Source organism: Pseudomonas sp. F01002 (assembly GCF_004402115.1).
Taxonomy (GTDB): domain Bacteria; phylum Pseudomonadota; class Gammaproteobacteria; order Pseudomonadales; family Pseudomonadaceae; genus Aquipseudomonas; species Aquipseudomonas frigoris.
This window is the reverse complement of sequence record NZ_SOPU01000023.1, coordinates 78,928-128,825: the sequence shown is the minus strand read 5'-3', so window position 1 is coordinate 128,825 and position 49,898 is coordinate 78,928. Positions and strand designations below refer to the sequence as shown.

Genomic DNA, 49,898 nt, shown 5'->3' with positions numbered 1-49,898 from the left:
GAGCTCACAGGCCGAGGTCGGACAGACCTGGATGGTCGTCAGGGCGACGACCCAGCGGCCAGTGGAACTTGCGGTCACTTTCCTTGATCGGCATGTCGTTGATGCAGGCAAACCGATTGGCCATCAAACCGTTCTCGTCGAACTCCCAGTTTTCGTTGCCGTACGAACGGAACCAGTTGCCCGAGTCGTCGTGCCATTCGTAGGCATAACGCACGGCGATGCGGTTGCCGGTAAAGGACCAAAGTTCTTTGATCAGGCGGTAATCCAGTTCCTTGGCCCATTTGCGCGTCAGGAAACCTTTGGCTTCTTCGCGGTTGTAGGCGAACTCGGCGCGGTTACGCCATTTGGTGTCCAGGGTGTAGGCCAGCGACACCCGTTCCGGGTCGCGGGAGTTCCAGCCGTCTTCGGCCAAGCGTACTTTTTCGATGGCCGATTCACGGGTGAATGGCGGCAATGGCGGACGAACTTCGGCATTAGGCATTAATAGTCTCCCTATCAAAGTAAAGTTCTAGCAAGTTGTCGGGATTGGTTAAAGTGTTACAGGTCCAATAACTTTCGCGCCATGCATTGCGCATTATCGGCGGCACTGTGATCACCCATGACAAGCGCCACGGTAATGGCACCGTCGATCAGGATCAGCAGCTGTTTGGCCAGCGTCTCCGGGTCTGTGGCGCCATGTTCGGTGCAGAGCTCGCGCACGTAGTCGAGCAGCTTCTGTTTGTGGTCTTTGGCGACCAGGCGAACCGGGTCTTGCGGGTCGCCGGTTTCGCCGCTGGTATTGATGAATGCACAGCCACGGAAGCCTTCGGATGCGAACCAGGCCTTGAGTACGGTAAACAGGTTGAGCAGCCGGTCGGCCGGTGTTTCGGCCTGGTCGACTTCGCTTCTGTACCAGTGCATCCAGCGCACATCACGGCGTTGCAGGGCCGCGACGGTGAGCTCCTCCTTGTTGGCGAAGTAGCGGTAAATACTCTTTCTGGAGACGCCGGCGGTTTTCACCAGTAGATCCATCCCGGTGGCAGCGATGCCACTTTTGTAGATCAACTTTTCGGTGACATCCAGAATGATGTTGCGTGTGTCGTTGCTGGTGATTTCGTTCATGCGGCGAACAGTAGAACGATCGTTCTCCTTGGTCAAGCAGATATTTTTGTCGCCTGAAAAACCGCTTTCGCGAGCAAGCCCGCTCCCACATTTGAAATGCGTTCCCTTGTGGGAGCGGGCTTGCTCGCGAAGGGGCCTTTACAGACACTAACAAGACCCAAGGCAATCCATGGTGTAAGCTCTCGGGTTCTTCGGATTCGACCTTTTTGCGAGCCCTATGCCGTCGCTTTTCAAACGCTCTCTGCTGCCCAAACTGCGCAGTTTTCCGCTGACCGCCGATGCCGTCACCATCCTCTCTGGCGCTGCCGAGTTTCGCCGGTGCCTGCTGGAAAAGATCGCCAGCGCCACCCAGCGCATTTATATCGTCGCGCTCTATCTGCAACAGGATGAAGCCGGCCAGGAAATTCTCGATGCCTTGCACGCGGCCAAACTGGCGCGTCCGGAACTGGACGTGGTGGTGGTCGTTGACTGGCTGCGCGCCCAGCGCGGTTTGATCGGCGCCGGCAAGCAGCCAGGCAACTCGGCCTGGTATCAGGAAGCCACCCGCACTCATGCCAGTGAAGTGCCTGTGTATGGCGTTCCCGTGCAGACCCGAGAGTTGTTCGGCGTGCTGCATTTGAAAGGCTTCGTGATCGATGACTGCGTGATCTACAGCGGCGCGAGCCTGAACAACGTTTACCTGCACAAATTCGACAAGTACCGCTACGACCGTTATCACCTGCTAAATAACAGCGCGCTGGCCGATTCGATGCAGCACCTGATTCAGCACGGTCTGATCGCCTCCAAAGCAGTGCATCGTCTCGATTTGCCGAACCTGCCGACCACCCGTAGCCTGCGCAACGACATCGGCGACTTGCGCAGCCGCCTCAAGCACGCGGCGTACGACACCACGACAGGCACCACGGAAAAGGGCGGTTTGTCAGTCAGCCCATTGCTCGGTGTCGGCAAGAACAACCCGCTGAGTCGAGTGATTTGCGAGTTGATCGCCAGCGCCCAGCATCAACTGACCATCTGCACGCCGTACTTCAACCTGCCGCTGGCCGTGACCCGGGAAATCAACCGGGCACTGGCGCGGGGCGTGAAGATTGACATCATTGTTGGCGACAAGACGGCCAACGACTTCTACATCCCGCCGAGCGAGCCGTTCAAGGTGATTTCGGCGCTGCCGTACCTTTACGAAATCAGCCTGCGGCGTTTCGCCAAGCGTCATCATCGCAGTGTCGACAGCGGCCAGTTGAACCTGCATCTGTGGCGTGACGGCGACAACACCTATCACCTCAAGGGCATGTGGATCGACCAGCGCTACACCTTGCTGACCGGCAACAACCTCAACCCGCGGGCGTTCCGTCTCGACCTGGAAAACGCCTTGCTGATCGATGATCCGAAAGGCGAGTTGTTGGAGCCGCGTCGCAAAGAGCTGGCGGAGATTTTCGAGAACACCCGCCGCATCGAGCGTTATCAGGAACTGGAAACGCTGCTGGAATACCCGGCGGCGGTGGCCAAGTTTCTCAAGCGCGTGAGTCGGGTACGGATCGAGCGGTTGCTCTATCGCATTCTGTAAGGCTTAAAGCAAAAGATCGCAGCCTCCGGCAGCTCCTACAGTGGGACGACGTACACCCGTAGGAGCTGCCGAAGGCTGCGATCCTTTCGCAGACAACGCCGACGTTTAGTTCAGCCCCAACTTCCCACGCAACGTCGACAAGTCTTCAGCCAGTGTATTCACCGGCCCGACCAGCGCCTTGCGGTCGTTTTCCTTCACCTTGTCATACGTCTCGAAACCACCATTTTTGGTTTTGTACTTGGCCAGCGTCTTGGTCACCGTCGCGAAATTCTTGTCGACTTTGGCAATGAAGACCGCGTCCTGCTTTTCGATCTGCGGCCGGAACAAATCGACGATTTTCTTCGCACCGTCGATGTTGCCCTGGAAGTCATACAGGTCGGTGTGGCTGTAGCGATCTTCTTCACCGGAGATCTTGGTCGCAGCGACTTCTTCAAGCAGGGCGGCGGCGCCGCCAACCACTTTTTCCGGGGCGTCGAGGTTGGTCAACTTGCCTTCAGGGTCCTTGGCATAGTCCGGGACCTGGGTTTCATGCTCGCCGCCCATCGCCGCACCGGTGCTCTTGACCCGGCCGAGAATGCTTTGCTGTTCCTGCAGCGGCGTGCGGTCCCAGCGCTCGACGAAGTTGCGGATGATCCGCACGGCCTGTTAGCTGCCATTGGCCGCCCAGGTTGGTTCGTCGCTGCCGGGCTGAAACCAGACGATGCTGTCCATTGACTTGGCATTGTTGGAATCGGGGTTGGCCGAGCCGTCGCGAAAACCGAGAAAGTTGCGCGCACTTTGCGCAGGCATTCCGGGTTTTGCCGGGGCCTGGGGCGGCACGCAGCCTTCCTGTTTCCAACGCACCAGCAGTAAGTCCGGTAGGTTTTTCACGATGTCGCGCAGGGCGTGGATGTTGGTGTCGGTGGTGTTGGAGCAGAACTGCACACTGAGGTCGCCGTGGCGGCAATCGGTTTGGAACCGGTCAGCGCGTGATCGAGAGAAACATGCAGCGAATGTTTGATTGAACGCGCGACTTTGCGCATCCAGAACACCATGGAACTGAGAATGCCCACGGCGACCAGGCCGACTACCCCTTCAAACAGTTCCTGTTGCTTCTGCGGGAACTCAGCACTGACCAGTTCCAGGCCACCGCCCACCAGCAGGGCCAGGGCCACGGCGAGGAAAACGCCGATCCACACCGCCGGCATCCACTGGCCGCGGCCGGTCTGCTTGAGGTAGCTGGCGATGATGCCAACGATCAGCGCGGCTTCAATGCCTTCGCGCAGCATGATCAGAAAAGGAACGAGCATTCAGCACCGGGGCATCATTAGATAGGGTGCTAAGTTGTAACATAATGACACTCATTCCCAAATGGCACTTATTGGCATTTACCTGAGCCTAACCTGAACGCATTGTTCAATGCGTCGTCAAAACAGCGGATTCACCCGATCGTTGTACACCTCGATCAACTGATCATAGCGGCGGCCGATCCGCTCGAAGTCATCACTCAGCTGTTGTGGCGAGGCGTTGGCCGCCCAGTCGTCGCGCAGCCTGTTAACGGCATCCAGATAGTTCTTGCCGGGTGAACGCACATAGTTCCAGATGTTTTCCGGGTAATCGGCGTTGCTGGTTGCCGGGTTGGCTTGCATGTAACGGGTGCCGTCGTCCCAGGCCTGTTGCAGCATGAGTGTCGCGTCGCTCAGATCACTGGCGTTAAAGGTTCGCTCGCGAACACGGTTGTCGAGCGTGAGCATGAGGGTTCGCGCTTGCAGCATGTAGGTGAGGATGTGCGCATACTTGAGTTGATCCCGGGTCTTGAGCTGCTCAAGCTGAACCTGTCGCAAATCCAGATCCTCGGCATCAAGCTCGCGGCGCAGTTGGTCAGAAGCGTTGAGGTAGTCTTTGACTAGCGGGATAAACAGGCTGTCGCGCTCGGCCTTGTCCGCGGGGCTGACCGAATAGGTCGGTCTGGCGCTGAAAAAGTCAAAAAGCCCGGCCGCTTCGTTGGCCGCCGACAGGGACGTTTCGAAGCGATTTTGCAACGCTAACAACTCAGGTGCCGATTTCTGAAGGTTGTCTTTCTGCATCGCGTTCAACTGACAGGAATAGGCATCGTGGACGCTCGGGTAGTTGAGCTGCTCGCGAACGCTGACCATCTGGTCGAAGTCCTCGGGAAAGCGCTCCTTCAGGGTCGGATCGACTTTGCGGTCCCGGTTCAAGTAGTTGGCGTAGGCGTGACGCCAGCGGCTGTCGACTGAGTTCAGGCAGGCAATCAACGGGCGCAAGGCGTTGGCCTTTTCCCGCTCGGCGAGGTCAGGTTGACGGAGCCAGCGCTGGATCGGGGTCAGGAGTGTGCCTTGATGCTCTCTCAACATACCGAGAAAGGTCACCGTCAGCACGGCGGTGATTGCGACGGCCAGGACGCGCTTGTTCACGGTTGAGCCCTCTGAGCATGCGACGGCCCATACCACTGCTCATAGTCAGGTGCGATCCGGCATTCCTGACGACTGTCGAGGGGCCCACTGCAACCGCGTTTGGCAAACGGCTGCAACCCTTGATCCGGGCCCATCAACTGACTGCTGGCAATGATGTAAAACAGGAGCGTCAGACCAATGACCCCGATCATCAGCGCAATCGACGGTGCCGATCCCAAGGTGGGCAACCGAACCTTGGGAGGCCTGACGCGTAGCGTTTCTGGCCAGACGACACGACTCAATACACCCAGCGCCAGCAGCACTCCGGTGTAGCTGGCAAATGCCGACGCGCCACAGCAGGCCCATGTCAATGCACCCATTAGCCAGCAGGGCAGCAACTCGCGCAGCACCAGCGGCGCAGGGCGTCTGAAGCTGAGTCGAGGCGACACGGCGCGGCTCAAATACACGTCCAATGACCAGAACCGGTCCGCCATCGGGCGCCAGACCCACAGCAGTGCCGCGCCAGGCGTGGCCAATACACACAGCCAGAACAGCATGGCGGCAAAGCTTGCACCGAGACCGGATTTATCACTGAGGTATTCGCCGACTGCCCAGGTGAGCGACGCGCCAAACAACCCGGCAAACATGGGCCAGGCTTGGGGGCGCGGCACAAGGGCCTTCCAGAAATACGGATCACCGTTTGGCATGTCGCGGCATCGCGTCGGGTCCAGGCGCAGGAGCTTCTCGCTGAGTGTGCGACAGGCATTCCAGTCCGCTTCAAAAAAACGCCGGGCAAAGGCGCTTCGATCGGTGTCGGTCATTGGCGTCAGTAACAAGCGTGCCGCGCGGCTCTGGGGCTCGCGATCATTCAGGACGGCCAGGCGTTCCAGGGTTTCGACAAACACCTGCTCATCTCGGCGTTTCACGAGCGCCGACCAATAAGGCTGCGAGCAACGCCCCCCGTCCTCTTTGGCGCTCCAGTGCTGGTGTGCACACAGCGTTTCGAACACATGTGCCGACCAGAAACTCGAATCCACCAGTAAGCGGGCCAAGGTTTCATTGAACCAGTCGTGGCGTTCGAACGACTGCAGCCAGTCGACTTTTTTGAGCACCAGGTAGCGCTTGACGAACGCGTCGACCTGGCCAGCGTCAAGCAGCTCGCGCAAGCCCTTTTCCACATGGTTGCAGTAAGCGCGAAGCACCAACTCAAGCACATGCGGCGATAAGTCCGGGCGCTGCCAGGCGGTGAGCCAGTTGAATTTCTCCATCCCCCAGGCGACCAATAACATCCCGTCGTCGCGCGGTGACAGGCACGTCATTAACAACTGGTCTTCAAACTCCCGGTTGCAGTGGGACACCTGTGCCTGAGCCAGACGTTCATCGAGTTGCTCGACCGTAACGTCTTCCAGTAACTGCGCCGCCCGCCGTGCTCCGTGAGTACGCTCAACCTCTAGATGTTCCAGCTCGAAACTGAGCGGGGGTTCAAGCGACGGCTCAAGAGGCTGTGTTTCAACCACAGGTTCGCGCTGACTGAATGAAGACATCGACGATTCGCGGCGACTCCACTCCATCGCCTGCTCATAGGCTTCGCGCAGACGCTGGAAACCGCTCGGGTCTTCATCCGGGCGGTGCACTTTAAGCAGCGTTGCGTATTGGCGTTTGATGCTGCGCAAGTCGGCATCGGCTTCCAACTCCAGAATTGCCCAGCAATTCACCGCCACAGGCTCTGTTCCAGTTCATCAAGCTGTTGCGTCAGTTGCAGGCGCAGTTCGCGTATCGCGCGGTCGTCCTGGGTATCGAGCACCTGCTGAAAGCGGTTGGCCATGTGATCGAGGCGTTGACGCAAATCACCGAGGCTTTCCTGATAGAGGCGCTCGAGACGGGCATTTAGCAGGCTGTTGACCTGTTGCTCGCGCGGGTGAACCTTGAGGTTGGCCAGCGCGGCCAGGCGTTTCTGCACTTCTTCGGGATCGAGTACACCGGGATTGTTTTCGATCACCAGGGTCCGACGCTCACCGGTACGATTTATCAGCGCCTCGGCTTCGAGCAGGCCGTTGTTATCGTAAGTGAAGCGTACATCGATGCTGATCTCGCCAGCCGGCGCCACGGGCACCTCGATGTCGATTTCCCCCAGATAAATGTTTTCTTTTACCCAACGGCTTTCGCCCTGGTAAATCTTCAACTGCACAACGCGCTGATGGTGGCGCAGGGTCGAGACGGTTTTGACCCGGCTCACCGGGACCACGCAGTTACGCTCGATAATTGGCAGGTAATGACCCGCTTGCGTACTTTCGCCGACGCTGACCGCGACTTCGATGCCCAAGGTGTAGGGGCAAACATCGGTCAACACCACCTCTTCGAGTGCGGCATCCCGTGCCTTCAGGGCTGCCTGCACCGCTGCGCCCAGTGCAATCGATTCGTCCGGGTTAAGCGCAATCGAAGGGAACCGACCGAACAACCCGGCCACCATCCGCCGGATCATTGGCATGCGGGTCGTGCCGCCCACCAGCAGGACTTCATCCAGCTCCGATGGCCGAATACGCGCGTCGCGCAGCGCGGTTTCGATCGGTGTGCGCAGACGCACCAGCAACGGTGCATAGAGTTCGGCCAACTGCGCTTGGGTGAACGTCTGCTCCCATTGACCGCTGCCATGACGCAGGACGAAGGTCGCGCTGTCGGCCTGGCCAAGGGCATGGCGCACGCGCTCGGCTTCGCGGCGCAGGCGATGGGCGATAGTGGGCTCGGTCAGTGACGGCATGTCGCTACGGTTGGCGTGTGCGGCGACAAAGGCCTGAACCAGCACGGTGTCGAAGTCTTCGCCGCCGAGAAAGTTGTCGCCAGCGCTGGCGCGCACTTCCATGACGCCGTCGAACAGTTCGAGGATCGACACATCGAAGGTGCCGCCACCGAGGTCGAACACCAGAAACGAACTGGCGCTATCGCGTTGATGCAGTCCATAAGCGAGGGCCGCGGCGGTCGGTTCATTGATCAGCCGCTCGACCTTGAGGCCGGCCAATTCGCCAGCGATTTTCGTGGCTTTGCGTTGAGCGTCGTTGAAATAGGCGGGCACGCTGATCACCGCTTCAGTGACCGTTTCTCCGTAGCGGCGTTCGACGTCCTCCTTCAGGCTGCGCAGCACCAGTGCCGACAGTTCTTCCGGGCGGAACGATCGGGTGCCGAGGCGAAGTTCATGAGCGCTGCCCATGTGTCGTTTGAACAATGCCGCCGTCAACTGTGGGTGAGTCTGTAAACGTTCCTTGGCAGCCTGACCGACCAGCACTCGACCCTCGTCGTCAAGGCCCACCACGCTTGGGGTCAGCAGACTGTCCAGAGCGTTGGAAACCAGTTCGGGGGCGCCGTTGCGCCAAACGGCAACCAGGCTGTTAGTGGTGCCCAAATCAATGCCGACGATCATTACGTTTACAGCTCCATGTCAATTCGGGAATTCCCGGCAACAGCCTATCGGCCACAGGGCCAGGTAGTTGAGCCGCCTTTTGCGCAGGACTGGCTTTTTACTCCGTGCTGCCTAAGATGGCCAACAGAATAATTCAGTGCACCCGAGTGACGTATATGTCGGAAAAAGACACCATCTCCATTCAACTGGTGCGTGAAGCACTGCTGCAAAGTTGCGCCCCCGGAGCGACCACCGATGAGGTGTTGAACAAGGTCGGTATCGATCCGGCGCTGCTGGAAACCACCACTGCCCGCGTGCCGGCTACCTCTTACGCAAGGCTGTGGCGCTTGTTGGCCCGGCGCGGAGATGATGAATTTTTTGGCATGGACCCGCGCAAACTCAAATCCGGCAGCCTGGAGTTTCTCTGTCGCTGCTCTATGGTCCAGCCGAGCCTGGCCGCTGGCCTGACCTCGGGTTTGAGCTTTTTGTCGTTGATGCTCGAACACCTGTCGGCGCAGTTGGTACGTCAGCAAAGCCTGGCGGAAATCGTCCTGCTCGAAGACGACCAGGACCCACGCCGCGCCTTCACTTATTTCACTTACTGGATGATCGTCCACGGCGTCGCCTGCTGGCTGGCGGGGCGACGGATTCCGATCCTGGCCATCGAGTTGCGCTGCCCGGCACCGGACTTCTGCGATGACTATCAGGTGATGTTCTCCGAGAACCTGCGTTTCGACCGGCCGCGCACGCGGATGATTTTCTCCGCTGAGTGCCTGGACTTGCCGATCAAGCGCAGCCCGGAAGAACTCAAGCGTTTCCTGGCCCATGCGCCGGCCAATATTCTGGTCAAGTACCGTGACGCGGAGAGCCTGGCCAGCCGGATCAAGCACGATTTGCGGCAACTGCCCGCCGAACACTGGCCGGAAACCGAGGCCCTGGCGCAACAGCTGTGCATGTCGGCGTCGACGTTGCGTCGGCGGTTGGCGGAAGAAGGTCAGACCTACCAGGGGCTCAAGGACAGCGTGCGCAAGGAGTTGGCAATTGTCTGGCTCGCCGAGCCTGCCATCAGCTTCGCCGAGATTGCCACGCGTTTAGGGTTTGCCGATACCAGCTCGTTCTACAAGGCGTTTCGCAAGTGGTCGGGATCAAATCCGGGGCATTACCGGAGTTTGATCCTCAACGAGGCGAGCTGATTCGGATTTTGTGTTGATTGGTCGGGCGCCTTCGCGAGCAAGCCCGCTCCCACAGGGGAACGCATTCCAAATGTGTGGGCTTGCTCGCGAAGGCGTCCGCCCAGGCGACGCACCTCTTGAATCTTGGCCAAACCAGTCACGCAACTTGATAGCTTTGACCATTGTCCCGCGCCCCGCGCAGAGCGAGTATTTCCCTGTTAATTACGGTTCCCCCGACCTAATAAAAATACAAAGGGATTCTGGCAATGCGCGATTATTTGTCTGCTACCTCACAGTTCAATTATCAGCACACCGTCGACGCCGCGCTCGACGGCGATTTGACTGCCCTCAACGCCTGTGTCGAGTGTTGCGACCGGCATGCCTTGCCGGGGCGCATCGCGCTGTTCTGGGAAGGTCGCGATGGCGCCAGCGCGACCTACACCTTCAGCGACTTGCAGGACAAAGCCGCGCGTTTCGCCAATTTCCTGCTGGCCCAAGGCGTGAAAAAAGGCGACAAGGTTGCCGGTCTCCTGCCACGTAACATCGAATTGCTCATCACCGTCTTCGCCACCTGGCGCATCGGCGCGGTCTACCAGCCGCTGTTCACGGCATTCGGCCCGAAAGCCATCGAACACCGCCTCAGCTCCTCTGGCGCCAAAGTGGTAGTCACCGATGCGGGCAATCGCTCCAAACTCACTGAAGTCGCCGACTGCCCGACCATCGTCACCGTCGCCGGTCCCAAAGGCCAAGGCATCGTCCGCGGCGATTACAGCTTCTGGGCTGAACTGGCCAATTATTCTCCTGAGTGCGAACCGGTCCTGCTGACCGGCGAAGACCCGTTCCTGCTGATGTTCACGTCGGGCACCACCGGTCCGTCGAAAGCGCTGTCCGTTCCGCTCAAGGCCATCGTCGCCTTCCAGAGCTACACCCGTGACGCCGTGGACTTGCGCCCTGAAGACGCCTTCTGGAACGTTGCCGATCCGGGCTGGGCCTATGGCATCTATTTCGGTGTTACAGGTCCCATGGCCATGGGGCATCCGATCACCTTTTACGATGGCCCGTTCAGCCTCGAAAGCACCTGCCGGGTGATCAACAAATACGGGATCACCAACCTCACCGGTTCGCCGACGGCCTTTCGCCTGTTGATCGCCGGTGGCGACGAATTCGCCCGCTCGATCAAGGGCAAGCTGCGCATCGTCAGCAGCGCCGGCGAGCCGCTGAACCCGGAAGTGATTCGCTGGTTCGCCGACAACCTCGGCGTGGTCATCCACGATCATTACGGCCAGACCGAACTCGGCATGGTCCTGTGCAACCACCATGGCCTGGAGCATCCGATCCACATGGGTGCGGCCGGTTTCGCCTCGCCGGGCCACCGTATTGTGGTGCTGGATGACGAGTACAAAGAACTCGGCGTCGGTCAGCCGGGCATTCTGGCCATCGATCGCACCCAATCGCCGATGTGCTGGTTCGCCGGTTACGAAAGCGCACCGACCAAGGCCTTCGTCGGCAACTATTACCTGAGCGGCGACACCGTCGAGTGGAACCCGGACGGCAGCATCAGCTTCGTCGGTCGCAGCGACGACGTGATCACCACCTCCGGTTATCGCGTCGGTCCGTTCGACGTGGAAAGCGCGTTGATCGAACACCCGGCTGTGGTCGAAGCGGCAGTGGTCGGCAAACCCGATCCAGAGCGCACCGAACTGGTCAAAGCCTTTGTCGTGCTCAGCGCGCAATACCGCGCTGCGCCGGAACTGGCCGAAGAGCTGCGCCAACACGTGCGCAAACGACTGGCCGCGCACTCGTACCCCCGTGAAATTGAATTTGTCAGCGAATTGCCGAAAACCCCTAGCGGCAAATTGCAGCGCTTTATCTTGCGCAACCAGGAAATCGCCAAGGCTCATGAGGCCGCCGCGAAGAACGTTTCAGCTTGAATCCAAGGAAACAATGATGCAGATCGAAAACAAGGTTTTTCTCGTCACCGGCGGTGCGTCCGGCCTCGGTGCGGCCACGGCTGAAATGCTGGTCGCAGCCGGCGCCAAAGTGATGCTGGTGGACATGAACGCCGAGGCCGTTGCGGCCCAGGCTGAACGTCTCGGCGCGCAAAGCGTGGTGGCGGATATCAGCAACGAAGCCGCGGCGCAAGCCGCTGTGCAGGCGACGGTCAAAGCCTTCGGTGGCCTGAACGGTCTGGTCAACTGCGCCGGTATCGTGCGCGGTGAGAAGATCCTCGGCAAGAACGGCCCACACGTGTTGGCCAATTTCAGCCAGGTGATCAACGTCAACCTGATCGGCAGTTTCAACATGCTGCGCCTGGCCGCTGCGGCGATTGCCGAAACCGAAGCAGATGCTGACGGCGAGCGCGGCGTGATCATCAACACCGCCTCGGCCGCCGCTTACGACGGCCAGATCGGTCAAGCCGCTTATGCCGCCTCCAAAGGCGCGATCGTCAGCCTGACCTTGCCCGCCGCCCGTGAACTGGCGCGCTTCGGCATCCGCGTGATGACCATCGCCCCGGGCATTTTCGAAACCCCGATGATGGCCGGCATGACCCCGGAAGTCCGCGCGTCACTGGCGGCTGGCGTGCCGTTTCCGCCACGTTTGGGCAAACCAGGCGAGTATGCCGGGCTGGTCAGGCATATCATTGAAAACAGCATGCTCAATGGCGAGGTGATCCGTCTCGACGGCGCCTTGCGCATGGCCGCCAAATAAGGAGGATTTGTCATGACTATTGCCAACGATCCAATCGTTATCGTCAGCGCCGTCCGCACCCCGATGGGCGGTTTCCAGGGCGAACTGAAAAGCCTGACCGCACCGCAACTCGGTGCTGCCGCAATTCGCGCCGCCGTCGAGCGCGCCGGTGTGGCGCCAGACTCGGTTGAAGAAGTGCTGTTCGGTTGCGTCCTGTCCGCCGGCCTCGGCCAAGCCCCTGCGCGTCAAGCTGCATTGGGCGCCGGGCTGGATAAATCGACCCGCTGCACCACCCTGAACAAAATGTGCGGTTCGGGCATGGAAGCGGCCATTCTGGCTCACGACATGCTGGTGGCCGGCAGCGCCGACGTGGTTGTCGCTGGCGGTATGGAAAGCATGTCCAACGCGCCGTATCTGCTGGACCGCGCCCGCAGCGGTTACCGCATGGGCCACGGTCGCGTGCTTGATCACATGTTCCTCGACGGGCTGGAAGACGCTTACGACAAAGGTCGCCTGATGGGTACCTACGCCGAAGATTGCGCGGAAACCAACGGTTTCACCCGTGAAGCTCAGGACGCGTTTGCCATTGCCTCGACCACCCGCGCGCAGCAGGCGATCAAGGACGGCAGCTTCAAAGACGAGATCGTGCCGGTCACTGTGACTGTCGGTAAAGAGCAGGTGCTGATCAGCAACGACGAACAGCCACCGAAAGCCAAACTGGACAAGATCGCTTCCTTGAAACCGGCGTTCCGCGACGGCGGCACGGTGACGGCGGCGAACTCCAGCTCGATCTCCGATGGCGCTGCGGCACTGGTGTTGATGCGCCGTTCCGAAGCTGAAAAGCGCGGCCTGAAACCGCTGGCAGTGATTCACGGTCACGCGGCGTTTGCCGACACCCCGGGCCTGTTCCCGGTGGCACCGGTGGGCGCGATCGAGAAGCTGATGAAAAAAACTGGCTGGTCGCTGGACGAAGTCGATCTGGTCGAAGTCAACGAAGCCTTCGCCGTGGTCAGTCTGGTGACCATGACCAACCTGGAAATCCCTCACGAGAAGGTCAACGTTCACGGCGGCGCTTGCGCCCTCGGCCACCCGATCGGTGCGTCTGGCGCGAGGATCCTCGTGACCTTGCTCTCGGCCCTGCGCCAGAAAGGCCTGAAACGCGGCGTTGCAGCGATCTGCATCGGCGGCGGTGAAGCCACGGCAATGGCCGTTGAATGCCTGTATTGAAACTGACGCTATCCCCATGTGGGAGCGGGCTTGCTCGCGAAGAGGCCGTGTCAGTCGACATCAATGTTGAATGACACACCGCTTTCGCGAGCAAGCCCGCTCCCACAGGTCCAGCGTTTCAACCAGGTATTTTGTGCGATAGGCTCAATTTTTAAGGATTTGGCATGATTCCCAATGACGAACAACTTCAGATCAGCGACGCGGCCCGGCAGTTTGCCCAGGAACGGCTGAAACCGTTCGCCGCCGAGTGGGACCGCGAGCATCGCTTCCCCAAGGAAGCCATCGGCGAGATGGCGGAACTGGGCTTCTTCGGCATGTTGGTGCCGGAAGAGTGGGGCGGTTGCGACACCGGTTACCTGGCCTACGCCATGGCCCTGGAAGAAATTGCTGCCGGCGATGGCGCCTGCTCGACCATCATGAGCGTGCACAACTCGGTGGGTTGCGTGCCGATTCTCAAGTACGGCAACGACGACCAGAAAGAACGCTTCCTCAAACCGTTGGCCAGCGGCTCGATGCTCGGGGCTTTTGCCCTCACCGAACCGCAGGCCGGTTCCGACGCCAGTGGCCTGAAAACCCGTGCCCGTCTGGAAGGCGATCACTACGTGTTGAACGGCTGCAAGCAGTTCATCACCTCCGGGCAGAACGCCGGGGTGGTGATCGTGTTCGCCGTGACTGATCCGAGTGCCGGCAAGCGTGGCATCACGGCGCTGATCGTGCCCACCGATTCGCCGGGCTACAAAGTCGCGCGGGTCGAAGAAAAACTTGGCCAGCACGCGTCCGACACCTGCCAGATTCTGTTTGAGGACGTGAAGGTGCCGGTGGCCAACCGGTTGGGCGAGGAGGGCGAAGGTTATCGAATCGCCCTGGCCAACCTCGAAGGCGGTCGTGTCGGCATCGCTTCGCAATCGGTGGGCATGGCCCGCGCTGCGTTCGAAGCAGCCCGCGACTACGCCCGCGAGCGTGAAAGCTTCGGCAAACCGATCATCGAGCATCAAGCGGTCGCGTTCCGCCTGGCGGACATGGCAACCCAAATCGCCGTCGCCCGGCAAATGGTGCATTACGCGGCGGCGTTAAGAGACAGCGGCAAACCGGCCTTGGTCGAAGCGTCCATGGCCAAGCTGTTCGCCTCGGAAATGGCTGAGAAGGTGTGCTCCGCAGCCTTGCAAACCCTCGGCGGTTACGGTTACTTGAACGATTTCCCGCTGGAGCGGATCTACCGCGACGTGCGGGTCTGCCAGATCTACGAAGGCACCAGCGATATTCAGCGCATGGTTATTTCACGAAGTCTCTAAGAATGAACCCCCGGTAGGAGCTGCCGCAGGCTGCGATCTTCAGCGATCTTGAAATCACCGAAGATCGAGATCAAAAGATCGCAGCCTGCGGCAGCTCCTACGGGGGATCGAGTGTTTATCAGGAGTCATATATGAGCTACGAAACGATTTTGTTGGAAACCCACGGTCGCGTTGGCCTGATTACCCTGAACCGTCCGCAAGCGCTGAATGCGTTGAACGCACAGATCGTCAGCGAGCTGAACCACGCCCTCGATGGCCTGGAAGCCGATTCGAACATCGGCTGCATCGTGCTGACCGGCTCGAAAAAAGCCTTCGCGGCCGGTGCCGACATCAAGGAAATGGCCGAGCTGACCTACCCGCAGATCTACCTCGACGACCTGTTCAGCGACAGCGATCGCGTGGCTAACCGCCGCAAGCCGATCATTGCCGCCGTCAACGGTTTCGCCTTGGGCGGTGGTTGTGAACTGGCGCTGATGTGCGACTTCATCCTGGCCGGCGACAACGCCAAGTTCGGTCAGCCGGAAATCAACCTCGGCGTACTGCCGGGCATGGGCGGCACCCAGCGCCTGACCCGCGCAGTGGGCAAGGCCAAGGCCATGGAAATGTGCCTCAGCGGTCGCTTGATCGATGCGGTGGAAGCGGAGCGTTGCGGGATTGTGGCGCGGATTGTTCCGGCCGATGAGTTGCTGGAAGAAGCGTTGAAAGTCGCGGCGCTGATTGCCAAGAAGTCGTTGCCGATTGCAATGATGATCAAGGAAAGCATCAACCGCGCGTTTGAAGTGAGCCTGTCGGAAGGTGTGCGCTTTGAGCGCCGGGTGTTCCATGCGGCGTTTGCGACGCAGGATCAGAAGGAAGGGATGGCGGCGTTTATTGCCAAGCGTGAGGCTGAGTTCCAAGGTAAGTAATGCGGCGTTTTCGCTGACGCTATCGCGAGCAAGCTCGCTCCCACAGTGGATCTCCAGGGTGCACAGATCTTGTGTATACCAGAGAACCCTGTGGGAGCGAGCTTGTCTCCGGGCGGCGATCCGACGATGCTTTTGGGGCATCACACCAGGTAGTGCTTCAGCTCCCGAGCAATCACCATCCGCTGTATCTCGCTCGACCCTTCATAAATCTGCGTAATCCGCGCATCCCGGTAATAACGCTCCACCGGATAATCCTCCAGATACCCATACCCGCCATGAATCTGCATCGCCGACGAACACACTTTCTCGGCCATCTCCGAAGCAAACAATTTGGCCTGTGAAGCCTCCGACAGACACGGCTTGCCGGCACTGCGCAACCGCGCAGCATGCAAGATCAGCAGTCGTGCCGCGTTCAACCGGGTGTGCATATCGGCCAGCATGTTGGCGATGCTCTGGTGCTCGATGATCGGCTTGTTGAACTGAACCCGATCCCGCGAGTAGGCCAGCGCCGCTTCAAACGCCGCGCGGGCAATGCCCAACGCCTGCGCCGCGATGCCGATGCGGCCGCCTTCGAGGTTCGACAGGGCAATCGCCAGTCCTTTGCCGCGCTCACCCAACAGGTTGGCTTCCGGAATCGTGCAGTTGCTCAGGGTCACCGCGCAGGTATCGGACGCGCGAATACCCATCTTGTGCTCGGTGCGATCAACGATGAAACCCGCTGTATCGGTAGGCACCAGAAACGCCGAGATGCCGCGCTTGCCCAGATCCGGATCGGTCACCGCAAACACGATGGCCAGTTTCGCCCGTTTGCCATTGCTGACGAATTGCTTGGCGCCGTTGATCACCCACTGGCCGTCGCGCAGTTCGGCGCGGGTGCGCAGGTTGTGGGCTTCGGAGCCGGCCTGGGGTTCGGTCAGGCAGAAGCAGCCGATCGCCTGACCGCTGGCCAGATCCGGCAGCCAGGTCTGTTTCTGTTCTTCAGTGCCGTAGTTGAGGACCGGACCGCAGCCCACGGAGTTGTGAATGCTCATGAGTGCGCCAGTGGCGCCGTCGCCGGCCGAAATCTCTTCCACGGCCAAGGCGTAAGCGACGTAATCGACATAGGTGCCGCCCCATTCCTCGGGCACCACCATGCCCAGCAGACCCAGCTCACCCATCTTCGCCACCAGACCGTCATCGATCCAGCCGGCCTTTTCCCAGGCCTGGGCGTGGGGGGCGATTTCGCCGCGGGCGAAGTCCCGGGCCATGTCGCGGATCATGACTTGCTCTTCGCTCAATTCGATATCGTGCATGGCTCAGCTCCCGCTTTGGTCAAAACCCGTGAAGAAACTCGCGACGTGCTCGGCGTCCAGCGCCTGCAAGGTTGGCGGGTTCCAGCGCGGTTTCTTGTCTTTGTCGATCAGCAAGGCGCGCACGCCTTCGATCAGGTCGCCGCGCTCGAACCACTGACGGTCCAGGTGCAGCTCAAGGGCGAAGCAGTCTTCCAGACTCAGGTGCCGGCCGCGACGGAGCATTTCCAGGGTCACGCCCATGGCCAGCGGTGAACGGCTTTCCAGCAGGTCGGCGGTGGTCAAGGCCCACTCGTGGCTGTCGGCGACCGTTACTTCACGCAGTTGCTCAACAATACTCGGCACATCGGGCAGGGCGAAGAAGTGATCGATGGCCGGGCGCAACGCCGCCAAAGGTGCAGCCGGAAGTTGTTGCACGGCGAGTTTCGCCAACAGACCTTGAAGGTCCTTCAACGGTGTTTCGGGCCATTCGAGCTGATCGAGTTGCTCGTCCAGAGTGCTCAACTTGTCGCTTTCCAGGTACCAGTCGGCCAGGCCGCAATAGAGCGCATCGGCCGCACGGATCTGCATGCCGCTGACGCCGAGGTAAATACCCAGTTCACCGGGAACGCGCGGCAGGAAATGGCTGCCACCGACATCCGGGAAATAACCGATCGCCACTTCCGGCATCGCCAGGCGGCTTTTCTCGGTGACCACTCGCAAGTCGGCGCCTTGCACCAGGCCCATGCCGCCGCCCAGGACAAAACCGTCCATCAAGGCGAGCACAGGTTTGCGGTAATGGTGAATCGCGAGGTCGAGGGCGTATTCCTCGACGAAGAAATCTTCGTGCAGCGTGTCGCCGTTTTTGAAGCTGTCGTACAGCGAGCGAATATCGCCGCCGGTACAGAAAGCCTTCTCGCCAGCACCGCGCAAGACCACCGCGTGTACGTGCGGATCGAGCGCCCAGGCGTCGAGCTGACGCTGCAGGTTGCGCACCATGTCCAGGGTAATGGCGTTGAGGCCGCCGGGGCGATTGAGGGTCAGGTGACCGATGTGGTTGCGAACCTCGGCCAGCACTTCGTTTTGCGTGGCATCCATGGACGAAGTCCCCTTCGATGAAACCTGAGCAGTCATCACTAACTCCCTGCTTTTATTGTTCTTTATAGAGAAGCTCGCGCGCGAGCGATGCTGGATCGTAACAGTGCAAATTTGTGATGTACAACCGGCATATGTGCAGGAGTCGTGTGCATTTTTACCTTAAGGCTGCGATCTCTAGATCTTGGGAGATCAACGACAGAATCGGCTGTGAGAGCCACCCGTTCAGCGCAGTTGGGCTGTCAGAACAGGGGCTTACGACACCTGCACCGGCCTGGCAATTGGCATTCTGACGGTCCATTTCAAGCGCTTGTGACGATGCGCATGGAACGGACTGCACCCCGACGGCTGGCTCGACCGGTCGAAAACAACAACAAATACGGCTGCGGTGAATACCGCATCGACTCTCTGCCCCTGTCAAAAAGTGTGGTTAGGCGCAGGCGAGGTTTCCAGCCCGGTGTTGTTTTTGCATCAGGGGAAGGTCGAGGAGCAGGGTGACGCAACGATCCTCGACCAGCCAAAAAGTGAACGTTTGCAGCAATTCCTATCGGGTCGTTTGAAGTGAGGCAAGACGTATATGGCGGATATCCGCGATCTGTCGATCGTGCTTGATCGTATCGATCAGGCAATCATCGAAGTGCTGCGCCACGAAGGGCGCATCACTTATCAAAAGCTTTCCGAGCGCGTGCACCTGACGCCCAGGCCGTACCTGGAACGGGTGCGCAAGCTCGAACAGCTCGGGGTCATTCGTGGGTATGGCGCGATTCTCGATGAAAAGAAGCTGACACCAGGCTTGTCGTTGCTGGTGCTGGTTGCGTTGTCGAACCAGAGTGGGCGGGCGGCGCAAAAGGCTTTCGAAGCCAAGGTCCGCGCCTGCCCGCAGGTGCTGGAATGTCGGTTGATCAGCGGCGCGTTCGACTACAGCTTGCGCATGCGTTGCCGGGACATGGAGCATTACCGGGTGCTGACAGAGGTCCGGTTCGATGACCCGGATTTGCACATCGACAAGTTGGTCAGCCATCCGGAATTGGCGATGGTCAAGACCACGATGGAATAGAAGCAAGATCAAGATCAAAGGATCGCTGCCTTCGGCACTCGCCGAATCGGCTGGGCCACACACGTTTTTCAGCCGTTTCCATCACGCCGCCGCCACTGATCAACCGGGTTTTCCAGCCTGCGAAACAGACAATGAGTACCTCTTAACCCTCATTGAATCTGTGCCCATGCAAACCACCAATACCGTTTTGATGATTCGCCCGACACGTTTCTCCTTCAATCAGGACACGGCGGCGAACAACCGTTTCCCCATTCGGAGCTGTGTTCGCTGTTTCTGCATGCCGATCACCGCAGCGGTCTGAACGGGCGTTTGCTGTCCAAGGCGCGGTTCCTGTTTCGGGCGGAATTTCGTCAGCATTTCGGGGAGAAGGTGATCGCCGAGATGCGCGGCTACTCGGACGAAGAGGGCGTTTCACCGTTCTGGGAAGGTCTGGGGCGGCACTTCTTCAAGATGGATTTTGCCGATGCCGACTACCTGACCGGGCTGGGTAACAAGACCTTCATCGCCGAGCTGATGCCCAAGTTTCCGCTGCCGACTTGCCTGTTGCCTGAAGCCGCAAGAACCGTCATCGGTCGCGTTCATCCCAACACCGAACCGGCGCTGGGCATGCTCAAGGCTGAAGGGTTCGAGCACCGCGACTACATTGACATCTTCGACGGCGGCCCGCTGATCGAATGCGCCACCGGGGATATCCGTGCCGTGCGTGACAGTCAGGTGCTGCAACTGAGCATCGGCACACCGGGGGAGCAGACGGCGACATACCTGATTCATAACCGCCAATTTGCCGAGTGCCGGATTACCGCGGCACCGGCGCGGGTGGCTGCCGGGACGTTGATAGTCGATGCAGAGACTGCGAAGAGCCTTGGGTTGAGTGCCGGTTCATCGGTGCGCGCGGTGAGTCTGGCGGTGCCAGCCCGACAAATGTCTGCAGCCTAGATCAATCCTAAAATCAAAAGATCGCAGCCTGCGGCAGCTCCTACAGGGGATCGCATTTCAATGTAGGAGCTGCCGCAGGCTGCGATCTTTTGATCTTCAACCCTTACTGGAAAACACATTACCAATACTGCGCCGTTTGGCATGCAACTCACTGGCATGGATCAACTGTTCGAGGTCTTCGGGGGTGACGTCGAAGAAGGCTTCCATGTCCGCCAGGGCCAGTTTCAGGTCCTGGGCGGTGATCGCCTGGCTGTCGGTGGGCGGGTGGTCGGCGGGCACCCTGGACAACGGTTCGCTGGCGCGTTTTGGGTAACGAATGCGCGTCAGGTTGTTGTAGGCCAGGGCGCTGAGCAACATGGCCGATGCACCAAGCATCACCGGGCCGAGGGCTTTCCAGCCCAGGGCAATGGTCGCCGGGTCTGCCAATACCAACAGCAACGCCAAGGCCCCGGCCGGTGGATGCAGGCAACGCAGCCAGCACATTAGAATCAGCGCTATGCCAGCCGCCAGGCAAGCGCTGCCGAGGGTTCGTCCGAGAACGTGAGCGACCAGCAGTGAAACCACCCCGGCGCTTAGATAACCGCCAAGAATCGACCAGGGCTGGGCGAGGGCGCCGGAGGATACCGCGAACAGCAACACGGCCGATGCACCCAGCGGACCGATCAAGTGCTGCGCAACCGGCATGCCGAATACCAGGCTGCAGAGCCAGACGCTGAACATCGTGCCCAAGGACATGCCGATCGCGGCGCGGCTCCATTCGGAGGGGCGAGTGTTGATGGCGGCGGGAAACCAGCGAGCAAACATGAGGCAGACGATCCGTTGAAAAAAACCGAGGCAAAAAAAAGGCTTAGCTGGGATACCCAGAAAGCCCTTGAAGTTGTTCCAACTATTGGGGGAGGAACGGGCACAGTGTGCCGTTCATTTCTGATGCTGACAAATTCATATTAATGCAGTTTTAGTGCATTAATTTTGCTGTAATGCCACCCGGCGACCGCTCATGAAACACAGGAAACCGCCCATGGCGGTCAGTGCGCTCAGGGCATAAAACATCGTTGGCGCGGGGGTGTGCATCAGCAGGAAACCGCAAATCACCGGGCTCAGGGCACCGCCGAGGGCTGCGAGGTTTTGCGCGCCGTAATAACTACCGCGCAGTTCTTCCGGGGCCAGGGTGTCGACGAAGAGGCATTCGGCGGGGTAAATGATCATTTCACCGAAGGTGAAGATGAACATTGCCACGCACCACGACACTAGGCTGTCAGCCAGGCTGAAACCGATCAACCCGACGATGAACAGGCTGGTACCGCCCGCGATCCAGTAACGCAATTGTTCGCGCTTGAGGAAACGGCCGATCTGGTATTGCAGCAGGATCACGCTGATCGCATTGCAGGCGAGCAGGGCGGCCATGGTTTCCAGTGCCCGTTTGGAGTCATGGGTTACCAGCAGATATTGCGACAGGTACAAGGTGAAACGGCCGTGGACCACGGTACTGAGCAGGCAGCCGCAGGTGAACATGATCAGCGTGCGGTCGTTTTTCAGGGTGACCAGCGTCTTGAGAAAACTCGCGGGCTGGCCAATCGCGGGTGCCTGGGCCGAGTCCTTCGGTATCCCGATCATCAGGAAAATACTGAAGAACGCGATGCCGCCGGCGATCAGGAACGGCGCAATCGGGTACACGCCGGCAATCACCACGCCCAACATCGGGCCGGTGGCGTAGCCGATGTTGGTCAAGGTGTAGCGCAGGGAAAATGCCTTGGCGCGCTGGCCCATGGGCAGGTTTTCGCTGAGGATCGCCTTCGAGCCGATCAGGAACAGCGCCGAGGCGGTTTCGGTGATCACCAGGGTGGCGGTGGTCAGGTAGAGGTTGTCGGCGAAGGTCAGCAGCACAAAGCCGATGGCGCTGGAGAGCATCGCGAGGATCAGCAGCCGGCGCTTCTCGAGGCGGGTCGATGATGTAACCGCCGTAGAGCGCGAGCAGGGTGGCGATAAACACCGCGATGCCCAGCAGCAAGCCAACATCCTGTTGGTTGAGGCCGAGTTTGTTGCTCAGGAACAACGTCAGCAGCGGGCTGGTGATGGCGCGGCTGACGACGATGGTCAGCGAAACGATCATCAACCGGCGGATAACGAGTGAGTAAGTGGCCACGGTGGGGCAAATATCCTTATTTAGATTCTGCAGTGTTCGACGTAAAACCGAGTCGCTACCATTCGCGAGCAAGCCCGCTCCCACATTTGGAATGCATTCCCCTGTGGGAGCGAGCTTGCTCGCGATGAGGCCGGCTCAGGCAACCCCGTACTCAAGTCAGCCACCGATCCAGCGAACGAACCGATTCAAGCGTTTCCAACCGCCATAACTGCTCAAGCAGTTCTTGCGCCTGATCCCCTCATCCGTCTTGATTGCCCGGCGATGTTGTTCGGCATCGGTCACCTGCGCATCGGCAAGCCAGGCCAGCGAAGGGTCGCAGCGAAACAACTCGGCCGCCGAACATGTAGGAGCTGCCGAAGGCTGCGATCTTTTGATCTTATTCTTTTAGCGCCTCAGCTATTGTTGAAGATCAAAATCAAAAGATCGCAGCCTTCGGCAGCTCCTACAGGGGATTGAGGTGCAGCAACACGTAATCGTTTTTATCGAAACGGCCGCTCAAAATGGGCGGCAACGCACCCAACGGCGTGCCCTGCAGGGCGCGATAGTCGTTTTCATCCATCATCAGCCAATGCGGCCCTTGAAGGTTTTCCAGTTCTTGGGTCGATTCGGTGAAAATCGGCTGTAAGTCCTGCTCGATGTTGACCATGAACTTGATCGCCTTGGCGTCTTTACCCATGACATGCAACACCAGCGGTGCCGGGTCTTTTTGTACGAGCGCAAATGCCGCACGGCTGAAGGTCCGGGTATCGTAGAGTCGGCGTTCGACCGGTTCGAATACCAGAATGTAGACCGACCACAGCGCCAGGACTGCGCAAAACGCAAGTGTTTGCGCCCGCCAGTGCGGTCGTACAAGCACCGCCAAGGCAATGACTTGCAGCACGCCGAGAATGATCAGTATCGAAGTCAGCGTTGTTAGTTCATCGGGAAACCGTCGCTGGGCGACCAGCAGTCCGCCGATCAACAGGGCAGGGACCACTAGCCACAGCCCTTGCATCAACCCCCGCAACCACTCGAAAACCCGACCTTGCGCCACCTGAAACGGATACGCCGCAATGATCGCCGCCATGGGCAACATCGGCAGCAGGTAGCGGGCCTTTTTTGCCTGGGGGATCGAGAGCCCGACCATCACGATCAGGCCGGCGGCCGTACAGTACTGCAACAGGCGCAACGCAGGACCCGCCTGCCGAGGCGTTGTCAGCCAGACGGCGGCCAGTACCAGCAACGCCAACGGATACGCGAGCGCATAGTTGCCCACCGAGCCGGTGAAGTAATACAGCGAACCGCTGACACCTTCGCTACCGTCCATGCGCCCCATGAACTGCATGCGCACCACGTCGTGCATGAAGTCCGGGCCGCCGATGGTTTCCGCCAGCCACAGCAGCACGCCAACGCACACGGCCAGCAGCACCGACGCCATCAGGCCAAAACCAAAAAATTTCTGCCATTGTCGATTGAGCAAGAAATAGCTGCACAGCATGCCCGTGGGAATCACCAGCCCGATCGGTCCACGAATCCCGAAGCCCAGCAGCAACAAGGCAAAGATCAGCCACCACCGGCGCTTTGCTGCGAAATGATCGACGGCATAACCCAGGTAGAACACTGAAAAAGCCACCGCCGCGAGCATCAAATCCAGGGACACGGCACGGGTTTCGGTGACAAAGGTGTTGGTCAGTGTCATCAGGGCGATGCTCAGCAACGCCCAGCGCTGGGAGTAGGGCGCCAGTAGCCGGTACATCAACGTGACGATCACCGCCCCGGCTATGGCGCTCGGCAACCAGGCAGTCAAACTGTTGACCTGCCCGAACGGCAGCGACAGCAGCCAGGTGAAAAGCGTCGAAAGCGCCGAATAGTCCGCATACGGCTGGCCATAGGTAGTCGGAAAAAAGGACGGCCCGTGGCGCAACATTTCCTGAGCGAACAGCACAAAACGCGAATCGAAGCCGATCACTGCCTGCTGATACACCCCGGCGCTGAACAGCAGCAGCGCCAACAGCCCTATGCCTAGAGACTGTCGGCGGATACCGGGTGATATCGAAATCAAGCGATGACCGAAGCAGCGGGCCACTGCTGATGCGGAATCGGCAGATTGCGCGATTCACCGCGACCCATCGGGAAGTACTTGAAGCCGGCGCGAGCGAGGCGATCGGCGTCGTAGAGGTTGCGTCCGTCGAAGATCACCGGTGCGTTGAGCCGCTGCTGGATCAGGCTGAAATCCGGGGCCTTGAACTGCTGCCATTCGGTGCAGATGATCAACGCGTCAGCGCCGGACAATACCGATTCCGGTGTGCCCATGAGCATCAACTTGGGTTCATCGGGATACAGTTGCTGGGTTTCCTGCATGGCTTCCGGGTCGAACGCGCGGACGTTGGCCCCGGCGGCCCACAGCGATTCCAGCAGCACCCGACTCGGTGCATCGCGCATGTCGTCGGTGTTCGGTTTGAATGCCAGGCCCCACACGGCAAAGGTCCTGCCGCGCAAATCGCCCTTGTAGAACGCGTTGATGCGTTCGAACAGCTTGTGCTTCTGACGCTGGTTGATCGCTTCCACCGCTTGCAGCAGATCGCTGGAGCAATGCGCCTCTTCAGCACTGTGGATCAGCGCGCGCATGTCCTTGGGAAAGCACGAGCCGCCATAACCGCAACCGGGGTAGATGAAGTGATAGCCAATGCGCGAATCGGCGCCGATGCCCAGGCGCACCGATTCGATGTCGGCGCCCAGGTGTTCGGCCAGTTCGGCGATCTGGTTGATGAAGCTGATCTTGGTCGCCAGCATGCAGTTGGCGGCGTACTTGGTCAGCTCGGCGCTGCGCAGGTCCATGAACATGACCCGGTCATGGTTGCGGTTGAAGGGCGCGTAGAGGTCACGCATCACGTCACGCACTTCATCGCGTTCGCAGCCGATGATGATCCGGTCCGGGCGCCGGCAATCGGCCACGGCCGAGCCTTCTTTCAAAAATTCCGGGTTGGAGACGATATCGAACTGCAGCAAGCGGCCGACCTTGATCAGGCACTTGTCGATATGCGCGCGCAAGGTGTCACCCGTGCCCACCGGCACCGTGGATTTCTCCACCAGAATCACCGGTTGTTCACGATGACGCGCCACGGCTTCTCCCACCGACAGCACATAACTCAGATCCGCCGAACCGTCGTCCCGGGACGGTGTGCCGACCGCGATAAACAACACCTGACCATGCTGCACTGCGAGTTTTTCGTCGGTGGTGAACTGTAGACGTTTGGCGTCCAGGCCTTCGCGCACCAGGCTGGCCAGCCCCGGCTCGAAAATGCTCACGTGGCCTTGTTGCAACAGCTCGATTTTCTTCTCGTCAATGTCCATGCAGACCACGTCGTGGCCAACTTCTGCCAGGACGGCGGCTTGCACCAGACCAACGTAACCGCTACCAAATACACTGATTTTCATGGGGCACTCCTGAGTTCGCGCGCGCGAGCAGGCCGAGAGTTAATGGTAATGACACCGAGGATGACCAGGGCCACCCCGATGGTTTTTGAAAGGCTGAATGCTTCGTTGAACAGCGGCAGGCTGGCGGCCAGCAAGTACACCAGCGCGTAGCTGATGCTCAGCAGCGAATAAGCCCGGCCCAGCGGTAAATCCCGCAGGGCGGCAAGCCAGCTAAGCATCGACAGGGCGTAAGCAAGAATGGCGACCAGCACCACGGCGACAGCGGACAGATCGATGCTGGTGGTGAACCAGTGCTCGGGCGATGGCAGGCGGCTCATGCTCCAGCGCATGCCCAGTTGCGCAGCACTGACCAGCAGCACGCTGCCCAGCGCGAAGGTAATTCCGCGACGCAGGTTCATGTGTGTTGCCCCAGCAGCACCACGCCACCGATCACCAGCGCAACACCCAACCAGTGGCGACGGTCGATGGTTTCGTGGAAAACGAAGCGGGCGACCAGGGTGATCAGTACGAAATTGAGGCTCAGCATCGGATAGGCAATGCCGACTTCGAGGCGCTGCAACACCAGCAGCCACACCAGCAAGCCCAATCCCAGAGAGGCAAGCGCCAGCCACAACCAGGGCGAACGCAGTTTCTCGCTCCAGAGCGACGCCTTGTCGCGCCAGCTTTCCACAGCGTATTTCTGGGCGATCTGGCCCAGACAGGTCAGCAGGCAGGCGGCCAAGAGCAGTAACAGGCTCATGACGCCTCCTGAGGAAAAATCAGAATCACAATGTTGCCTTGTTCATAACGCTTGCCATCCTTGGGCAGCAGTTCGATTTCGCGCAGTTCGTCGTCACCCTTGATGCGCATGACCACGCCGACCGAACCGCTCTGGCGGGCGTCGCGCATCCACGCTTGAACCTGGTGCGGGTCGACTTGCTGCTGTGCGCCGTCAGGATAGGCGAGGCCATATTTCAATTCGCCTATCGTGTTGTACAACGCCACGTCCGGGCGTTTCATGCGCCAGGCCAGGGCCCCGGCGGCGCCGAGGTCGTTGCTCAGCAACTGGTCGGTCTGGCCGAGCTCCTGGGCATGCTCGAGGATGAATTGATCGGGCATCTTGTTGGCGACCACCGACTCGGGCATCCCGGCCGGCAACAGGCCGATCAGCAGCAGACTGCCGAAGGCTGGCGCCGCCCAGCATTGCAAAGGTCTGAAGGCTTGCAGCAGGTTGGCCATGATCCAGCCGGTCAGACCGATGAACACCAGCACCAGGTTGTGCAGTTCATGGTTGTAGAGCGGTTTTTTCAGTTGCAGGTAGACCAGGGCCACCAGGATCGTCAGGCCCAGCAGCAGGTTCAGCAGACCATTGATGCCCAGTACCCTGCCTTGCTCAAGCTTCAAGCGGTCCACCAGTGCGTGGCCCAGCAGTAACGCCAGCGGCAGCAGGCACGGCAGGATGTAGCTAGGCAATTTGCCTTTGCTGAGGCTGAAAAAAATCAGCGGCATCAGCAGCCACAGCAGCAGGAAAGCGATGTTGGCCTGGCGTCGTGTGTCCCACGCCTGTTTCAGCGCCGACGGCAGCAACGCCACCCACGGCAGACTGAACGCCACCAGCAACGGCAAATAGAACCACCACGGCGCATCATGCTGGGCGTCATCGCCGGCGAAGCGGCGAATGTGTTCGTGCCAGAAGAAGAACCGCCAGTAATCGGGCTCCTGCGCGTGCACCGCCAAGACCCACGGCAAGCTGACGGCGATGGCCACGACAATCGCCAGCGGACCGTAGATCAGCAGTTCACGCCAGCGTTTTTGCCAGATCATCCAGGGCAGGGCGATCAGCACCGGCAGCAGCCAGGCGAGGAAACCCTTGGTCATGAACCCCATGCCGCAGGCCAGGCCCAACATCGCCCAACCGATCAGGCGCTGGCCACGGCTGACGCTGTCCAGGGCAAACCACAAGGCAACCAGGCTCAAATTGACCCAGAACGTGAATTGCGGATCGAGGTTGGCGTAGCCCGCGGCGCCAGCGATGACGGTGAGACTCATGTACAGGAGCGCGCAGGCAAAACTCTTGCGTGGTTCGTTCCAGAGCCGACGGGCGATCAGGTAGCACAGCAACACACTCAACCCGGTGCTCATCGCGGAAGCAAACCGCACGCCGAACAGGTTGTCGCCAAACAACGCTTGGCTGGCGGCGATCATCCAGTAGCCGGCCACCGGTTTTTCGAAATAGCGCAGGCTCATGAAATGCGGCGACACCCAGTTGCCGCTCAGGAGCATGTCCTGGCTGATCTGGGCGTAGCGGGTTTCGTCGGGAATCCACAAGCCATGGCTGCCCAGCGGCAGCAGGTACGCCAGAGCGAAGATCGCCAGCAACAACGGTAATGCCCAGCGCTTGCTCATACGCCTTGCACTCCCAACCAGCCTTCGCGTCCTTCGAGGGTGCCGCGTAGTACCCGGCCGACCGGCAAGGTGTCGGGGGCCTCGGGCAGCAGATCGCCCAAGGGTTGAAAATGGATGTTTCGCTGGCGCGCATCGGCCAGCAGTTGACGAAAATCGTGGGCCATCAGAATCCCTTCTACTTCGGCATGGATCGTGTAGACGTTGAGTTTTTCGGGGCTGAAGCAATCAAGAATAAAGGCGTTGAAGTCCTTGGCCGCCACGCTGGGGCCGACCACCTCATCGAAGGTCGGCAGGTCCACCGGAATCTGCGGCGCACCCAAACCACCATTGGACAATCTCGGCTGGAACAGGCTCTGGCCCCGGCAATCGCTGTTGTAGCGAAAGCTGAACGCCTGCTTGGCCTCGATCACGCGCTCGTCTGCCCGCCACCCGGCGGACGCCGAGCATTCGACGTTTTGCCCGAGGATGTCGGCGAGGGTGTCGACACCCCGACGAAGGTGCTCGATCAGTTGCTTGTCACTCCAGCGCCCGGCATTGGCCTGCCAGCCGTGATGATCCCAGGCGTGCAGGCCAACTTCATGCCCGGCTGCCACGGTTTGACGCATCAAATGCCCAAGATCACGGCCGATCGGTTTGCCGGGCCACGCGGTGCCGGCCAGCAAGATGTCCCAGCCGTACAGGCCTGCCGCGTTGGAACGGAGCATTTTCCAGAGAAATTGCGGGCGGATCAGGCGCCATAAATGACGCCCCATGTTGTCCGGCCCGACACTGAAGAAAAACGTCGCCTTGACCTGCGCTTCATCGAGGATTTCCAGCAGCCGCGGCACCCCCTCACGGGTGCCTCGGTAAGTGTCGACATCAATCCGCAGACCTGCCCGCATCAGCGCTTGTCCGCGATTTCGAGCATGGCTTCACGCAGGAAGAAATCCAGCGTATTGCCGATGGTCTCGCTCATTTCAACCGTTGGGGTCCAGTCAAGCAGACGTTTGGCATTGGCGATGCTTGGTTTGCGGTGCGACACGTCCTGATAACCGGTGCCGTAGAACGCTTTGCTTTCGACATCGCGGAACCCGGCGAACGGCGGGAAGTTGTCGCGCAACGGGTGCGCTTCGAACTGACGCAACAGCTCTTCGCCCAACTGGCGGATGCTGGCTTCGTTGTCCGGGTTGCCGATGTTGATGATCTGGCCGTTGCAGGCATCGTTGTCGTTGTCGATGATCCGCGCTAGCGCTTCCACGCCATCGGCAATGTCGGTGAAGCAGCGTTTTTGCTCACCGCCATCGAACAGACGAATCGGCGTGCCTTCCACCAGGTTGAGGATCAACTGGGTGATCGCGCGGGAACTGCCGATACGCGCCGAGTCCAGGCGATCGAGGCGTGGGCCCATCCAGTTGAAGGGACGGAACAACGTGAAGTTCAGGCCTTTCTGGCCGTAGGCCCAGATCACCCGGTCGAGCAGTTGCTTGGAGATCGAGTAGATCCAGCGCTGTTTGTTGATCGGACCGACGATGAGGTTGGAGGTGTCTTCGTCGAAGTTCTGGTCCTGGCACATGCCATACACTTCGGAGGTCGACGGGAAGATCACGCGTTTGTTGTATTTGACGCAGTAGCGAACCAGTTTCAGGTTCTCTTCAAAGTCCAGCTCGAATACGCGCAGCGGGTTGCGGGTGTACTCGATCGGCGTGGCGATCGCCACCAGTGGCAGGATCACGTCGCACTTCTTGATGTGGTATTCGATCCACTCGGAGTGGATGCTGATGTCGCCTTCGACGAAGTGGAAATTCGGGTGACTGCGCAGGCGTTCGATGGCGTCTGAGCCGATGTCCAGGCCATACACCTCGTATCGGTCGTCGCGCAGCAGGCGCTCGGACAGGTGATTGCCGATGAAGCCGTTGACGCCGAGGATCAGCACGCGAGTGCGACGCGGGGCGCGACCGGACTCGGCGCCACGCAGCACGGAACCGTCCACCAGACCCAGTTCGTTGGCCAGTTGCGGGCCACTGAGGTACAAACCGTTGTCGTTACGCTGGCCGGCGGTGATTACCAGGGAGTCTTCGCCGCAGGCGATGCGCAGTGGGTCGACACTGATGACGCGCCCCGGTGCCTGACCTTCATTGCCTTGGGCGACTTCTGCGTTCCAGACAATCAGCTTGTGCTCGCCCACGGCGCAGAAGGCGCCCGGGTAAGGCTGGGTGACGGCGCGAACCAGATTGAACAGTTCTTCCGCCGGTTTGTTCCAGACCAGTTTGCCGTCGGCTGGCGTGCGCCGGCCAAACACCGTGGCTTTGGATTCGTCCTGTGGGGTTTCGTTGACTTTGCCCTGAAGCAACGCCGGTAGCGTGTCACGTAGCAAGTCGGTAGCTGCCAGACGCAGTTTTTCGTGCAGGCTCAGCGCCGTGTCGCTGCGCTCAATCGCCACCGTTTTCTGGGCGAGGATTGCGCCGGCATCGGCCCGTTTGACCATGCGGTGCAGGGTCACGCCGGTTTCGGTTTCACCGTTGACCAGCACCCAGTTGGCCGGCGCACGACCACGGTAGCGCGGCAACAACGAACCGTGCAGGTTGAAGGCGCCTTTGCTGGCGGTGGCCAACAGCGGTTCGCTCAACAGGTTGCGGTAGTAAAACGAGAACAGGTAATCCGGGTTGAGCTTGCTGATGCGCTCGATCCACAACGGGTGGTTGGCATCTTCCGGGGCGTGCACCGGGATGCCCTTGCGTGCGCACAGTTGCGCAACGGAGCCGTAGAACGCGTTTTCCTTGGGATCATCAGGATGAGTAAACACCGCGGCAATATCAAAGCCCGAGTTGAGCAGGGATTCGATGCCGGCACAGCCAATATCGTGATAGGCGAAGACAACAGCTTTTGCACTCATGAGTGAACCTGATCTGAAGAAATGGAGGTGAGACCGTCAACGGTGACAACGGGAGCGGGGGCAGCGGGTTGGTTACGCAGCACTTTTTCAATAAAGAACCGGGGGCGGGCGCGAACGTCGCCATACATGCGACCCAGGTACTCGCCCAACAGGCCCATGCCGATGAACTGGCCACCGGTGAAAATGAACAGCACGGCGAACAGCACGAATGTCCCGTCGCCGGCCCAATGGGCGCCGAAGGCCAGTCGCAGCACGATCAGCGTAATGGCGAACAGCACGCCGAGGGCCGCCATGCCGAAGCCGACGATGCTCAGCAAACGCAGGGGCGTGGTGGTCATGCAGGTGATCAGGTCGAACATCAGATTGATCAGGCGCATGGGGCTGTACTTCGATACCCCGTGTTCGCGCTCGGCGTGGGGCACGAGAATTTCCGTGGTGTGCCGGGCGAAGCTGTTGGCGAGGATCGGGATGAAGGTGCTGCGTTCACGGCAGGCGAGCATGGCATCGACAATGGTTCGCCGGTAAGCGCGGAGCATGCAGCCATAGTCGGTCATGGCAACGCCGGTGGAGCGCTGCACGGCCAGGTTGATCAGCTTCGACGGCCAGCGCCGTAACGCCGAGTCCTGACGGTTGTTGCGCACGGTGGCGACCACGTCATAACCCAGCTCGGCCTGAGCCACTAACCGCGGAATCTCCTCGGGAGGGTTTTGCAGGTCGGCGTCGAGAGTGATGACCACATCGCCTTTAGACTGCTCGAAACCGGCCATGATTGCCGCGTGCTGGCCGTAGTTGCGGTTGAGAATGACCGCTACGAACGGGCTGCCTTTGAGCGATGCTGCCTGTTCCAATATTTGCGCCGATTCGTCCCGACTGCCGTCGTCGACCAGCACAATTTCGTATTTGTGGCGTAATTGCTGACACGCCGCTTCGGTGCGCCGGAGCAACTCGGGCAGGCTGTCTTGCTCGTTGTAGACCGGGATGACGATCGACACGCAATGGATCGGGTAAGGTTTCACAGGCTTGCGTCCAAAACGTTTTCAATGGCACCGACCACACGATCGACGTCATCGGTGGTCATGTCGGGGAATAACGGAATCGAGCACAGCCGTGCCGAGTTCCATTCTGTGTTGGGCAGATAGATGTTGGGGAAGCGCTGGCGGTAGTAGGTGTGGAGGTGAGTGGCGATGAAGTGAATACCGGTGCCGATGTTCTGCGCTTGCAGGGCCTTCATGAACGCTTCACGGTCCAGCCCGCAGCGCTCGGTGTCGATACGCAGGATGAACAGGTGCCAGGCGTGCTGCTGCGCATAGGCTGGAAGGGCCAGGGGTTGCACCGGCAAACCTTCCAGTCGCTGCAAATAAGTACCGGCCAGCTCCGTGCGTTTGGCGTTGATTTCGTCCAGTCGCTTCAGCTGCACCAAGGCGATGGCGGCATTGATGTCGGCCAGGTTGTACTTGAAGCCGGGCTCCATGACCTGAGCCTGAGGTTTGCGGCCGTGGCTCAGGCGGTCATAGGCATCGACACCGAGGCCATGGAACTTGAGCATGCGCACACGACTGGCCAGGGCTTCATCGTCACTGACAAACATGGCGCCCTCGGCGCAGGTCATGTTCTTGATCGCATGGAACGAGAAGATTGCCGTGCCTTTCGCGCCGACGTGACGACCTTTGTAGAAGGTGCCTGCGGCGTGAGCGGCGTCTTCGATAACGGGGATGCCGTGTTTGTCGGCCAGCGCATAAAGCGGATCGAGATCGAACGCGGCACCGGCGTAATGCACCGGAATGATGGCTTTGGTGCGCGGCGTGATCGCTGCTTCGATGCTGGCCAGGTCACTCATCAGCGTGTCGCGATCAACGTCGACGAACACCGGTGTCGCGCCCAACAGGCAGATCATGTTGGCGGTGGACACCCAAGTCTGCGACGGTGTAATGACTTCATCGCCCGGACCAATTCCCAATGCCAGTAAAGTGATGTGCATCCCGCCGGTGGCCGAGGACAGTGCCACGGCATGACGGCACCCCACGTCATTGGCGAATTGCTCTTCCAGTTCCTGGTTTTTCGGCCCGGTAGTGATCCAGCCGGAGCGCAATACTTGCTCTACGGCGGCAATTTCTTCATCGCCGATACTGGGGCGGGAGAAGGGGAGAAAAGCCTGACTCATGGGCACCTCGGGGCTGAAGAGTGAATAGCCGGTGAGGCTAAAAAAAAATTGGATCCATTGCAAGCGTAGACGCTAAAAACAAAAGCTGCATCAATTGGTTACTCGAAATACCTGACGATTTAGATAGGTTGACATTTTCTGCCATGGTCGGCAGGTTGGTCCCTCGCAAAGAGATAGGCCGGACTCATTGAGGTTATTCCCGATTTTGTGAAAGGAACATGAAAAACCGGTCGGCGAATCGTTTATCTGGAGGTCATACAGCCACTGTTCAGACTTCTGCCGTTCATCGAGTTTTCCAGTAGAAAGTCCTACAGAAGTGTCCTGCTTTACAGGAAGGATGTTTCAATCCTTAGTTGTTTAATGAACTGTTTCCACTGAAGGCCGTTTCGTTTGATCGACTTACCCGCTACCGACTCAACTCCGTTAAAGACCAATCCGTTGACCCTGTATCTGGCGCGTCTGGCACCCTCCAGCCAACTGACCATGCGTTATGTTTTGCAGGACGCCGCTGACCGGTTGGGCTTCGAAGACATGAACGTCGAGGAGATTCCCTGGCACAACCTGCAACCCGAAGATGTCATTGCACTGGTGGCCACCTTGCGCACCGACGGCTACGCGCCGAACACCTCTTCGCTGTACGTCAACGCGGTGCGCGGGGTGATGAACGAGGCGTGGCGCATGAGCCTGATCAGTCAGGAACACTTGCTGAAAATGCGTTCGGTGAAGGGGATTGCCGGCACGCGATTGTCTCAGGGGCGAAACCTCAGGCGCACGCTGATCCAGGAATTGATGGCGGTCTGCGCCGCCGATCCTCGGCCACAGGGGTTGAGGGATGCAGCGATCATCGGGATTTTGTATGGCTCGGGCATGCGCAAATCGGAATCGGTGAACCTGGACCTGAACCAAGTCGATTTCACCGAGCGCAGCCTTCGTGTGACCGCCAAGGGCAATAAGCAATTGATCAAGTACGCTCCGGCCTGGGCGTTCGCCAAACTCAATGACTGGCTGGAACTGCGGCGCTCGCTACTGAAAGAGGGTGAAGTGGACGATTCGTTCCTGTTCAATCGCATCCGCCGCGGCAGTCACATCACCCGCGAGCGCATCACCAAACATGCGATCTATTACATCGCCCGACAGCGGGGCGCGCAGGTTGGGGTGAAAATCATGCCGCATGATTTTCGACGTTCGTTCATTACCCGAGTGATTGAGGAGTACGACTTGTCGATCGCCCAGAAACTCGCCCATCACAGCAACATCCAGACCACGGCCAACTACGATGTGCGCGATGACAACGAGCGGCGTAGGGCCGTGGATCGGTTCGATCTTTGATGGACGGGGTTCAAGATTCGCTCAGTACGTGGGCATGGCCGATCGTCGAGACGTGAACCGCACTGCCGGCGGGTGGTGCATACAGGCCCGAACTGCGCACCATCAATGATCGACCTGGCTGTTGCCCGGAAGCGAAAGACTCCAATTCCACCGTCAACGTGCAGGTATTGCCGCTGAAATCCCTCTCAGTCACAACGGCACGACACCCGGCGGCCTCGGTTGGGCTGGGCTGGATGCTGACGAGTTGCAGTTGCTCGGGACGCAGCATGATCTGCGCCGATTTGTTGTTCCGGTGGTTGTTCACCGGTATGCGACCGAGATCGCAATGGGCCCAGCCGGCTTCGATTCTGGCGGGCATGACCACGGCATCCCCCAGAAACAGCGCGGTTTGTTCATCCTCGGGGTAGCGGTAAAGGTCCAGCGGATGGCCTGACTGCACCAGCCGACCATCGCGCATCACCGCCAGCTGATCGGCAAACGACAAGGCTTCACTCTGGTCATGGGTGACCAGAATGGTGGTCACGCCGGCGTCGGTCAGTAGCCGTGCGACCATTTTGCGCATGGCGCCTCGAAGGCCGGTGTCGAGGGCCGAAAACGGCTCGTCCAGCAACATCAAGCGTGGCTGTTGCGCCAGCGCCCGCGCCAGCGCCACGCGTTGTTGCTGGCCACCGGACAGTTCATGGGGCCAACGGTTGGCCATGTTCGCATCCAGCGCCACGCTGTCCATCAGCTCTGCGACTCGCTCATGTTTTGCACCGCCCTTGATCGAAAGCCCGAAACCGATGTTCGCGGCCACAGTCATGTGCGGGAACAGGGCGCCGTCCTGCGGAACATAACCAATCAAACGCTGATGCGCCGGGACTTCGTGGGTGTCGTCGACGAGCGTTTGGCCATTGAGTGATAGTCGGCCTGCGTCCGGGAATTCGAAACCGGCGATCATCCGCAACAACGTGGTTTTTCCTGAGCCGGACGGGCCGACGATGACCGTTCGGCTGCCCGTTGGCACCGACAGGTTGATGCTCTCCAGCGCTTGATGGGAGCCGTAGGACTTGGAAATGGAATGGAGTTCAAGAGCGTTCATCGGCCAGCCGTTCGTTTTGATTGGTGATAAAGAAGTCCGGTCAGGGGAAGCGACAGCAAAATCATCAGCAAGGCATAGGGCGCAGCCGCGGCGTAATCGATTTCGCTGGTCATGGCCCAGAATCCGGTGGCCAGGGTGCGTGTGCCGTTGGGGGCGAGCAGCAGGGTGGCAGTCAACTCATTGGTGATCGCCAGAAACACCAGCGCGGCGCCAGCGGCAGCGCCGGGCGCGGCCAGGCGCAGGGTGATCAGCCACAATGCCCGGGCGGGGGAGCGGCCGAGGCTGCGGGCCATGTTTTCCAGCTCCACCGGTGCCTGTGCGATACCTGCGCGCAAACTCACCAGGGCGCGGGGCAAAAACATCAGCAGGTACGCCAGCAGCACCGTGATAGTCGTCTGGTAAATCGGCCGGGCGAAATGGATGGTGGCGGTCACCAATGCCAGGGCCACGACGATCCCCGGCAACGAACTGGTGATGTAGTTGCAGCTTTCCAGCACACGTTGCAACCGGCCCGGAGAGCGAATCGACAGCCAGGCAATCGGGATGGCGGCGCAGGAGGTCAGGGCGGCGCCCGCAACGCCGAGCAGCAGCGTCTGTTCCAGCGCCGGCAGAAGCTCGTCCATCTGCCAGACCTGCGTACCGCCGGCGATCAGCCAGTTACCTAAAGTCACCAGTGGCACGCCCAGCGCCAGCGCGCAGGTCGCGACCTGCACAGTCAGCGCGAGGAGGGTGGTTCCAGATTTCAGGCGCACCACCCGCTGTTCGCGAGCGCTTCCCGACCCGACGCGGGCGTAACGCGCCGTGCCGCGAGCGGCCGATTCTGCAGTCAGCATCACCAGGCAACACAGGGCGAGAACGCTGGCCAGCATGTTGGCGGCGGGGCCGTTGAAGGTGGATTTGAACTGATCGAAGATGGCCGTGGTGAAGGTGTCGAAGCGGATCATCGCGTACAGGCCATATTCGGCCAGCAGGTGCAGGCCCACCAGCAAAGCGCCGCCGCAGATAGCCAGGCGCAATTGCGGCAGCACCACGCGGAAAAATATCGCCCAGGGTTTTAGCCCCAGCGATTCGGCAACGTCTTCGATGGCCGGATCGAGCCTGCGCAGGGTCGCAGCAATCGGCAGGTACAGGAACGGGAAGTAGGCGATGACCGAGACCAGAACCCCGGCAAACAGCCCATGAATCGGTGGGACCAGACTCACCCACGCATAGCTGTGCACGAAGGCCGGCACCGCCAACGGCGCGGTCGCCAGCAAAGACCACCAGCTACGCCCCGGCAGGTTGGTGCGTTCTGTCAGCCAGGCCAGAGACAGGCCTAACGTGACGCACAACGGAATCGTGATCACCACCAGTAAAACGGTGTTGATCAACAGTTCAGCGACCCGCGGCCGGAATACCAGCGGCACAAAGGTCGCCCAGCCTGTCTGAAACGATACGCCGATGACGAAGGCAATCGGCAGCAGCGACAGCAGCGACACCAGCACCGACAAACTGATCACCCACGCGCCACCACGCCCCGCGAAGAGGCCGCGGGATCGTCGTCGCAAATTCGCGGGTATCGCCTCGGCGACACCCGCTGGTAAGGTTTCAGGCATCAATTAGAGCAGTCCCGCCTGAGTCATCAACTCCACGGCTTTTTTACTGTCGAGTTTTGAAGCATCGACTGTCGGCGCGTCAAGTTGCTGCAAAGGCACCAGTTTTGGGTTGGATTCAGCGTTCTTGCCCACCGCGTATTCAAACGATTTGCCGGTTTTGAGGATGGCCTGGCCATCTTTACCCGTAATCCACTTGAGGAACGCCTGGGCTTGTTCCTTGTGTTTGCTGGACGCCAGAACGCCGCCACCGGAGACGCTGACAAACGCGCCCGGATCCTTGCGCTTGAAGTAGTGCAGGGCGGTGTTCTTGCTGTTTTCGCCGGTCTTGGCCTGGTCGCCGAAGCTGTAATAGTGGTAGATCACGCCGCTGTCGACCTGCCCGGCGTTGACCGCTTTCAGTACCGCACTGTTGCCGCGATAGATCGTGGCATTGGCCTTCAACCCTTTGAGCCATTCCAGCGTAGCGGCTTCACCCTTGAGTTCCAGCACGGCGGCGACGATAGCCTGGAAGTCGGCACCGGCCGGTGAAACGCCCCAGCGACCTTTCCAGCTCGGGCCAGCGAGGTCCATCAGCGACTTGGGCAGTTCGGCTTCGGGCAGTTTGCTCGGGTTATAGACAAACACCGTGGAGCGCGCGGCGATCCCCACCCATTTGCCATGGGCCGGGCGGTAAGCATTGCCGACCTGTTCCAGGGTGGCCGGCGCAACCGGCGCAAAAAGCCCCGCATTGTCGACCAGCACCATGGCCGGGGAGTTTTCGGTCAGGAACACGTCGGCCGGGGAGGCAGCGCCTTCCTGTACGATCTGATTGCCCATCTCGGTGTCGTCGCCATTGCGCACGGTGACTTTGATCCCGGTTTCCTTGGTAAAGCCCTCGATCCAGGATTTGGTCAGGCTTTCGTGCTGGGCGTTGTAGACTACGATGCCATCGGCATCCGCGGCATACACGTGACCGGCGCTCAGCAGCGCGGTGGCCAGCAATGCTTTTTTCAGGAAAGAAGGGATACGGGCATTCATTCTGTGGGCAGCTCCTGTTCTTTTTTAGAAGTCATGCACGTAGATTCGCTGCTAGAACAATGCGAATCATTGGCATGTTTTGAGTTGCAGCGAATGTAGAGAACAAAATGAGAAAAAAACGTTAAAGAAACCGTTAATACATGTCATTTTCATTCAGATTAGCAGCACCTCAGCCCATTGCGCGGTGGATCGGGTATCAAACGATGTCGTCGATCAGGATGTGGCGTTGGCCACGGCTGCATTGCTCGACCCTTGCCTCAACCTCGTAGACATCGCGAAGCATCTTCACCGTAATCACTTGATCGCTGGGCCCGCTGCCCTGGCTGGTGCCATTGGCGATCACTAATACCTGATCGGCAAAGCGTAGCGCCTGATTCAGGTCATGGATCGCGATGAACACAATGACTTCGCGTCTGCGCGCCAGTGCGCGCATGAAGTTCAGCACTTGCACCTGGCGATGCATGTCCAGCGCGCTGGTCGGTTCGTCCATCAGCAGAATTTCCGGCTCGCGCACCAGGGTTTGGGCAATCGACACCAGTTGTTGCTGGCCGCCGCTCAGTTCCCCAAGGTTGCGGAAGGATAGTTCAGTGATCCCCAGGGCGCGAGAGTACCGGCTTATGCCGCATGATGGCGATGGTTACACGAGTGCCCGCCAGCGGCGTACTTTGAATCGACAGGTGCCCACCCAGTCTTTCGATAATCCGTTGGCAGTGGGCAAACCCAAGTCCGAACGACGTCGATCGCGAGCGTGCGGTGTCGGCACGAAAGAACACTTGCCCCAACTGCCGGACCTCGTCGGCAGACATGCCTGCACCGTTATCGGTGATGCAAATGGTAAAGCTGCTGTCCGGCTGTTCTTCCAGCGTGACGTCAACGGCACCACCGATGGAGGTGTACTTGATGGCATTGTCGAGCAAGTTGCCGAAGACCACCTCCCATTGCTCCGGACGTCTTGAGTTCATGGGAGGCGTTGGCGATAAACAGCCGTTGGCGCTCCAACACCTCCTGGACTGCGGTTTCCATTTGCGCATAGCTGTCGAACAGCAGTTTTTCTTCCGCCGAATGCGGCTCGAACACCACTCGACGGGTGAACTCCGGCGGCTTCAATGTGCGCAGTTGTCGGGCGAAGCTACGCAGGTTTCGAGTGGAGTACGACACCACGAAAAAGCTGCCGAGCGTGGTCAGCAGCAGTATTCCCGATGCGGCAAGCGCCACCACGCGTTTGAAGGCGGCGACCGCATCAAGTACCGGTTGTCCGTTGGTAGCCACCAGCAGTTTGGCCTTCATCGGCCCCTCGGGGCTATTGCGTTCAAGGTCGCCCACCTGCGCAATCCATTTTTCGTAACCGACGTCGAACAGGAACGTTTCTTCGCCGCCCGCCCGAACCTGATTCATAGCGCGGCGAAGTGCTTCGCGCATGGGTGGAGTCGGGCCTTGAGAGTCTTGCAGCAGCGCGCTGTCGCAATTGCGTTCGGGCAAGCCAGATCCGGCAGCCTGTGCAGAGGCGCTGATCACGTTGTCGACGAAAATCGACAGTAAAAATACGCACTGACGGAACATTGAACGCGATTGAATAGAGAGGCCCGTCAGTTAAGTAATTTCAGCCGCGACACTCTTTGCAGCTGCAGATCGCGTTACGGCTTAACTGACTGGCATTGCCCCTCGGGCCTCTCTTTTTTTGAGCGCCGTCCTTGTCAGGGTTGGCGCTGCGGGAAAATCAGAATCTCCAGATTGCCGCGCTGATAACGCTTGCCATCGATGGGCAACAACTCGACTTCTTGCACTTCCTGGACACTGTTGACCCGCATCACCACGCCGACCGCGCCTTTTTTGCGGGCCTCGGTCATCCATTGCCCAATACTTTTCATCGTGACTATTCTTGAGGCCATGGAGGGATCATCGAGACCGTACTTCAACTCGCCGATGGTGTTGTAAAGAGCGATCTGCGGCTGCTTCAGGCGCCAGGACAACGCCGCCGCCGCACCCAAATCGTTACTGAGCAGCGAGGTGGTCTGACTCAAGGCATCCAGATGCTCGGCAATGAACTGATCGGGCATCTTGCTATCGACGATCTGGCCGGGCATCGCCGCCGGCAGCAATGCGACCAGCAGCCAGATGCCCAACGCCGGCATGGCCCAGAACATCAATGGACGCAAGACTTGCAACGCGTTAGCGATGATCCAGCCAATCAGCACGAAAAACACCAGCGACAGGCTGAACATTTCAGTGTTTTCGTAGATCTCTTTGGTGGTCTGCAGATAGAGCAGGACGATCAGGGCTATGGTAGCAATGACGACATTGAGCATTCCGTTGATACGAATCGCTCGGCCGCGCGCGTTGTTCAGCGACTCGGTCAGAGCATGGCCCATCAGCAACGCCAGGGGTAACAGGCACGGCATGATATAGGTCGGCAGCTTGCCGCTGCTCAGGCTGAAGAACCCCAGTGGCAACAGCAGCCAGAGCAACAGGAAACCGATCGCTGGCTGGCGTTTTTGCTGCCAGGCCTGGACGAATGTCGTGGGCAATAACGCAGCCCATGGCAGGCTCGAGGCAACCAGCAGCGGCAGGTAGAACCACCATGGACGAGCGTGTTGAGCATTATCGGCAGCAAAACGGCGAATGTGTTCGTTCCAGAAAAAAAACCGCCAGAAATCCGGTTCCTGATGGTGGATTGCGAGCGCCCACGGCAGGCAAACCACCACTGCGACAAGCACCGCCAACGGCCCGTAGCGCAACAGCTCACCCATGCGTCGTTGCCAGAGCATCCAGGGCAGGGCGATCAACACAGGGAGTAGCCACGCCAGAAAGCCCTTGGTCATGAAACCCATCCCACAGGCAACGCCCAACAGCGCCCAGGCGCCGAGGCGACGACTCAAAGAACGGCTATCAATGGCGAACCACAGTGAGACCAGACTCAGGTTGGCCCAGAACGTGAATTGCGGATCGAGGTTGGCATATCCAGCCTGACCGGCGATCAGCCCGAAACTCATGTACAGCATTGCGCAGGCAACGCTTTTGCGCCGCTCGCCCCATAAGCGGCTGGCCATCAGGTAAGTCAGCCAGACACTCAGTCCTGTGCTCAGTGCCGAGACGATACGTACCCCAAACAGGTTGTCGCCAAAGATGGCCTGCGCGATGGCGATCATCCAGTACCCGGCGATCGGCTTCTCGAAGTAGCGAATGCCCATGAAATGCGGGGAGGTCCAGTTCCCGCTCAGCAGCATTTCCTGGCTGATCTGGCCATAACGGGTTTCGTCTGGCGTCCACAGGCCATGGGACATCAGGGGCAAGAGATAAAACACCAAAAACGCCAGCAGCAACGCAGGTAGGGCCCAGCGTTCGGTGAGGGTGGAGGTCTGGACAGCGGGGCGCAGTAAATCGTCAGCAGCGTAGGACCGCAAGTTATCAGGTGTCATGATTCGACCTTGGCGCAGCAGAGGTTGCTCGGAGGGGGACATGCGCAGTGCATTTCAGCATGCGCGGAACTTAATCTATGTCGCAAATCAATAGTGATCCGAACTGCAAGTATCTGTTAGTTGCGGCGGGCGCTGAGAGCTTTTAGGGAGGGGCCGCTCATCAAGGCTGCAAACTTATTACTTGGTCCACGGGTCTTTAAACAAGGAGTGCCAATCACGGGCATTAAGTATGCCGAGTACTTGCAGCTGGCCATTGGCATCAATGCGGACAAATAACGAACTACCATATTCACTCGAAACCGCGTGTTTAAAACCGGTCTGGGTTTCGAAATCGCTGATGCAACCGCTGTGCGTCACCAGCACCAGATTGTGCTGGGCACGTTTGTGCGCCACCACATCATTACGCAGGGTTTTGCCACAGCTGGCCAACCATTCCTGGGTCATCGCGTCTTTGCCAAACATGGAATGCGAGGTTTGTGCCGTACGGGTGACCGGGCTGCTCAAGACATCGGTCTGGTCCATACCCAGACGCTGGAACCCTTGACCCACGGCCACGGCGGCATCGCTGCCGACTCGGGTAATGCCGTCGGCCGGGCCCAGGCAAGGATTGGCGGAGCGGTCGCAGCGCTCGGTATGGCGAACCAGTACGATGATCTCGCCCGCTTGCCACTGATTGATCAAGCGCGTGGTAGCGTCGGATCCGGTCGTGCCCAGATTTACCGGCGATCTTGGCCACAAGACAAAACCCGTCACTAACGCTACAGCGATGAGTGCCACCGCCGACAACGTCAGCCTGGTCAGCCGCGGGCTCAAGACTCGCTTGGGTAACTGCTTGCGCAATGAAGATTTAATCACGTTTTATTTATCCGTCAGTACGCAATAGCGAATAACTTACAATACGCCCATGCCGAATAACATATCAGTCAGGCCAGAGCGCGGATTCAAAATTGAGGTGGTATAAGAGAGGCTAAATATCGACAGGTGTGGGGCAAGTGAAATGGATGTGAAAAATTTGCACGGCCTATGGGCAGCTCCTAGATAGTTTATGTTTGCGAACTCTTATCTTTTACACCTTGCTAGTGGAAACAAAGAATGGATTTCAAACAGAGCCTGACGAAAAGGATCGTCATCGTATTCGCCCTGATGAGCGCGTTGGTGGCGGGCGTATTTGCGGTGGGCATCGTCGCAACAGTGCACCTGGTTGACCGAAAGCTCACGACGACGCGATTGGCAGGAGGGATGCACCGTCTGCTGTCGATGGACAATCCCGGTCAGTGGACCCATCAACCGGAAAAAGACGAGCTGTTTTTTACCCAGGGCGGGAAGGGCCTCATGGCGCTTGATTCGCAGCTGGAATCGCTACGTCTTGGATTTCAGGAAATCCTGTATCACGGCGCCGATTTCTACGCGATGGTCGAGGTCGTGGATGGACGCAAGTATGTGTTGCTGCGCGATCAGCAAAGCCTCGAACAGCGCGAGCGGATGTTGTTTGCTGTCGTCATGGTCAGTTTCGTTTTGAGCATTCTGCTGGCGATTCTGCTCGGCCGGTTATTGGCCCGGCGTGTGATGGCTCCGGTGATTCGCCTGGCGCGCCAGGTGCGTCATCGCGATCAACTATTGGACCTCGCGTCGCCGCTTCGTCCCGACTATGCGGCTGATGAGGTGGGAGAGCTGGCGCAGTCCTTTGACCAGACCCTGGGACGTCTGCGCGCAGCACTGGGCCGGGAAAAACTCTTCACCAGTGATGTCAGTCACGAATTGCGTACACCGCTGATGGTACTGGGCAGCTCCTGTGAGCTTTTGCTGAGCAATCCCTCGCTGGACCCTCGTTCCGTGGCTCAGGTCAGCCGAATCGCCCGGGCCACCGACGAAATGCGTCAATTGGTCGAAACGTTTTTGATGCTGGCTCGCGCTCGAGAGGATTCCGCTTCGGAGGCCAATGCCACCCTCAAAGAAGTCGCCGATGCGCTGGTGGATATCTGGGGTCGACTGATCCGGGAGAAGGGCATCGAATTCATATACGACATCGAGCACGTTTCGTCGGATCGTCATAACCTGACGTTCCTGCAATCGGTCATGGGCAATTTGTTGCGAAATGCCTGGCACTACACGGATCAAGGCCACATCCGACTGACCCTGCGTGAACACGGCTTCATTATCGAAGACAGCGGCATAGGCATCCCGGAAGAAGAACGCGATGCGATATTTCAGCCGTTCGTGCGCGGTGATGAGAGTCGAGGTGAAGGGTTGGGGTTGGGCCTTTCACTGGTACAACGGATCTGCAGCAATCAGAACTGGCGAGTACAACTCAGTAGCCGCCAGCCCAACGGTTGTTGTTTCACCGTTGAGCTGGACCGCGAGTAAACTTTTTACTGGGCCGATGGACAACCTCTCGGTGTTCCGGCGGTGGCCTGACTGATCAACGCGGCCAAGCGTTTGACGTTGCTCTGCTGAGCCGCTACCAGTTCATCGATGGACGGCCCTGAAGGTGTTTGCAACGTACTGCGACAAGTGACGAGCGCGTTATCGCTTTCGCCAAGATTGCGCAGACGCCATTTGACGTCAATCAACCCGTATTGGCCGGGGATCGAGTCAAACCGTTGCACGTCCAGCCGCACCGATACCTTGCGCTGGGGATTGCTGTTGACCAGTTGGTCCGCCAGGGCAGTGCGCAATTCATCCGAAAGGCTCGCGCCCCACCATTGTGTTTCGAGGATGGCCAGGCCGCTGTTGCCCTGACGAATGACGATCTGCGGGCGGTCGACCTGAGGAGGGACGCTGAGGCTCTCGATCTGGATATCCGCAGCGCTGGTCCTTGAATTGCCGCTCGGTTGGGCCGGGGTCAGGGTGTGGAATTGAATCGGATCACTGCGGCAAGCGGCGAGTAGCAACAATGCAGTGACCAAGCTGATCTTCAGCGGATAAACCATAAGTGATGCTCCTGTGGTCATTTGCGCGGCGGTCCCTGCAGGTCCATCGGCGCAGCATTGTCGGGACGACCGCGAATCAGCGATTCCGGATGCCGGCCCAGGTAATCCGAGAGTTCACGCAAGGAGCGCGACATGCGCCCGAGTTCGTCCAGGGTCTGACCTAATTGTTCGCGTTGCGGCGAGTCTTCGGCCAAGGTCGAACTGGCCGATTGCAGGGTCTTGCTGACGTCCGCCAGCGTGGTCTGCACGCCGGGCAGGGTCTTGGCGTTGAACTGTGTGAGGCCTTTACGCAGTTCGACGAGGTTGCTGTCCAGGTTGCCGGCAATGCGCTCGATCGGCAGTTGGTTGATCTTGTTGACCATGCCCTCCAGTTTTTCCTGCAATTGTTCGAGGCTGCCAGGAACGGTTGGGATAGAGACTGGACGGGCGGTCGGATCGAACACGACTTTCTCCGCTTTGGGGTAGAAGTCGAGCGCAATGTAGAGCTGACCGGTCAACAGATTGCCGCTCCGGGCCTGGGCACGCAGACCGTTGTCGATGAAGCTGCCGATCAGGCGTACGCCAGCGGCTTCGTCGTTGGGGTCATGCTTCAAGACCTCGAGCATTTTGATGTGGGCCTGGCCGAGTCGTTGCGGGTAGATCACGATGCCGACATTGACCGGAAAACTGCGTTTTTTCGCGTCGAAATCCAGATTGACCGCCACGACTCTGCCGAACTCGATGCCAAGGAATTCCACCGGTGCACCGACCTTGAGCCCGCGCAAGGCCTGATCGAAACGCAAACTCAAGAATTGCCCCTTGCCACTGGGCGGAGCGAGGGCGGTTAGCTGGTCTTCGAACAGGTCGAAGGATTTGTCCTCGGTGGCCGGTTGATCATTGGGGCTGTATTCCGGAGCGCGGAAGGCGATGCCGCCCACCAGGATCGATGACAGCGACTCGGTTTTCACCGAAAAGCCGTTGGCGCCGACGTTCAGGTCGATCCCGCTGGCGTTCCAGAATCGGGTGTTTTCAGTAACGTAGGCATCATTGGGCGCGTGGATGAACACTTCGATGTTGACCCCTTTACCGTCGGCGTCCAGAGCATAGGCCACCACTTGACCCACCGGAATCTTGCGGTAGTAAACCGGAGAGCCGATGTCCAGCGAACCGAGGTCTTCGGTGTGCAGGGTGAAGCGCTTACCCGGCTCGCCATAGGTGATCGGCGGCGGGTTTTCCAGACCGGTAAAGTTCTTGGAGCGAGCATTGGCCTGGCCGATGTCGGCGCCAATGTAGTCCCCGGACAGCAGGGTATCGATCCCCGACACCCCGCCAGCGCCAATGCGTGGACGCACGACCCAGAATTGCGAGTCTTCGCGGGTGAAACTTTCCGCCTGTTTGGACAGTTTGATGGTGGCGTTGACGCTCTTCTGATCGTTGCTCAGTTCCACGTCCGAGACATGGCCGATCACCACGTTGCGGTATTTGACTTCGGTTTTGTTGGCGGTCAGGCCGCTGCCGGTTTTGAACGTGACGGTGATGGTCGGACCTTCCTGCAACATGGTGTGTACAACCAGGGAAATCCCCACCAGCACCGCGACGATCGGTACGATCCACACCAGCGAAACGCTGAAGCGGCGGGTCTTGACAGGGGCCTGCCCGGGGGCTTGCGGCCCATCAGTGGTTTGCGACTTCATCCATGACCTCCTCGTTTGGGTGATTCCGCTCTTCTTTATCCCAGATCAGGCGTGGGTCGAAACTCATGGCCGACAGCATGGTGAACACCACCACCAGGCCAAAGAACAGAATGCCCGGGCGCGGTTCGATATCGGCCAGGGCTTGAAACTTCACCAGTGAGGCCACCAGGGCGACCACGATCACATCGAGCATCGACCAGTAACCGATGAGCTCGACGAAACGGTACAGCGTTGACCGCTGCTTACTCGCCCATTGGCTGTCGCGCTGAACGGTCACCAGTAACAGCGTCAGGGCGACGAACTTGATGCCCGGCACCGCGATGCTGGCGATGAAGATAATCAAGGCAATGTCCCAGGCGCCGTGCTGCCAGAACTCCAGCACACCGCTCATGATCGTGCTATCGGCGCCGTTGCCGACCATCTTGGTGTTCATCACTGGCAGCAGATTAGCCGGGACGTAAAACGCCAGGGCAGTGAACATGTAGGCCCAGGTCCGGGCCAGTGAGTTGGTTTTGCGCCGATGCAGCGGCGCGCTGCACCGTGTGCATTCGTGAGGTTCATCGGTCATGTCACAGGCCAGGCCGCAGCTATGACACAGGCACCGGTTGAGTTCACTCGCCACCGGCGGCCTGTTCATAAGATGTCCCATAGATCACGGATGTCGCGCCCGGCAATGCGGATCATCATCAGACTGAGAATGGCCAGGGCAAACAGGCCGATGCCGGGCAGCACATCCAGCAATCCAGCGAGTTTGATGACCGCGACCATCGCCCCCAGCAGACAGACCTCCAGCATGCTCCAGGGCCTTAGGGTTTCCAGCCAGCGCATGCAGAACCTGAAACCGGGCGAGCGACGGGAGGCGAGGGCGAAGCTCAGCACCCAGATAAGCAGCAACAGCTGGAAAATCGGCGCGATGATCATCGAGATCGCCGCCACCATGGCGATGAAAGTGATCGGCCCCAGACTCAGGGCAAGCACCGAATCCCAGAGTGTTGCGCTGTTTTTAAGGCCTTTGAGGCTGATGCTCATGACGGGATAGAAGTTGGCGAAAATCCACAGCATCAACGCGGTGAAGGTCAACGCCAGACGTTGTTCCACCGTCAGGCCGTTATAGCGCTGAAGCACGCCGCCGCAGCGTGTACACAGGGTTTTCTGATGTTTGGCGAGCGTGACTTTTTCGTACACGCAGTCGCAGTGCTCGCAGATGATCAGTGGGTCAGTCGTAGCCATAGGCTGCACTCGCCAGGACGCAGGGAAGTCAGAGCACCTCCTCAATATAGAAGCGCCGGGCAATTGAGCAAATTAAAAGGCTGTTCAATGAGATGCGGACGGACGGTGATCTCCTGTAGGAGCTGCCGAAGGCTGCGATCTTTTGACCTTGATCTTGAAGATCAAAAGATCGCAGCCTTCGGCAGCTCCTACAGGGGAATGGCGTTTGATCTAAAGTGGGGGGCGGTCAGCCGAGCAGTTCGCGCAAGCGATACCAGAACATGCCGAGGGCCAGCAGCGGAGAGCGCAGCATCGGCCCACCGGGAAAGGTCATGTGCGGCACCGCGCTGAACACGTCAAAGCCCTGGCTGTGTCCGACGTGGATCGCTTCGCCCAATAGCTTTGCGCACCAGTGGGTCACGTTCAGGCCATGACCGGAGTAACCCTGGGCGTAAAACACGTTCGGGTGCTGGCTCAAGCGCCCGACCTGTGGGAAGCGATTGGCGGAAATGCCAATCTTGCCGCCCCATTGATAGTCGATGCGCACGTTGGCCAGTTGCGGGAAGACCTTGATCATGTGCGGGCGCATGTAAGCTTCGATGTCCGCCGGATCACGCCCGGAATAATGGCAGGCGCCGCCGAACAGCAAGCGTCGGTCCGCCGAGAGCCGGTAGTAATCCAGGCCGACTTTCTGGTCGCAGAGCGCCAGGTTTTGCGGGATCAATTGCGCCGCAACGTCGGGCGCCAATGGTTCGGTGGCGATGATATAGCTGCCCGCCGGAAGGACCTTTCCGCTCAGTTTCGGTTCGAGCTCTTCCAGGTGAGCGTTGCACGCCAGCACCAGACTGCCGGCGCGCACCGTGCCGCCGGCACAGCGAACCTGCACGGTGCTGCCATGGATCAACTCCAGCACCGGGCTCTGCTCGAAAATCTGCACCCCTAAGGATTGCGCCAATAGCGCTTCACCAAGGACCAGATTGAGCGGGTGCAAGTGACCCGAGCCCATATCGACTAGACCACCGGCATACACGCCGGAGTTCACCACCTGCTGACGGATCTGCTCAGGCCCGACGAGTCGGGTTTCGTGGGCGTAACCCGATTCGGCAAGGCCTTGCTGCTCAGCCTTGAACGCCGCGAACTGCGCTTTAGTATTGGCCAGTTCACAGAACCCCCAGCGCAGGTCGCAATCAATCCCGTGTTCACGAATGCGGTTGCCCACGAGCGCTACCGACTCGACGCCCGCACGCTCAAGGTAGCGCACGCCTTCTTCACCGACATGACGGGCAAAACCGCTGACGTCATGGCCGATGCCGCGGATCAACTGCCCGCCGTTACGCCCGCTGGCGCCCCAGCCTATCCGCCGGCCCTCCAACAGAATGACCGAGAGCCCGCGCTGCGCCAGTTCGATCGCCGTGTTAACGCCGGTAAAGCCGCCGCCGATCACACAGACATCGGCTTCAAGGTCCGCGGCCAGTGTAGGGTAAGGCGCCATTCCATTGGCCGACGCCGCGTAATAGGAGCGAGCATGTTCGTTGCTGTACTGGTTCATTGGTTGGACTTCACTTTGCTCCAGGAACGGGTCATCAAACGCATGATTGCCTGGGGCGGGGTGGTCGAAATGTAGAGCTTGTCGAGGACTGCCTGAGGCGGATAAACCTCAGGATTGTTGACCAGTTCAGGGTCCATATCTTGCTTGGACGCCGGGTTCGGGTTGGCGTAACCGACTGACGCACTGACCTTGGCAATCACTTGCGGATCGAGCAGGTAATTGATGAAAGCATGCGCCTCTTTCTGGTTGCTGGCGTCTGCGGGAACCGCCAACAGGTCGAACCACAAGTTACTGCCTTCCTTGGGGATCGCGTAGGCGATGTTCACGCCGTTCTTGGCTTCCTTGGCCCGGTTCGCGGCCTGGAACACGTCACCCGAGTAACCGAAAGCCACGCAGATGTCGCCGTTGGCCAAATCTGAAACGTACTTCGAGGAGTGGAAGTAGGTGACATATGGGCGGATGCTCAACAGCTTGGCTTCAGCCTTTTTGTAATCCTCAGGATTTTCGCTGCGCGGGTCCATGCCCATGTAATTGAGGACCGCCGGGAACACTTCATCGGCCGAATCCATCATCGACACGCCGCACTGACTGAGTTTCTTCAGGTTCTCAGGTTCGAAAAACACGGCCCAGGAATCGATACGGTCAATGCCCAGCACTTGCTTGACCTTGTCGACGTTGTAGCCGATGCCATTAGTGCCCCACAGGTATGGGACCGAGTGTTCGTTGCCCGGATCGTTTTTCTCCAGCAGCGCCAACAGTTTCGGGTCGAGGTTCTTGAAGTTGGGCAGCTGCGAACGATCGAGCTTCAGGAACGCGCCGGCTTTCACCTGGCGAGCGAGGAAGTGGTTGGACGGCACCACCACGTCATATCCCGTGCGACCGGCGAGCAATTTGCCTTCCAGGGTTTCGTTGGAATCGAACACGTCGTAGATCACCTTGATCCCGCTTTTCGCCTGGAAGTCGGCGAGGGTGGTCTCGCCGATGTAGTCGGTCCAGTTGTAGACGCTGACCGTTGGTTGAGCCTGCGCAACA

41 protein-coding genes and 6 pseudogenes (1 of these 47 running past the window's edge) are annotated in these 49,898 nt (G+C 59.4%); 12 read left to right on the top strand and 35 right to left on the bottom strand.

Features of this window, described 5'->3' with window-relative positions:
* Window positions 1-4 precede the first annotated feature (4 nt).
* Together E3W21_RS19770 and E3W21_RS19765 are read right to left on the bottom strand one after the other, a co-directional pair.
* A complete protein-coding gene (locus E3W21_RS19770) occupies window positions 5-481 on the bottom strand; it encodes a nuclear transport factor 2 family protein (protein ID WP_134421553.1) in 477 nt (158 codons plus the stop codon).
* A gap of 56 nt (window positions 482-537) precedes the next feature.
* Window positions 538-1,101: a TetR/AcrR family transcriptional regulator gene (locus E3W21_RS19765; RefSeq protein WP_134421552.1), complete on the bottom strand. Its 564-nt coding sequence runs from the start codon at window positions 1,099-1,101 to the stop codon at window positions 538-540.
* 217 nt (window positions 1,102-1,318) lie between these two features.
* On the opposite strand from E3W21_RS19765, the gene pssA reads away from it, so the two are divergent.
* Window positions 1,319-2,662 (top strand): CDP-diacylglycerol--serine O-phosphatidyltransferase, encoded by a 1,344-nt coding sequence (pssA, locus tag E3W21_RS19760; RefSeq protein ID WP_134421551.1) that lies wholly within the window; start codon window positions 1,319-1,321, stop codon window positions 2,660-2,662.
* A 105-nt stretch (window positions 2,663-2,767) separates the two neighbouring features.
* On the opposite strand, the gene E3W21_RS19755 is transcribed toward pssA, so the two are convergent.
* The 6 genes and pseudogenes from E3W21_RS19755 to E3W21_RS19730 form a co-directional block, all read right to left on the bottom strand.
* Entirely contained in the window at window positions 2,768-3,148 is a 381-nt protein-coding gene (locus tag E3W21_RS19755) for an imelysin family protein (protein WP_371927128.1), read from the bottom strand.
* Window positions 3,149-3,586: pseudogene (locus E3W21_RS31380) on the bottom strand (Dyp-type peroxidase); the annotation flags it as partial. It lies immediately after the preceding gene.
* 26 nt (window positions 3,587-3,612) lie between these two features.
* Window positions 3,613-3,951 (bottom strand): annotated as a pseudogene (locus E3W21_RS19745) (FTR1 family protein); the annotation flags it as partial.
* A 117-nt stretch (window positions 3,952-4,068) separates the two neighbouring features.
* On the bottom strand, window positions 4,069-5,076 hold the full coding sequence (locus E3W21_RS19740) for a DUF3829 domain-containing protein (RefSeq protein WP_134421549.1): 1,008 nt from the start codon (window positions 5,074-5,076) through the stop codon (window positions 4,069-4,071).
* Window positions 5,073-6,770: a J domain-containing protein gene (locus tag E3W21_RS19735; RefSeq protein WP_166793846.1), complete on the bottom strand. Its 1,698-nt coding sequence runs from the start codon at window positions 6,768-6,770 to the stop codon at window positions 5,073-5,075. Before E3W21_RS19735 ends, E3W21_RS19740 begins: the two co-directional genes overlap by 4 nt.
* Window positions 6,767-8,470: a molecular chaperone HscC gene (locus E3W21_RS19730; protein WP_134421547.1), complete on the bottom strand. Its 1,704-nt coding sequence runs from the start codon at window positions 8,468-8,470 to the stop codon at window positions 6,767-6,769. Before E3W21_RS19730 ends, E3W21_RS19735 begins: the two co-directional genes overlap by 4 nt.
* A gap of 155 nt (window positions 8,471-8,625) precedes the next feature.
* Between E3W21_RS19730 and E3W21_RS19725 the strand changes: the two genes are divergently transcribed.
* The 6 genes from E3W21_RS19725 to E3W21_RS19700 all read left to right on the top strand — a co-directional run bounded on the left by E3W21_RS19725 (window position 8,626) and on the right by E3W21_RS19700 (window position 15,733).
* Window positions 8,626-9,642: an AraC family transcriptional regulator gene (locus tag E3W21_RS19725; protein WP_134421546.1), complete on the top strand. Its 1,017-nt coding sequence runs from the start codon at window positions 8,626-8,628 to the stop codon at window positions 9,640-9,642.
* A 245-nt stretch (window positions 9,643-9,887) separates the two neighbouring features.
* The gene (locus E3W21_RS19720; RefSeq protein ID WP_134421545.1) at window positions 9,888-11,552 is read left to right on the top strand and encodes an AMP-binding protein; all 1,665 of its coding nucleotides are present in this window, start codon (window positions 9,888-9,890) and stop codon (window positions 11,550-11,552) included.
* Between the two features lie 16 nt (window positions 11,553-11,568).
* Window positions 11,569-12,330 carry an SDR family NAD(P)-dependent oxidoreductase gene (locus E3W21_RS19715; RefSeq protein ID WP_134421544.1) on the top strand — a complete coding sequence of 254 codons (762 nt, stop codon included), beginning with the start codon at window positions 11,569-11,571 and terminating at the stop codon, window positions 12,328-12,330.
* Between the two features lie 12 nt (window positions 12,331-12,342).
* Window positions 12,343-13,536 carry an acetyl-CoA C-acyltransferase gene (locus tag E3W21_RS19710; RefSeq protein ID WP_134421543.1) on the top strand — a complete coding sequence of 398 codons (1,194 nt, stop codon included), beginning with the start codon at window positions 12,343-12,345 and terminating at the stop codon, window positions 13,534-13,536.
* Window positions 13,537-13,700: 164 nt separating this feature from the next.
* Window positions 13,701-14,828: an acyl-CoA dehydrogenase gene (locus E3W21_RS19705; protein WP_134421542.1), complete on the top strand. Its 1,128-nt coding sequence runs from the start codon at window positions 13,701-13,703 to the stop codon at window positions 14,826-14,828.
* 131 nt (window positions 14,829-14,959) lie between these two features.
* The gene (locus tag E3W21_RS19700; protein WP_134421541.1) at window positions 14,960-15,733 is read left to right on the top strand and encodes an enoyl-CoA hydratase; all 774 of its coding nucleotides are present in this window, start codon (window positions 14,960-14,962) and stop codon (window positions 15,731-15,733) included.
* A gap of 140 nt (window positions 15,734-15,873) precedes the next feature.
* Here the strand turns inward: E3W21_RS19700 and E3W21_RS19695 are convergent, their stop codons facing one another.
* Together E3W21_RS19695 and E3W21_RS19690 are read right to left on the bottom strand one after the other, a co-directional pair.
* Window positions 15,874-17,025, bottom strand: coding sequence for an acyl-CoA dehydrogenase family protein (locus E3W21_RS19695; RefSeq protein ID WP_129443945.1), 1,152 nt, complete (start codon window positions 17,023-17,025; stop codon window positions 15,874-15,876).
* Window positions 17,026-17,028: 3 nt separating this feature from the next.
* The gene (locus E3W21_RS19690) at window positions 17,029-18,135 is read right to left on the bottom strand and encodes an enoyl-CoA hydratase/isomerase family protein (protein ID WP_134421540.1); all 1,107 of its coding nucleotides are present in this window, start codon (window positions 18,133-18,135) and stop codon (window positions 17,029-17,031) included.
* A gap of 397 nt (window positions 18,136-18,532) precedes the next feature.
* Between E3W21_RS19690 and E3W21_RS31885 the strand changes: the two are divergent.
* The 3 genes and pseudogenes from E3W21_RS31885 to E3W21_RS19675 form a co-directional block, all read left to right on the top strand.
* Window positions 18,533-18,661: pseudogene (locus E3W21_RS31885) on the top strand (histidine/lysine/arginine/ornithine ABC transporter ATP-binding protein); the annotation flags it as partial.
* Window positions 18,662-18,673: 12 nt separating this feature from the next.
* Entirely contained in the window at window positions 18,674-19,153 is a 480-nt protein-coding gene (locus E3W21_RS19680) for an Lrp/AsnC family transcriptional regulator (protein WP_134421539.1), read from the top strand.
* Window positions 19,154-19,402: 249 nt separating this feature from the next.
* Window positions 19,403-20,089: pseudogene (locus E3W21_RS19675) on the top strand (arginine N-succinyltransferase); the annotation flags it as partial.
* Between the two features lie 96 nt (window positions 20,090-20,185).
* On the opposite strand, the gene E3W21_RS19670 reads toward E3W21_RS19675, so the two are convergent.
* From E3W21_RS19670 to arnB, 11 genes and pseudogenes are all read right to left on the bottom strand, one after another.
* Window positions 20,186-20,893, bottom strand: coding sequence for an HPP family protein (locus E3W21_RS19670; protein ID WP_134421538.1), 708 nt, complete (start codon window positions 20,891-20,893; stop codon window positions 20,186-20,188).
* A gap of 159 nt (window positions 20,894-21,052) precedes the next feature.
* Window positions 21,053-22,232: pseudogene (locus E3W21_RS19665) on the bottom strand (MFS transporter).
* 442 nt (window positions 22,233-22,674) lie between these two features.
* Window positions 22,675-24,273 (bottom strand): glycosyltransferase family 39 protein, encoded by a 1,599-nt coding sequence (locus E3W21_RS19655; RefSeq protein WP_134421537.1) that lies wholly within the window; start codon window positions 24,271-24,273, stop codon window positions 22,675-22,677.
* On the bottom strand, window positions 24,270-25,649 hold the full coding sequence (locus E3W21_RS19650; protein WP_129443957.1) for a UDP-glucose/GDP-mannose dehydrogenase family protein: 1,380 nt from the start codon (window positions 25,647-25,649) through the stop codon (window positions 24,270-24,272). Before E3W21_RS19650 ends, E3W21_RS19655 begins: the two co-directional genes overlap by 4 nt.
* Window positions 25,646-26,047, bottom strand: coding sequence for a 4-amino-4-deoxy-L-arabinose-phosphoundecaprenol flippase subunit ArnF (gene arnF, locus E3W21_RS19645; RefSeq protein ID WP_129443959.1), 402 nt, complete (start codon window positions 26,045-26,047; stop codon window positions 25,646-25,648). Before arnF ends, E3W21_RS19650 begins: the two co-directional genes overlap by 4 nt.
* Window positions 26,044-26,388 carry a 4-amino-4-deoxy-L-arabinose-phosphoundecaprenol flippase subunit ArnE gene (gene arnE / locus E3W21_RS19640; RefSeq protein WP_134421536.1) on the bottom strand — a complete coding sequence of 115 codons (345 nt, stop codon included), beginning with the start codon at window positions 26,386-26,388 and terminating at the stop codon, window positions 26,044-26,046. The genes arnF and arnE overlap by 4 nt, the downstream gene beginning before the upstream one ends.
* Window positions 26,385-28,034, bottom strand: coding sequence for a lipid IV(A) 4-amino-4-deoxy-L-arabinosyltransferase (gene arnT, locus E3W21_RS19635; protein WP_134421535.1), 1,650 nt, complete (start codon window positions 28,032-28,034; stop codon window positions 26,385-26,387). The genes arnE and arnT (E3W21_RS19635) overlap by 4 nt, the downstream gene beginning before the upstream one ends.
* Window positions 28,031-28,915 (bottom strand): 4-deoxy-4-formamido-L-arabinose-phosphoundecaprenol deformylase, encoded by an 885-nt coding sequence (arnD, locus tag E3W21_RS19630; RefSeq protein ID WP_134421534.1) that lies wholly within the window; start codon window positions 28,913-28,915, stop codon window positions 28,031-28,033. Before arnD ends, arnT (E3W21_RS19635) begins: the two co-directional genes overlap by 4 nt.
* Window positions 28,915-30,906: a bifunctional UDP-4-amino-4-deoxy-L-arabinose formyltransferase/UDP-glucuronic acid oxidase ArnA gene (gene arnA, locus E3W21_RS19625; protein ID WP_134421533.1), complete on the bottom strand. Its 1,992-nt coding sequence runs from the start codon at window positions 30,904-30,906 to the stop codon at window positions 28,915-28,917. The genes arnD and arnA overlap by 1 nt, the downstream gene beginning before the upstream one ends.
* On the bottom strand, window positions 30,903-31,922 hold the full coding sequence (arnC, locus tag E3W21_RS19620) for an undecaprenyl-phosphate 4-deoxy-4-formamido-L-arabinose transferase (RefSeq protein WP_129443969.1): 1,020 nt from the start codon (window positions 31,920-31,922) through the stop codon (window positions 30,903-30,905). Before arnC ends, arnA begins: the two co-directional genes overlap by 4 nt.
* Complete coding sequence (gene arnB / locus E3W21_RS19615; protein ID WP_134421532.1) at window positions 31,919-33,067, bottom strand: UDP-4-amino-4-deoxy-L-arabinose aminotransferase; 1,149 nt, start codon at window positions 33,065-33,067, stop codon at window positions 31,919-31,921. Before arnB ends, arnC begins: the two co-directional genes overlap by 4 nt.
* 390 nt (window positions 33,068-33,457) lie before the next feature.
* Here arnB and xerC point away from each other — a divergent pair, with 390 nt between their 5' ends.
* Entirely contained in the window at window positions 33,458-34,396 is a 939-nt protein-coding gene (gene xerC / locus E3W21_RS19610; protein WP_134421531.1) for a tyrosine recombinase XerC, read from the top strand.
* Window positions 34,397-34,406: 10 nt separating this feature from the next.
* Here the strand turns inward: xerC and E3W21_RS19605 are convergent, their stop codons facing one another.
* From E3W21_RS19605 to E3W21_RS19575, 8 genes and pseudogenes are all read right to left on the bottom strand, one after another.
* Window positions 34,407-35,477, bottom strand: a complete 1,071-nt coding sequence (locus E3W21_RS19605; protein ID WP_134421530.1) for an ABC transporter ATP-binding protein — start codon at window positions 35,475-35,477, stop codon at window positions 34,407-34,409.
* A complete protein-coding gene (locus E3W21_RS19600; protein ID WP_134421529.1) occupies window positions 35,474-37,072 on the bottom strand; it encodes an iron ABC transporter permease in 1,599 nt (532 codons plus the stop codon). Before E3W21_RS19600 ends, E3W21_RS19605 begins: the two co-directional genes overlap by 4 nt.
* 3 nt (window positions 37,073-37,075) lie before the next feature.
* Entirely contained in the window at window positions 37,076-38,089 is a 1,014-nt protein-coding gene (locus E3W21_RS19595) for an iron ABC transporter substrate-binding protein (protein ID WP_134421528.1), read from the bottom strand.
* Between the two features lie 196 nt (window positions 38,090-38,285).
* A pseudogene (locus E3W21_RS19590) lies at window positions 38,286-38,690 on the bottom strand (ABC transporter ATP-binding protein); the annotation flags it as partial.
* Window positions 38,674-39,051, bottom strand: a complete 378-nt coding sequence (locus E3W21_RS31375; protein ID WP_256661597.1) for an ATP-binding protein — start codon at window positions 39,049-39,051, stop codon at window positions 38,674-38,676. The pseudogene E3W21_RS19590 and the gene E3W21_RS31375, both read right to left, overlap by 17 nt.
* Entirely contained in the window at window positions 38,960-39,568 is a 609-nt protein-coding gene (locus E3W21_RS31370; RefSeq protein WP_178084145.1) for a HAMP domain-containing histidine kinase, read from the bottom strand. The genes E3W21_RS31375 and E3W21_RS31370 overlap by 92 nt, the downstream gene beginning before the upstream one ends.
* Before the next feature lie 215 nt (window positions 39,569-39,783).
* Window positions 39,784-41,505, bottom strand: a complete 1,722-nt coding sequence (gene arnT, locus E3W21_RS19580; protein WP_134421527.1) for a lipid IV(A) 4-amino-4-deoxy-L-arabinosyltransferase — start codon at window positions 41,503-41,505, stop codon at window positions 39,784-39,786.
* Between the two features lie 177 nt (window positions 41,506-41,682).
* On the bottom strand, window positions 41,683-42,360 hold the full coding sequence (locus tag E3W21_RS19575; protein ID WP_134421526.1) for a histidine phosphatase family protein: 678 nt from the start codon (window positions 42,358-42,360) through the stop codon (window positions 41,683-41,685).
* Window positions 42,361-42,597: 237 nt separating this feature from the next.
* Here E3W21_RS19575 and E3W21_RS19570 point away from each other — a divergent pair, with 237 nt between their 5' ends.
* Window positions 42,598-43,869: a HAMP domain-containing sensor histidine kinase gene (locus tag E3W21_RS19570; RefSeq protein WP_129443985.1), complete on the top strand. Its 1,272-nt coding sequence runs from the start codon at window positions 42,598-42,600 to the stop codon at window positions 43,867-43,869.
* Window positions 43,870-43,874: 5 nt separating this feature from the next.
* Here E3W21_RS19570 and E3W21_RS19565 read toward each other — a convergent pair whose 3' ends face one another.
* From E3W21_RS19565 to E3W21_RS19535, 6 genes are all read right to left on the bottom strand, one after another.
* Complete coding sequence (locus E3W21_RS19565; protein ID WP_129443987.1) at window positions 43,875-44,435, bottom strand: membrane integrity-associated transporter subunit PqiC; 561 nt, start codon at window positions 44,433-44,435, stop codon at window positions 43,875-43,877.
* Window positions 44,436-44,452: 17 nt separating this feature from the next.
* Window positions 44,453-46,108 carry an intermembrane transport protein PqiB gene (locus tag E3W21_RS19560; RefSeq protein WP_134421525.1) on the bottom strand — a complete coding sequence of 552 codons (1,656 nt, stop codon included), beginning with the start codon at window positions 46,106-46,108 and terminating at the stop codon, window positions 44,453-44,455.
* Window positions 46,089-46,745 (bottom strand): paraquat-inducible protein A, encoded by a 657-nt coding sequence (locus E3W21_RS19555; protein WP_134421524.1) that lies wholly within the window; start codon window positions 46,743-46,745, stop codon window positions 46,089-46,091. The genes E3W21_RS19560 and E3W21_RS19555 overlap by 20 nt, the downstream gene beginning before the upstream one ends.
* Window positions 46,742-47,338: a paraquat-inducible protein A gene (locus tag E3W21_RS19550; RefSeq protein WP_129443993.1), complete on the bottom strand. Its 597-nt coding sequence runs from the start codon at window positions 47,336-47,338 to the stop codon at window positions 46,742-46,744. The genes E3W21_RS19555 and E3W21_RS19550 overlap by 4 nt, the downstream gene beginning before the upstream one ends.
* A 226-nt stretch (window positions 47,339-47,564) precedes the next feature.
* On the bottom strand, window positions 47,565-48,866 hold the full coding sequence (locus E3W21_RS19540; protein ID WP_134421522.1) for an FAD-binding oxidoreductase: 1,302 nt from the start codon (window positions 48,864-48,866) through the stop codon (window positions 47,565-47,567).
* On the bottom strand, window positions 48,863-49,898 hold the 3' portion of the coding sequence (locus tag E3W21_RS19535) for a polyamine ABC transporter substrate-binding protein (RefSeq protein WP_134421521.1). It continues 59 nt past the right edge of the window; only the last 1,036 of its 1,095 coding nucleotides appear in the window; the start codon falls outside the window, past its right edge — the gene reads right to left on this strand; its stop codon occupies window positions 48,863-48,865. The genes E3W21_RS19540 and E3W21_RS19535 overlap by 4 nt, the downstream gene beginning before the upstream one ends.

Coding starts and splice junctions, on each gene's coding strand:
- E3W21_RS19770 (WP_134421553.1), bottom strand. CDS start 481: ATGCCTAATGCCGAAGTTCGTCCGCCATTGCCGCCATTCACCCGTGAA.
- E3W21_RS19765 (WP_134421552.1), bottom strand. CDS start 1,101: ATGAACGAAATCACCAGCAACGACACACGCAACATCATTCTGGATGTC.
- pssA (WP_134421551.1), top strand. CDS start 1,319: ATGCCGTCGCTTTTCAAACGCTCTCTGCTGCCCAAACTGCGCAGTTTT.
- E3W21_RS19730 (WP_134421547.1), bottom strand. CDS start 8,470: ATGATCGTCGGCATTGATTTGGGCACCACTAACAGCCTGGTTGCCGTT.
- E3W21_RS19725 (WP_134421546.1), top strand. CDS start 8,626: ATGTCGGAAAAAGACACCATCTCCATTCAACTGGTGCGTGAAGCACTG.
- E3W21_RS19720 (WP_134421545.1), top strand. CDS start 9,888: ATGCGCGATTATTTGTCTGCTACCTCACAGTTCAATTATCAGCACACC.
- E3W21_RS19715 (WP_134421544.1), top strand. CDS start 11,569: ATGCAGATCGAAAACAAGGTTTTTCTCGTCACCGGCGGTGCGTCCGGC.
- E3W21_RS19710 (WP_134421543.1), top strand. CDS start 12,343: ATGACTATTGCCAACGATCCAATCGTTATCGTCAGCGCCGTCCGCACC.
- E3W21_RS19705 (WP_134421542.1), top strand. CDS start 13,701: ATGATTCCCAATGACGAACAACTTCAGATCAGCGACGCGGCCCGGCAG.
- E3W21_RS19700 (WP_134421541.1), top strand. CDS start 14,960: ATGAGCTACGAAACGATTTTGTTGGAAACCCACGGTCGCGTTGGCCTG.
- E3W21_RS19695 (WP_129443945.1), bottom strand. CDS start 17,025: ATGCACGATATCGAATTGAGCGAAGAGCAAGTCATGATCCGCGACATG.
- E3W21_RS19690 (WP_134421540.1), bottom strand. CDS start 18,135: ATGACTGCTCAGGTTTCATCGAAGGGGACTTCGTCCATGGATGCCACG.
- E3W21_RS19680 (WP_134421539.1), top strand. CDS start 18,674: ATGGCGGATATCCGCGATCTGTCGATCGTGCTTGATCGTATCGATCAG.
- E3W21_RS19670 (WP_134421538.1), bottom strand. CDS start 20,893: ATGTTTGCTCGCTGGTTTCCCGCCGCCATCAACACTCGCCCCTCCGAA.
- E3W21_RS19650 (WP_129443957.1), bottom strand. CDS start 25,649: ATGAAAATCAGTGTATTTGGTAGCGGTTACGTTGGTCTGGTGCAAGCC.
- arnF (WP_129443959.1), bottom strand. CDS start 26,047: ATGAACCTGCGTCGCGGAATTACCTTCGCGCTGGGCAGCGTGCTGCTG.
- arnE (WP_134421536.1), bottom strand. CDS start 26,388: ATGAGCCTGTTACTGCTCTTGGCCGCCTGCCTGCTGACCTGTCTGGGC.
- arnT (WP_134421535.1), bottom strand. CDS start 28,034: ATGAGCAAGCGCTGGGCATTACCGTTGTTGCTGGCGATCTTCGCTCTG.
- arnD (WP_134421534.1), bottom strand. CDS start 28,915: ATGCGGGCAGGTCTGCGGATTGATGTCGACACTTACCGAGGCACCCGT.
- arnA (WP_134421533.1), bottom strand. CDS start 30,906: ATGAGTGCAAAAGCTGTTGTCTTCGCCTATCACGATATTGGCTGTGCC.
- arnB (WP_134421532.1), bottom strand. CDS start 33,067: ATGAGTCAGGCTTTTCTCCCCTTCTCCCGCCCCAGTATCGGCGATGAA.
- E3W21_RS19605 (WP_134421530.1), bottom strand. CDS start 35,477: ATGAACGCTCTTGAACTCCATTCCATTTCCAAGTCCTACGGCTCCCAT.
- E3W21_RS19600 (WP_134421529.1), bottom strand. CDS start 37,072: ATGCCTGAAACCTTACCAGCGGGTGTCGCCGAGGCGATACCCGCGAAT.
- E3W21_RS19595 (WP_134421528.1), bottom strand. CDS start 38,089: ATGAATGCCCGTATCCCTTCTTTCCTGAAAAAAGCATTGCTGGCCACC.
- E3W21_RS31375 (WP_256661597.1), bottom strand. CDS start 39,051: ATGAACTCAAGACGTCCGGAGCAATGGGAGGTGGTCTTCGGCAACTTG.
- arnT (WP_134421527.1), bottom strand. CDS start 41,505: ATGACACCTGATAACTTGCGGTCCTACGCTGCTGACGATTTACTGCGC.
- E3W21_RS19570 (WP_129443985.1), top strand. CDS start 42,598: ATGGATTTCAAACAGAGCCTGACGAAAAGGATCGTCATCGTATTCGCC.
- E3W21_RS19565 (WP_129443987.1), bottom strand. CDS start 44,435: ATGGTTTATCCGCTGAAGATCAGCTTGGTCACTGCATTGTTGCTACTC.
- E3W21_RS19560 (WP_134421525.1), bottom strand. CDS start 46,108: ATGAAGTCGCAAACCACTGATGGGCCGCAAGCCCCCGGGCAGGCCCCT.
- E3W21_RS19555 (WP_134421524.1), bottom strand. CDS start 46,745: ATGAACAGGCCGCCGGTGGCGAGTGAACTCAACCGGTGCCTGTGTCAT.
- E3W21_RS19550 (WP_129443993.1), bottom strand. CDS start 47,338: ATGGCTACGACTGACCCACTGATCATCTGCGAGCACTGCGACTGCGTG.
- E3W21_RS19540 (WP_134421522.1), bottom strand. CDS start 48,866: ATGAACCAGTACAGCAACGAACATGCTCGCTCCTATTACGCGGCGTCG.